The 56,233-nt window shown below is 69.6% G+C and carries 54 protein-coding genes, 3 pseudogenes and 1 riboswitch; of the genes and pseudogenes, 33 read left to right on the top strand and 24 right to left on the bottom strand.

Annotated features, from left to right (window positions below; translation table 11 throughout):
* From HLK59_RS08405 to HLK59_RS08415, 3 genes and pseudogenes are all read left to right on the top strand, one after another.
* Positions 1-418, top strand: a pseudogene (locus HLK59_RS08405) (hypothetical protein); the annotation flags it as partial.
* Positions 419-732: 314 nt separating this feature from the next.
* A complete protein-coding gene (locus HLK59_RS08410; RefSeq protein ID WP_171140648.1) occupies positions 733-1,074 on the top strand; it encodes a plasmid mobilization relaxosome protein MobC in 342 nt (113 codons plus the stop codon).
* The gene (locus HLK59_RS08415) at positions 1,071-2,777 is read left to right on the top strand and encodes a relaxase/mobilization nuclease domain-containing protein (RefSeq protein WP_171140649.1); all 1,707 of its coding nucleotides are present in this window, start codon (positions 1,071-1,073) and stop codon (positions 2,775-2,777) included. Before HLK59_RS08410 ends, HLK59_RS08415 begins: the two co-directional genes overlap by 4 nt.
* A gap of 700 nt (positions 2,778-3,477) precedes the next feature.
* Here the strand turns inward: HLK59_RS08415 and HLK59_RS08420 are convergent.
* Complete coding sequence (locus tag HLK59_RS08420) at positions 3,478-4,164, bottom strand: DUF317 domain-containing protein (RefSeq protein WP_171140650.1); 687 nt, start codon at positions 4,162-4,164, stop codon at positions 3,478-3,480.
* 948 nt (positions 4,165-5,112) lie between these two features.
* On the opposite strand from HLK59_RS08420, the gene HLK59_RS08425 reads away from it, so the two are divergent.
* The 3 genes from HLK59_RS08425 (at position 5,113) to HLK59_RS08435 (ending at position 7,599) form a co-directional block, all read left to right on the top strand.
* Positions 5,113-5,472 carry a hypothetical protein gene (locus HLK59_RS08425; protein ID WP_171140651.1) on the top strand — a complete coding sequence of 120 codons (360 nt, stop codon included), beginning with the start codon at positions 5,113-5,115 and terminating at the stop codon, positions 5,470-5,472.
* Complete coding sequence (locus HLK59_RS08430; protein ID WP_240982275.1) at positions 5,469-6,965, top strand: caspase family protein; 1,497 nt, start codon at positions 5,469-5,471, stop codon at positions 6,963-6,965. The genes HLK59_RS08425 and HLK59_RS08430 overlap by 4 nt, the downstream gene beginning before the upstream one ends.
* A 172-nt stretch (positions 6,966-7,137) precedes the next feature.
* Positions 7,138-7,599, top strand: a complete 462-nt coding sequence (locus HLK59_RS08435; protein WP_346779674.1) for a hypothetical protein — start codon at positions 7,138-7,140, stop codon at positions 7,597-7,599.
* Here HLK59_RS08435 and HLK59_RS50850 read toward each other — a convergent pair.
* Positions 7,580-8,386 (bottom strand): annotated as a pseudogene (locus HLK59_RS50850) (IS5 family transposase). The gene HLK59_RS08435 and the pseudogene HLK59_RS50850 sit on opposite strands and share 20 nt — an antisense overlap.
* 538 nt (positions 8,387-8,924) lie before the next feature.
* On the opposite strand from HLK59_RS50850, the gene HLK59_RS08445 reads away from it, so the two are divergent.
* From HLK59_RS08445 to HLK59_RS08500, 12 genes are all read left to right on the top strand, one after another.
* Positions 8,925-9,434, top strand: a complete 510-nt coding sequence (locus HLK59_RS08445; RefSeq protein WP_171140654.1) for a hypothetical protein — start codon at positions 8,925-8,927, stop codon at positions 9,432-9,434.
* 484 nt (positions 9,435-9,918) lie between these two features.
* Positions 9,919-10,431: a hypothetical protein gene (locus HLK59_RS08450; protein ID WP_171140655.1), complete on the top strand. Its 513-nt coding sequence runs from the start codon at positions 9,919-9,921 to the stop codon at positions 10,429-10,431.
* A 679-nt stretch (positions 10,432-11,110) separates the two neighbouring features.
* A complete protein-coding gene (locus tag HLK59_RS08455; protein WP_171140656.1) occupies positions 11,111-11,341 on the top strand; it encodes a hypothetical protein in 231 nt (76 codons plus the stop codon).
* Positions 11,319-11,831 (top strand): DUF6879 family protein, encoded by a 513-nt coding sequence (locus HLK59_RS08460; protein ID WP_171140657.1) that lies wholly within the window; start codon positions 11,319-11,321, stop codon positions 11,829-11,831. Before HLK59_RS08455 ends, HLK59_RS08460 begins: the two co-directional genes overlap by 23 nt.
* Before the next feature lie 34 nt (positions 11,832-11,865).
* A complete protein-coding gene (locus HLK59_RS08465; protein WP_171140658.1) occupies positions 11,866-12,711 on the top strand; it encodes a helix-turn-helix transcriptional regulator in 846 nt (281 codons plus the stop codon).
* Between the two features lie 95 nt (positions 12,712-12,806).
* Positions 12,807-13,196 carry a hypothetical protein gene (locus HLK59_RS08470; protein WP_206326915.1) on the top strand — a complete coding sequence of 130 codons (390 nt, stop codon included), beginning with the start codon at positions 12,807-12,809 and terminating at the stop codon, positions 13,194-13,196.
* Positions 13,193-13,735, top strand: a complete 543-nt coding sequence (locus HLK59_RS08475; protein WP_171140660.1) for an NUDIX domain-containing protein — start codon at positions 13,193-13,195, stop codon at positions 13,733-13,735. The genes HLK59_RS08470 and HLK59_RS08475 overlap by 4 nt, the downstream gene beginning before the upstream one ends.
* Before the next feature lie 82 nt (positions 13,736-13,817).
* Positions 13,818-14,063 (top strand): hypothetical protein, encoded by a 246-nt coding sequence (locus HLK59_RS08480; RefSeq protein ID WP_171140661.1) that lies wholly within the window; start codon positions 13,818-13,820, stop codon positions 14,061-14,063.
* A 60-nt stretch (positions 14,064-14,123) separates the two neighbouring features.
* Entirely contained in the window at positions 14,124-14,924 is an 801-nt protein-coding gene (gene dapF / locus HLK59_RS08485; RefSeq protein ID WP_171140662.1) for a diaminopimelate epimerase, read from the top strand.
* Positions 14,921-16,012: an ATP-grasp domain-containing protein gene (locus HLK59_RS08490; RefSeq protein WP_171140663.1), complete on the top strand. Its 1,092-nt coding sequence runs from the start codon at positions 14,921-14,923 to the stop codon at positions 16,010-16,012. The genes dapF and HLK59_RS08490 overlap by 4 nt, the downstream gene beginning before the upstream one ends.
* Positions 16,013-16,024: 12 nt before the next feature.
* Positions 16,025-16,573 (top strand): C39 family peptidase, encoded by a 549-nt coding sequence (locus HLK59_RS08495; protein WP_346779675.1) that lies wholly within the window; start codon positions 16,025-16,027, stop codon positions 16,571-16,573.
* Positions 16,573-16,935, top strand: coding sequence for a cyanophycin synthetase (locus HLK59_RS08500; protein ID WP_171140664.1), 363 nt, complete (start codon positions 16,573-16,575; stop codon positions 16,933-16,935). Before HLK59_RS08495 ends, HLK59_RS08500 begins: the two co-directional genes overlap by 1 nt.
* Before the next feature lie 416 nt (positions 16,936-17,351).
* Here the strand turns inward: HLK59_RS08500 and HLK59_RS08505 are convergent, their stop codons facing one another.
* The 4 genes from HLK59_RS08505 to HLK59_RS08520 all read right to left on the bottom strand — a co-directional run bounded on the left by HLK59_RS08505 (position 17,352) and on the right by HLK59_RS08520 (position 21,117).
* Complete coding sequence (locus HLK59_RS08505; protein ID WP_171140665.1) at positions 17,352-18,197, bottom strand: MOSC N-terminal beta barrel domain-containing protein; 846 nt, start codon at positions 18,195-18,197, stop codon at positions 17,352-17,354.
* A gap of 140 nt (positions 18,198-18,337) precedes the next feature.
* Positions 18,338-18,784, bottom strand: a complete 447-nt coding sequence (gene cynS, locus HLK59_RS08510) for a cyanase (protein WP_171140666.1) — start codon at positions 18,782-18,784, stop codon at positions 18,338-18,340.
* A gap of 135 nt (positions 18,785-18,919) precedes the next feature.
* Positions 18,920-20,080 (bottom strand): NAD-dependent formate dehydrogenase, encoded by a 1,161-nt coding sequence (locus tag HLK59_RS08515; protein ID WP_171140667.1) that lies wholly within the window; start codon positions 20,078-20,080, stop codon positions 18,920-18,922.
* A gap of 104 nt (positions 20,081-20,184) precedes the next feature.
* Positions 20,185-21,117 carry a LysR family transcriptional regulator gene (locus HLK59_RS08520; RefSeq protein WP_171140668.1) on the bottom strand — a complete coding sequence of 311 codons (933 nt, stop codon included), beginning with the start codon at positions 21,115-21,117 and terminating at the stop codon, positions 20,185-20,187.
* Between the two features lie 41 nt (positions 21,118-21,158).
* On the opposite strand from HLK59_RS08520, the gene HLK59_RS08525 reads away from it, so the two are divergent.
* Positions 21,159-21,557 carry a helix-turn-helix transcriptional regulator gene (locus tag HLK59_RS08525; RefSeq protein WP_171140669.1) on the top strand — a complete coding sequence of 133 codons (399 nt, stop codon included), beginning with the start codon at positions 21,159-21,161 and terminating at the stop codon, positions 21,555-21,557.
* Here the strand turns inward: HLK59_RS08525 and HLK59_RS08530 are convergent.
* Entirely contained in the window at positions 21,511-23,076 is a 1,566-nt protein-coding gene (locus HLK59_RS08530; RefSeq protein ID WP_171140670.1) for a PucR family transcriptional regulator, read from the bottom strand. The genes HLK59_RS08525 and HLK59_RS08530 overlap by 47 nt on opposite strands.
* 213 nt (positions 23,077-23,289) lie before the next feature.
* On the opposite strand from HLK59_RS08530, the gene HLK59_RS08535 reads away from it, so the two are divergent.
* The gene (locus HLK59_RS08535) at positions 23,290-24,102 is read left to right on the top strand and encodes an FAD binding domain-containing protein (protein WP_171140671.1); all 813 of its coding nucleotides are present in this window, start codon (positions 23,290-23,292) and stop codon (positions 24,100-24,102) included.
* Positions 24,099-26,825, top strand: coding sequence for a molybdopterin-dependent oxidoreductase (locus HLK59_RS08540; protein WP_171140672.1), 2,727 nt, complete (start codon positions 24,099-24,101; stop codon positions 26,823-26,825). Before HLK59_RS08535 ends, HLK59_RS08540 begins: the two co-directional genes overlap by 4 nt.
* On the opposite strand, the gene HLK59_RS08545 is transcribed toward HLK59_RS08540, so the two are convergent.
* The 5 genes from HLK59_RS08545 to HLK59_RS08565 all read right to left on the bottom strand — a co-directional run bounded on the left by HLK59_RS08545 (position 26,801) and on the right by HLK59_RS08565 (position 31,676).
* On the bottom strand, positions 26,801-27,379 hold the full coding sequence (locus HLK59_RS08545) for a M24 family metallopeptidase (RefSeq protein ID WP_240982276.1): 579 nt from the start codon (positions 27,377-27,379) through the stop codon (positions 26,801-26,803). The two genes, HLK59_RS08540 and HLK59_RS08545, sit on opposite strands and share 25 nt — an antisense overlap.
* Before the next feature lie 460 nt (positions 27,380-27,839).
* On the bottom strand, positions 27,840-28,988 hold the full coding sequence (locus HLK59_RS08550) for a molybdopterin molybdotransferase MoeA (protein ID WP_171140673.1): 1,149 nt from the start codon (positions 28,986-28,988) through the stop codon (positions 27,840-27,842).
* A gap of 97 nt (positions 28,989-29,085) precedes the next feature.
* Positions 29,086-29,844: a methyltransferase domain-containing protein gene (locus tag HLK59_RS08555; RefSeq protein WP_171140674.1), complete on the bottom strand. Its 759-nt coding sequence runs from the start codon at positions 29,842-29,844 to the stop codon at positions 29,086-29,088.
* Between the two features lie 43 nt (positions 29,845-29,887).
* Positions 29,888-31,174 (bottom strand): methyltransferase domain-containing protein, encoded by a 1,287-nt coding sequence (locus HLK59_RS08560; protein WP_346779676.1) that lies wholly within the window; start codon positions 31,172-31,174, stop codon positions 29,888-29,890.
* A gap of 19 nt (positions 31,175-31,193) precedes the next feature.
* Positions 31,194-31,676 (bottom strand): molybdopterin-dependent oxidoreductase, encoded by a 483-nt coding sequence (locus HLK59_RS08565; protein WP_171140675.1) that lies wholly within the window; start codon positions 31,674-31,676, stop codon positions 31,194-31,196.
* Positions 31,677-31,813: 137 nt separating this feature from the next.
* Here HLK59_RS08565 and HLK59_RS08570 point away from each other — a divergent pair, with 137 nt between their 5' ends.
* From HLK59_RS08570 to HLK59_RS08595, 6 genes are all read left to right on the top strand, one after another.
* Complete coding sequence (locus HLK59_RS08570; RefSeq protein ID WP_171140676.1) at positions 31,814-32,200, top strand: helix-turn-helix transcriptional regulator; 387 nt, start codon at positions 31,814-31,816, stop codon at positions 32,198-32,200.
* Between the two features lie 35 nt (positions 32,201-32,235).
* Positions 32,236-33,054, top strand: coding sequence for a molybdate ABC transporter substrate-binding protein (gene modA, locus HLK59_RS08575; protein ID WP_171140677.1), 819 nt, complete (start codon positions 32,236-32,238; stop codon positions 33,052-33,054).
* Entirely contained in the window at positions 33,051-33,905 is an 855-nt protein-coding gene (gene modB, locus HLK59_RS50855; RefSeq protein WP_171140678.1) for a molybdate ABC transporter permease subunit, read from the top strand. Before modA (HLK59_RS08575) ends, modB begins: the two co-directional genes overlap by 4 nt.
* A complete protein-coding gene (locus tag HLK59_RS50860; RefSeq protein ID WP_171140679.1) occupies positions 33,902-34,990 on the top strand; it encodes an ABC transporter ATP-binding protein in 1,089 nt (362 codons plus the stop codon). The genes modB and HLK59_RS50860 overlap by 4 nt, the downstream gene beginning before the upstream one ends.
* Positions 34,991-35,144: 154 nt before the next feature.
* Entirely contained in the window at positions 35,145-35,564 is a 420-nt protein-coding gene (locus HLK59_RS08590) for a TOBE domain-containing protein (RefSeq protein WP_171140680.1), read from the top strand.
* Between the two features lie 87 nt (positions 35,565-35,651).
* A complete protein-coding gene (locus HLK59_RS08595) occupies positions 35,652-36,278 on the top strand; it encodes a molybdopterin-dependent oxidoreductase (protein WP_171140681.1) in 627 nt (208 codons plus the stop codon).
* On the opposite strand, the gene HLK59_RS08600 is transcribed toward HLK59_RS08595, so the two are convergent.
* On the bottom strand, positions 36,275-36,913 hold the full coding sequence (locus tag HLK59_RS08600) for a phosphotransferase (RefSeq protein ID WP_171140682.1): 639 nt from the start codon (positions 36,911-36,913) through the stop codon (positions 36,275-36,277). The genes HLK59_RS08595 and HLK59_RS08600 overlap by 4 nt on opposite strands.
* On the opposite strand from HLK59_RS08600, the gene HLK59_RS08605 reads away from it, so the two are divergent.
* Both HLK59_RS08605 and HLK59_RS08610 read left to right on the top strand, forming a co-directional pair.
* Positions 36,912-37,463 carry a ferredoxin reductase gene (locus HLK59_RS08605; protein ID WP_171140683.1) on the top strand — a complete coding sequence of 184 codons (552 nt, stop codon included), beginning with the start codon at positions 36,912-36,914 and terminating at the stop codon, positions 37,461-37,463. The two genes, HLK59_RS08600 and HLK59_RS08605, sit on opposite strands and share 2 nt — an antisense overlap.
* A 3-nt stretch (positions 37,464-37,466) precedes the next feature.
* A complete protein-coding gene (locus HLK59_RS08610) occupies positions 37,467-37,613 on the top strand; it encodes a 2Fe-2S iron-sulfur cluster binding domain-containing protein (RefSeq protein ID WP_171140684.1) in 147 nt (48 codons plus the stop codon).
* Between the two features lie 17 nt (positions 37,614-37,630).
* Here the strand turns inward: HLK59_RS08610 and HLK59_RS51910 are convergent, their stop codons facing one another.
* Both HLK59_RS51910 and HLK59_RS08620 read right to left on the bottom strand, forming a co-directional pair.
* On the bottom strand, positions 37,631-38,647 hold the full coding sequence (locus HLK59_RS51910; protein WP_171140685.1) for a pyridoxal 5'-phosphate synthase: 1,017 nt from the start codon (positions 38,645-38,647) through the stop codon (positions 37,631-37,633).
* A 15-nt stretch (positions 38,648-38,662) separates the two neighbouring features.
* Positions 38,663-39,538, bottom strand: a complete 876-nt coding sequence (locus HLK59_RS08620) for a winged helix-turn-helix transcriptional regulator (RefSeq protein WP_171140686.1) — start codon at positions 39,536-39,538, stop codon at positions 38,663-38,665.
* Between the two features lie 98 nt (positions 39,539-39,636).
* Here HLK59_RS08620 and eno point away from each other — a divergent pair, with 98 nt between their 5' ends.
* The gene (gene eno / locus HLK59_RS08625) at positions 39,637-40,923 is read left to right on the top strand and encodes a phosphopyruvate hydratase (protein WP_171140687.1); all 1,287 of its coding nucleotides are present in this window, start codon (positions 39,637-39,639) and stop codon (positions 40,921-40,923) included.
* 28 nt (positions 40,924-40,951) lie between these two features.
* Here eno and modA (HLK59_RS08630) read toward each other — a convergent pair.
* The 3 genes and pseudogenes from modA (HLK59_RS08630) to HLK59_RS08640 all read right to left on the bottom strand — a co-directional run.
* Positions 40,952-41,722: pseudogene (modA, locus tag HLK59_RS08630) on the bottom strand (molybdate ABC transporter substrate-binding protein); the annotation flags it as partial.
* A riboswitch (cobalamin riboswitch) is annotated at positions 41,680-41,809 on the bottom strand. Its footprint overlaps the pseudogene before it by 43 nt.
* Positions 41,810-41,940: 131 nt before the next feature.
* Positions 41,941-42,309, bottom strand: a complete 369-nt coding sequence (locus HLK59_RS08635; protein ID WP_171140688.1) for a 6-carboxytetrahydropterin synthase — start codon at positions 42,307-42,309, stop codon at positions 41,941-41,943.
* 55 nt (positions 42,310-42,364) lie between these two features.
* Complete coding sequence (locus HLK59_RS08640) at positions 42,365-45,055, bottom strand: AAA family ATPase (protein ID WP_346779677.1); 2,691 nt, start codon at positions 45,053-45,055, stop codon at positions 42,365-42,367.
* A gap of 263 nt (positions 45,056-45,318) precedes the next feature.
* On the opposite strand from HLK59_RS08640, the gene HLK59_RS08645 reads away from it, so the two are divergent.
* Positions 45,319-46,212 (top strand): hypothetical protein, encoded by an 894-nt coding sequence (locus HLK59_RS08645; RefSeq protein ID WP_171140690.1) that lies wholly within the window; start codon positions 45,319-45,321, stop codon positions 46,210-46,212.
* A 209-nt stretch (positions 46,213-46,421) separates the two neighbouring features.
* Here the strand turns inward: HLK59_RS08645 and HLK59_RS08650 are convergent, their stop codons facing one another.
* Together HLK59_RS08650 and HLK59_RS08655 are read right to left on the bottom strand one after the other, a co-directional pair.
* On the bottom strand, positions 46,422-47,750 hold the full coding sequence (locus tag HLK59_RS08650) for a class I SAM-dependent RNA methyltransferase (RefSeq protein WP_171140691.1): 1,329 nt from the start codon (positions 47,748-47,750) through the stop codon (positions 46,422-46,424).
* A gap of 101 nt (positions 47,751-47,851) precedes the next feature.
* Positions 47,852-49,900 carry an APC family permease gene (locus HLK59_RS08655; protein ID WP_171140692.1) on the bottom strand — a complete coding sequence of 683 codons (2,049 nt, stop codon included), beginning with the start codon at positions 49,898-49,900 and terminating at the stop codon, positions 47,852-47,854.
* Positions 49,901-50,283: 383 nt separating this feature from the next.
* On the opposite strand from HLK59_RS08655, the gene HLK59_RS08660 reads away from it, so the two are divergent.
* Together HLK59_RS08660 and HLK59_RS08665 are read left to right on the top strand one after the other, a co-directional pair.
* Positions 50,284-50,955 carry a TrkA family potassium uptake protein gene (locus tag HLK59_RS08660; protein ID WP_171140693.1) on the top strand — a complete coding sequence of 224 codons (672 nt, stop codon included), beginning with the start codon at positions 50,284-50,286 and terminating at the stop codon, positions 50,953-50,955.
* Entirely contained in the window at positions 50,955-51,629 is a 675-nt protein-coding gene (locus HLK59_RS08665; protein WP_171140694.1) for a TrkA family potassium uptake protein, read from the top strand. Before HLK59_RS08660 ends, HLK59_RS08665 begins: the two co-directional genes overlap by 1 nt.
* Before the next feature lie 60 nt (positions 51,630-51,689).
* Here the strand turns inward: HLK59_RS08665 and HLK59_RS08670 are convergent, their stop codons facing one another.
* The 4 genes from HLK59_RS08670 to HLK59_RS08685 are packed head-to-tail and all read right to left on the bottom strand — an operon-like array spanning position 51,690 to position 56,086.
* Complete coding sequence (locus HLK59_RS08670) at positions 51,690-52,412, bottom strand: DUF3159 domain-containing protein (protein ID WP_171140695.1); 723 nt, start codon at positions 52,410-52,412, stop codon at positions 51,690-51,692.
* Between the two features lie 3 nt (positions 52,413-52,415).
* Positions 52,416-52,814, bottom strand: a complete 399-nt coding sequence (locus tag HLK59_RS08675; RefSeq protein ID WP_046257102.1) for an OB-fold nucleic acid binding domain-containing protein — start codon at positions 52,812-52,814, stop codon at positions 52,416-52,418.
* 45 nt (positions 52,815-52,859) lie between these two features.
* Positions 52,860-53,546, bottom strand: coding sequence for a response regulator (locus tag HLK59_RS08680; RefSeq protein WP_171140696.1), 687 nt, complete (start codon positions 53,544-53,546; stop codon positions 52,860-52,862).
* Positions 53,543-56,086 (bottom strand): sensor histidine kinase KdpD, encoded by a 2,544-nt coding sequence (locus HLK59_RS08685; RefSeq protein ID WP_171140697.1) that lies wholly within the window; start codon positions 56,084-56,086, stop codon positions 53,543-53,545. The genes HLK59_RS08680 and HLK59_RS08685 overlap by 4 nt, the downstream gene beginning before the upstream one ends.
* Positions 56,087-56,233 lie beyond the last annotated feature (147 nt).

The following is a 56,233-nucleotide window of genomic DNA, read 5'->3' on the forward strand; positions in this document are numbered from 1 at the left end:
AGACCGCCCTCGCCTCGCTGAAGCGGAGCGGGCGGAGAAGCCGGGCCGCCCGCCCGCAGTCGACGAGGGCGACGAAGACGACCGAACGGCCCGCCCGAAAGCCAACGACCGCCCGTCACCGCCCACCCGCGCCACCCGGGACGGGCAGCCGTTTCCGGGCAAGAAGCCTGCGGACAGCGACCCGGGCGAGACCGGGCAGGTGCAGGCGAAGGGAACGGGCCGGAAGCCACGTGCCACACGGGACATCCTCATCCAGTACGCCCGCCGTCTCCATCACGAGACCGGACGCCTCTCCCGCGACCTGCTGGAGGACTCCGTGCGCAGCGACGGCTACAGCGTCGCCAGCGACACCGCAGGCGAGGTCGTCCGCACGCTCAAGGCCGAGCTGAGCGACGCACGCGCCGACCATCCTCACTAGCCCCTCCGCCCCACTACGCCCCCACGGAAGACCACCCCATGACCGAACCGCAGCACGAACTCCCCACGTTCGAAAGGAAGATGACCTCGACCGCCAACTCAGCGCCAGCAAGTTGTCCCGGGAGCAATGCTCCCGGGATTCCCGCCCCAGGGGTGCCGGGAACAGTCCGGCGCCAGGGGGCGCCGGAGGGTCAGGCTGCGACCGAGGGCGGATCGCAGCAGGGAAGGAAGCGGCAGGCCGAGGCCCTGGCGCAGAGACGTCAGCGCCCGCGTCAGCCGACGTCACGCAAACGCCTGCACCAGCCCAGCTGCCGCATGAACGACACCGAGTTCCAGCGCTTCGCCGACGCTGCCGCCCACTGCCAGATGTCCCACGCCGCCTTCCTCGCCTACGCCGTCGACAAAGCCGCCCGCGACCTGAACCGCACCGCCGCCGAGATCGCCACCGAACGAGAGGTCATCAACGAGCTGTTCGCCGCCCGCCGCCACCTGGGCCGCATCCACGGCCTGTTCAACCAGGTCGCCAAGGCCCTCAACTCCGGCGTCGACGCACCCCACCTGGACGCCACGGCCCAGGCCGTCGCCAGCGCGGCCCGCCGCATGGAGGACGCCGCCGATGCCCTGCTCGCCCACCGTGACGGCGGTGCCCCTGAGTGATCCCCAGCATCCACAATCGCGGCAGCGAGACGATCGGCCTGATCCGCTACCTCTACGGCCCCGGCACCAAAGAAGAGCACACCGACCCTCACCTGGTGGCCGCGTTCGACCCGCTCACCCCCGACCCCGGCCGTGACCCCAAGGCCACCTACGAACAGCTCCAGCGCCTGCTCGACCAGCCCGTCAACGCCCTGCCCACCGCCAAGCGCCCCGAGAAGCACGTATGGCACCTGTCCGTGCGGGCCGCCCCCGAGGACCCGGTCCTGTCCGACGAGGACTGGGCGGCCATCGCCCGCCGCATGGTCGCCGCCACCGGCATCGCCCCCGACGGCGACGAGCAAGCCTGCCGGTGGGCGGCCGTCCGGCACGCCGACGATCACATCCACATCATCGCCACTCTCGTCCGCGACGACGGCCGAAGGCCCCGCCTGCACAACGAGGCCCGCCGCGCCCAGGCCGAATGCCGCCGCGTCGAAGCCGACTACGACCTGCGCCGCGTCCCCGCCGGCGACGGCACCGCCGCCAAGCCGCCCACCAGCGCCGAACGACACAAGGCCGAACGCGAGGGCCGGGACCGCACCGCACGCGAGGAACTGCGCGAGACCGTGCGCCGCGCGGTCGCCGGCGCCACCTCCACGGACGAGTTCCTCGGCCGCCTCAAGGACGCCGGACTTCTCGTCCGCACCAAGGCGCTGCCCTCCGGCGACCTACAGGGCTACAAGGTCGCCCTGCCCGACGACCGCAACCGGGACAAGGAACCCGTCTACTACGCCGGATCCACCCTCGCCCCCGACCTCTCCCTGCCCTGTATCCGCAAACGCTTCTCCGGCAATACCCCGGACCAGGACACGGACATGCCTGAGGTGTCGAGTGGGCCAGCGATGGCGCGGCGCCGGACGGCCACGGCCGCCTGGCAGGCGGTCCTGGTCATCGATCACGGCGAGGACGCCCAGGTCGCCGCGTACATCGCTGCCGCCGGGGAGGTGTTGGACGCGCTCGCCAAGACCTCCGCCGCCCACACCCGCGCCGAACTGCGTGAGGCAGCCTTCGTGTTCGAGCGGGCCACTCGCTCCCACGTCCAGGCCGAGCACGGGCACGACCGCGCCCTGCGTCAGGCCGCACGCGACCTCATCCACGGCGGGCCCGCGCTCGGCCGCGGAGAAGACGGTGCCACCACCGCCATGGTCATCGACATGCTGTTCTTCCTCGTCACCGCCGCCGCTCACTGGCACGCCAAGAAGCACCACGCCCAGCAGGCCGCCGCAGCCCTCCGGGCCGCCGAACACCTGCGCACCGCCTACCGGGCCGCCGCCGACATCCCGCTGGGCGCACTGCACCTGCGGGGCCGGCGTCTGTCCCAGCCGCTGCGCCAGAGGCAGGCTGCCTGCCTCCGACAAGCCGTGCCGGAGCTGGCGGAACAGGCTCTGACCGAGCCGGGCTGGTTCGCACTGGCCGCCACGCTCGCCGACGCCGAGGCCGCCGGACACGACCCAGCCGGGCTCCTGACCGAAGCGGCCGGACGGCGGGAGCTCACGACCGCGGACTCGGTCTCCGAGGTGCTGGTGTGGCGGCTGCGCCGCATGGCCGACCTGCCCGCAGACGCCACCCCGATGCCTCAGCGCGCCACCACCGCTACCCCGGGCCAAGGTCACGCCGTCCGGCCTTCGGTGAACCGAAGCGATCAGCCCCGCAGGGCGCGATGATCCAGCAAATACGCCGAGCCCCCTCTGTCAAGACCAAGGCAGAGGGACAAGGCCCCGGAAGGTGACCTGGACCTCGGCGAACGCCTTCTCCAGGACTGCGCCCACGAGCCCAGGCAGCCGGAGAAGTTCACCGGAACCCCTGCGGTGAGAGCACACAGTCCGTTCCGCTTCGGAACACTAAGGCCGTTCCGAAGCGGAACATGAGCCGCGCGGCGTTTCCTGAGTGGACGGGTGCGCCTTGAGGCAAGTCAGCCAGGCCCAGTTCAGCGTGTTGCCCACTTCGTAGACGGTCGGCCGGGCAGATCGTCATATTCCCACCAGGAGCAGGTGGGCGATCGACTGACACCTGCCAATGCGTCGCCCCTCTGACGGCTCAACCGTACGGATGCATGATCAGACCAGCCCTCCAGGCGCTGGCACGGAGATGGGGTGAAGGGGGCCGGAGTTCAGTGGTCAAGGTGGCGCAGGCCCTCTTCGAGGGTGGGATGGAAGCAGTCGACCGCACCGGAGTTGCGGTCGTACCAAGCCGCTTCCAGGTCGAGTTCCTTCGTCTCGTGGCCGGCCCTGCAGCGCAACCAGACCGACGGGCACGTCGAAAGAACAAGCGTTCTTCCTTTCTCCTGGCGGGCACGGAGAGTGTGCCAGCGTTCAGGGGGACAGCGACAACCGCACAACGGCGGCTCCTGCGCGGCAGGGATCGTCAGCTGCGGCGGACGACGGTGAGTCGGCCCTCCGCGTTCTTGGGCACGGTGCGGCGGGGCACCGGAACCGGTGAGGCGAGGGACGAGGCGAACGCGGCTACCAGGTCGTAGGGAACGCTGGCGCTGAAGCTGGCGCACCACAGATACGGGCTGCCGAGCGCCGGTTCCGCCCACGCCTGCCAACCCACCGGGTCAGGACGCGGGTCGGCGTCCTCGATGAGCGGCGGCAGCACCTCCAAGGAGACGCAGGAGGAGAACCCGGGATCCATGGCGGTGGTACGGGGTCGGTCCACGTCGCGGATCCATCCCTGGGCAGTCAGGGCGCCGAGGACCGTCTCCGGCCCCGCCAGGTCGGCATCGGGCTGCTCGCGTGCGTCGATCGCTATGAGTAGTTCAGCAAGCGCCTCGTACGGGACGCCGGTGGTGAAGTACGCGTTCCACTCCGTCATCGCGGACGTGGCACACGCGCGGGCACTCAACTGCCAGGCCACAGGCAGCCCGCCCAGCTCGAACGGGTAGGCCGCGAGGATCCACTCGGCGCCGCACAGCCCGTCCGGGCGGACGTACAGCAGGGTGTGGCGGGAGGTCGGCCACATGCGCCAGCCGAGGTCGGTCAGGGTGTCGCCGATCCGGTCGGCGAGTGCATCGTCATCTCCGGCCAAGTGGCGCGGGGTGACCCAGTACACCGGGTCCGGCCGGTCGGATCGGAAGGGATCGCTGAGATGGTGCGGTTGCAGGGGCGCCTCCGTAGGCTCGGGGACAAGTCATGAGTGGTCGTTGACCTGGAGGTTCGGAAGGTCATCCACGTTGGCATGCTTGTTCGCGGTGCACCAGTGCTTGCGGGATCTTCCCTGTCTGCCTCCGGCGAACTTCAGGTCAGCCGACGCTGTAGGTTCTCAAAAATGGCGCCATATTCTCAGAGCTGAGTGCATATCAGGGCCATATATGGCGCTGTGCTGAGAATTGCAGCTTGGGACACTGGCATGTACGGTCCTCGACGGCATCCCGGTCGCTGTCACCGGCAGTTACAAGACGGTGCAGGTCTGGAGTCTGGCGTCCGGCACTCCGATCGGCCAGCCCATGACCGGCCACACCGGCTGGGTGACCGAGGTAGCGTGCACGGTCGTCAACGGCACCCCAGTCGCCATCACCGGCGGCCTCGAAGGCACTGTGCGAACGTGGAATCTGCGCACTGGCCGACTCACCGGGCCCCTCGGGGTCCCTGAGGCTCGAGCCCTTGCGGCCACCGCCCAAGGCCACCTCCTCCTGGGCGTGGGCAAGGATGTAGCGCTCTTTGAGTGTGATTCATAGGCGTCATGACTTCCGAGTTGAGGTAGGAGGAAGTGCCACGGTCCGGCGACAGGTACATCTGTGCACCACTCTGAGACAGCGGGAAACCGCTGATCAGCGAGCACGACCAATGCCACGAGAGGCGAGAGCCTACATGTCCTCGACCATGAGACTCGCCGCTCAAGGTACTTGGCCGCGCACCAGCGCCGCGGCCCATCCGCGGCAGCTGCGTCGCCTCTGCCGCCCTCGGCTTTGCGCTCAGCAACTCTCCCAGTTCTTCCAGACGGGCGATCAAACCCCGACTACCCTGTGTGCTCCGTCAGTTGAAAGCGGGGGAGAATACCGTGATTGTCGAGATCGGCCTGACCGGCGACGAAGCAGCCTACGAACTACGACAGTTGGAGAAGTGGCTGCGCGATGATGATGAACTCAAAGGGGCCGCGATCTCGGGCCGGAACGCGCCCGCGGAAAGCGGCGACATGGGACCGGTCCTCGAGGCACTGCAGGTGCTCCTGGAGCCGCAAGGAGTCCTGACCGCGCTTGCCGCGTCCGTCGGCACCTGGGCCGGAGTTCGGCGGCGCAGCGTCCGCATCCGCGTGCGCAGCGGCGAGAAGGAGGTCGAGATCGACGCCTCGCGGCTGCGCGACCCGGACGACATCGCCAGCCGCATCCTGCGCGAACTGGAAGGCAAGCCCGAGGCATGACCCGGCTACCGAACGCTGCCGCCCGTGCCGTACTAATCGGCACTGCCACCTACCGAGTGTTCGAAAAGATCCCCCACTCGTACAACAACATCCGCGGCCTAGCAGGAGTGCTCACCGATCCTGAGCTCAGCAGTTTCACCCCCGAGCACGTGAGGATGGTCGACGACCCGGCGACGCCAGCAGACATCATGCAGCCGCTCAAACAGGCAGCCGAAGGTGCCGAGGACATCCTGCTGGTCTACTACAGCGGTCATGGTCAGCTGTCCGGGGAGAACAGCGAACTCCACCTGACTCTCACCGACAGCGAACCTGACGCACCGTGGTCCAGCCTGCCGTTCTCCTACATTGCTGACGTCATCAAGCAATCTGGAGCCTCCACCAAAATCGTTGTGCTCGACTGCTGCTACAGCGGCCGCGCACACAGCGACCTCATGTCGGACCCGTCGCAGCTGGTCAAGGACCAGCTCGCCGTCGAAGGTCTGTACTGCCTCACCTCAGCGCCGAAAGACCGGCGCTCGAAAGCCCCGGACGGAGACACCTACAGCGCGTTCACCCACCACCTCCTGGACACCCTCAAGGGTGGGATCCCAGCGGCTGGCCCACTGCTACGTATGACCGACATCTACGGCGACGTACGCAAGCGGATGCGCGCAACCAAGTTCCCGCTCCCAGAGCAGTGCAATAAGAAGGAGGCAGGCGGCTTTCCCCTTGCACGCAACCGCGCCTGGGGAGCGTCCCTACCCGAACCTACCGTACCCGTGCTCGACTTCAGCCGATCACGTGCCGTCGTCATCGGCTGCGCCACCTACGACGACAACGAACTCAGCCCCCTTCCCTCCTGCCGAAACGACGCCCTTGCGGTCCGCCGGGCTCTCCTCGACGCAGAAATCTTCGGATTCGCCCCGGAGCACTGCACCCTCGTCCTCGATCCCGCCACGCCGACCCACTTGTTCGGGCCCGTGGGGGACGCTGCCGAAGACGCGGAAGACCTGCTCCTCGTCTACTACTCAGGCCACAGCGCCATCTCACACTCAGGCGATCTGGCTCTCCTGACACGGGAAAGCCGGATGGATCGGCTCTCCTACACCGCAGCACCCGCTTCAGTCCTCGCAGGAATCCTCGGCGAGTCCAGAGCACGTGAACACGTAGTCATCGCTGACGCGTCCTACGGCGGCCGTCTGTCCGATGCCTTCTCCACTACGACGGCCGACGTCTACACCCTCTGCTCGGCAGACCGCACCAGCGCGGCGTACGCAGCAGGCGACCACGGCGTTTTCACTGCCAAACTACTCAAGACGCTGCAAGCTGGCATCCCCGGAGCCGCGGCACACCTCAACCTGATTGATGTCTTCTCCGCCATGCAGGACAGCGACGGCAGCGAGCCTGCCCCGTTCCTCTCCCTCAGCGGAACCAGCAAGATCCGCTGTCTGGTCCGCAATAGTTCAGACGAGATCAAGACATCCGCACAGCACAGCTGCTTGATGACCGCATAGCCCCCGAGTGTCTAATCAACTTGACACACCCGGGTGACAGCTCTGAGACGCCATCCGCTTTCCGAACGTGATCGTTTAGTTCGGGTGAGCAAGCATGAACTCCCGTTCGTGGCGGGAGAGATGGGCGTGGTTGGTCCGCTTGTCTTGCTCGTGGGGGTCGCTGGTGGCGTCGGTGCTCGGTTTGCTGGAGGCCAGGGAGAAGAGGGTCCGGGAAGAGATCGCGCGGTTGCGGGAGGAAGCCGAGCGGGTGCAGGCCGCGCTCGGTGCGGCGGAAGCAGTGCTTCAGCGGCTGGTGGACGCCCGGGTGACAGTGACCGAGGTGCTGGCCGGGCCGCCTTCGGTGGTCACGGAGCCGACGGGACGCACGGTGGCGGGCTCGACCGTGCCCCGGCTGGAGACGGGCATGACGGCGACGATCCTCGCGCCGGACTACCAGCAGATCCTGTCGGTGCTGGCGTCGGAAGCGGGCCGGGAGGGCATGCGCTGCCAGCAACTGGCCCTCGCTCTCGGGCTGGAGGCCGTCCCGGCGAAGGTCGAGGGACTGCGATCGAAGGCGAAACGCCTGGTGGAGCGAGGGTGGGCACTCCAGGTGCGGCCGGGAGTGTTCACCGCTCTCACGGTGCCGGCCGTCTGAAGCCGGCCGGGCGGCGTCCGGCCAGGCGACCGCTCATGAGCATGGTCATCGACCACAGCACCATGGCTTCGTGCATGACCGGCAGGGTCTCGTAGTCGCGCACCAGACGACGCGAGCGCATCAGCCAGCTCAGCGTCCTCTCCACCACCCACCTGCGCGGCAGCACCACGAATCCCGCTGTGTCATCGGTGCGTTTGACGATCTCAAGGGCGAGGCGGAGTTCCTCCCGGGCCCAGTCGACGAGCCGGCCGGCATAGCCGCCGTCCGCCCACACCAGGCGGAGGGAGAAGTACTATCGTCGCAGCCGCTGAAGCAGCGGCACGGCGGCGTCGCGGTCCTGCACGCTCGCCGCACTCGCTGCGACGGCCAGGACCAGGCCGAGGCAGTCCACCACCAGGTGCCGTTTGCGGCCGCCCACCTTCTTCCCGCCGTCCCAGCCGGACGTCGAGCGCGGGATGTTCACCGCCGCCCGCACTGACTGGGAGTCCACGATCGCGGCCGTCGGGTCCGGCGAGCGACCCTCCTTCGCCCGAACGCGGTCGCGCAGCCGGTCGTGGAGTTCAGCGAGCAGCCCCGTGACCTGCCAGCGGCGGGCGAAGGCATGCACGCGCCGATACGGCGGGAAGTCCGCGGGCAGGTTGGCCCACTTCACGCCGTTGTCCACGACATAGCGCACCGCGTCGAGCATGACGCGGTGGCAATAGCCTTCCGGCCGCCCGCCCCGCCCCTCCAGCCAGGCCGGAACCGGAAGCAACGGCCGCACGACCCGCCACTCCGCCTCCGTCATGTCGGAGCCATACCTCGAAGTGCGCTCCGGCCCGTCCGCCGCGTTGCCGAACCTGTGCGCGAGGCAGTCACACGACGGTGGCAGCGAGTTGGACTCCACGCACGCGGACGCGAAAGACTGCGGCAACAGGGCCTCCTGGTACTCGGTTGGGATCGCACCCCCGAACTACCAAGAGGCCCTGCTGCCATGCGTCGGCCCGCCCCCGATCACCCGATCAGGAATCCTGTTCGACCTGACCATCCCCGTGATCGATAAGCGGATAACGTCTGAGGAATCAGCCACACCCGTGAGACGGAGCGGCTGGACATAACGTGAGACACAACACGGACCTGCTGGCCACAGCATCGCGGTAGGCCACCGCATCTGAGTCCCTACAACAGCTGTGGGATCTCAAATTCGGCTGCACAGTCTCAATACCCCGCTCCATATCGGCTGCACTTATGAAGCAGTCGTGAGATTTCTCAGGTCCGCGACCCGCTCATTGGGCGTCGTCTCGTTCGCCGTTCTGAGGGCTCCCAAGCCTCGTAAGCTCGGCGACGTGACTCCCGAGATCGATCCCCACGATCCCCGCTGGACGCTGGTTCCCGCGACCCTCACGATCACCGTGCCCTACCCCACCGACCTGGCGGAGCTCGGGCACCGGCTCGTCAACGCGGTGTGCGCGGCGTCGACGACTGAGGACGAGCTCGGTCCGGCCCGGCCATTGACGCTTTCCTTGTGGCAGTTGGAGCTCCAGCCCGCCATCGTGGCCCAGGTCATGGCGCGGGCCGAGCGCGCCCGCCGAATTGACGTCATGGACGGCCAAGAGATCGTCCGCTACGGCATGGCCCTGTGCGCGCTGAGGGTCGACGAGCCTGAGGGCTGGGCCGGCTTGGACACGCTGGCGCGCGTCAAGCGCGCCGTGGACATCGCTCTCGGGCAACCCGGCGACCCACTGCTCCAGGCTGTGGTCATGCCGATCTCCGAGCGGGAGTTGCGGGAGACTCTGACCGAGGAGATCGCCCTCTTCGAACCAGCCCCGCAAGCGGACTCTGTCGACTCCCGCTGACCCGCGGTGATTCGGTGGCCAAATCTCATTATCGGTGGCCAATCAGTCACCAACCTGAGGCGGGCGAGTCAGCCTGTTCACTCTTTCGAGTGCGTCAGATGTGATGCAGCCCTCCCCATAAACAGTCTCCTAGCAGCGCGTCCGGTCAGCCACCGGCAGCCATGGAGAGCAACGATGACCAGCCCAGACGTCACGCTCAGCCTCTGAAGCCGCAATGGTGCAGCGCACGAAGATCGAGCATGGACGGTTTCAGCCGATCCCACGCCCCCTGCCCCGTGATCGCACTGCACGTGCGATCACGAAACGTGCGCGCACGGGAAGACCAGCCCCTAGACTGCGCGCTATGTCCGATGCCGCAGACGCCACGCCTCACGTCCGTGGGTCGTACGCGCGCGCGACATCTATCAAGCCTCTCGCTGATGTCGATCTGCTAGTTCAGTTGGGGCCCGTCCCGGGGGCGAGCCCTCGCGCCACGTTGAAGAACTTGCAGCTCGCCGCAATTCAGCTGCATGGCAAGCTCATCCGCCACGGGATCGTGGAGTTCCCAGCTGGGTCAGGAAAGTCCCCTTCGCTGGGCGGGCTGCTGCGCAGCGCCTTGGTCCTCAGAGACGCGAAGGCGATTCTTGAGGAGGCGCAGGATCAGCGGGCAACTGCTGATCTCGCCCGGCGTCTTCTCTCTTCCACCGAAAAGGACACCCGGCTTCCGTCGATCACTACGCCAGTGAGTCGTTCGACGACGATCTGGGGGGCCGGCCCCGTGCCAGCTCCCGACGAGTTGGCGGCGGCCAGCGAGGTCGTCTCTCTGTTTTGGCTCGTCGCAGTAAACCTGCTCTCCGAGCATCTTGCTTCAGGCCGCTATGAGTTGGGTTCTCACGCACCACCACACGAGTCCTCACCATGCGGGGTAATCGGCCTCTCTGCGCCTCGGGTCCCGCGGGCACCGGGAGGACCGGCTGATCTGCCGGTTCTTTCCCACATGTGCGTGCTTGCCGCCTGAGCTGTTCAGCTTCGGGCGGCTGACGCCCGTAGTTTCGAGAGGTACACCAGTGGACGGCCTCACCTTGTTGGTGTTGGCGGTGGTTGGGCTCATCAGTCTTGTGCTCGTGATGGGCGAAAAACTGGCCAGCGACGTCGAGCGGTTCTTCACAACGTGGATCGGCGTCTTCCAGCGACTTCGTGACCTTCTTCGGAGGCGGCCCCCTCCGAGTGGCCACGACAGCGAGGACGGTGATCGCTGAGCGACACGCAGGGGACCACCATTCGGTCTGTAGCAAGCAGACCGTCCAGCCCACACCGATAAACTCCTACATTCCTCCCTTCCGACGGCAACACGCCGTCGGAAGGGATCCCCCGATCCACGGCGTTGCACTACAGACGGTGATGAGCCGTGTGGCCGCGTCGGCGATGGAGAGGATTCCGACACGACCATGAGACTGACCGCCTCAGACATGGCTTGAGACACCCGACGAGCCCGAGGTCACAGCAGCGTCGTATGACACGAACCGCGAGAACCTACAGACGCGGGCCGCGTCCACATCCCCTGCTCCGTCGACCAGGTTGCCCCACTCAGGCCGTTGCCCGAACTCCTGGCAAGTTTGGGCAAGTTCCTAGTTCGAGGGCTCGGTCGCGGGCAAACTCTGGCACAGAGATCGTTACCGGCTTACGAGGAGGACATCATGGCTCTGCGCAAGCTCGGCAAGGACCCGGAGAGTCCCAGTGGCGGCTCGCCCACCGTCTACCTGGACGAGGAGAAGGACAGCTACCTCGTGCAGGGGTGGAAGGTGGAGGACGCAGAGCGCCTCAGGCAGATGGACATTCCCGGGCACGAGTCGGTGGTGGAGATCCCGCGCCGCATGGTGCAGTTCTTCCTGGAGGTGAAGAAGGATGACGAGGACCCCGACGTTTGAGGAGTTGTTCCGCGGCTGCCAGAGGACGGCTGTCCATCTGGAGACGCGCGACGCCTACATGAAGTCGGACCCGGCCTTCGTCGACTGGAAGGCGGGTCGGAGCTTCGATCCGGCCGAGCGCTGGGCCGACTGGCACGACATTGTCACGGAGGCGACTTCGCGCGGCGTCGAGGTGTGCAGGGCCCGGATCGTTTCGACGCCGGTCAGCGAGTACATCCGCTTCGAGTACGACGTGACCGACGGGCTGAACATCGCGGCCGGCGAAAGCGTGCGGTGGCTTTCGCGCCGCGACGCGACGGATTTGGCGCTTCCGGGCAACGACTTCTGGCTCTTCGACTCCAGCCTCGTTCTCGTCAATCACTTCGACGGCGAGGGCGAGAACATGGAGGTCGAGCTGACGGAAGACGCCGAGGTGGCGAAGCTCTGCGATGCGGCCTTCGAGGCCGTATGGAAGCGGGCCACGCCACACGCGCAATTCGAGCTGGCCTGACGATCAGAACCGCATCCGCGACCCCCGCATCGACATGACTTCACCCTCTTCAAGCGTCCAGGAAGCGCGCAAGGCGCTCGGACAACGCCTCGCCGGGATCCGGAAAGCGGCCGGACTCACCAAGCGATCATTGGCCCAGAGCCTGGGCTGGCACGAGTCGAAGGCTTCGCGCTTCGAGAGCGGCGCCCGCGCGCCCTCGGAGCGCGATCTTCACGATTGGTGCTCCGCGTGCGGCGCGGAAGGCGAGGCGGAGGATCTCATCTCGACTGCCCGCGGAATTGAGGGCATGTATGTCGAGTGGCGCAAGATGGAGCGCCACGGACTCAAGTGGGCGCAGGAGTCCGTCGTTCCCCTGTGGGAGCGCACTGAGCGCTTTCGTATTTACTCACCCTGGCTCATCCCCGGCCCCGTGCAGACGGCCTCATATATCACCGCGCTTCTGACCTCGATTCGTGACCGTCGGGGGCTCATCGACGATGTGCCGGCGGCCGTCAAGGTGCGCGTGGAAAAGCAGCAGGTCGTCTACGGGAACCACACGTTCGCCATCCTCCTGGAGGAGAGCGTGCTGCGGTACCGCATCGGCGGAACCGACGTGATGGCCGGCCAACTCGGCTATCTCCTCAGCGTCATGGCACTGCCGTCGGTGAGCATCGGCATCATCCCCCAAGACGCCGACCGTTCGGGCCTCTGGCCCGTCGAGGGATTCTTCCTGTACGACGACGACCTGGTGAACATCGAATTGATCTCGGCGCATCTCTCCGTCGTCCAGAAACACGAACTTGCCATGTATGCCAAGACGTTCAGCGAGCTGGCCGAACTTGCCGTCTACGGCCCCGCAGCACGCGAACTCATCACTGCCGCCATCGAATATCTAGGGTGAATGACCGGCAAGTTCCGGCACACTCGTGGACCCCTATCTCCCTCCCTTCCTAGCTTTATTGGCACGGCTGACAGCGTGCTCCGGAAGGGCCAGTGATGACTGTGGCAAGTACGGGCAAGACGATCGAAACAGCGGCCGAGGACACGGAGAGCGACCACACGCCCATCGACGTAGAGGCCATCTCCTCCCGAACGAACATCGTCCTCGGCCTGCGCATGGACACCACGACTCGCGCGGCGATGGACAGGCACTTGTCGGCGGTCGCTGGTGACCTGAACCGGTTGCTCAGAGAAGACCTGGGCGCGGCCAGTGACAACGAGGTGCGGCAACTGGTCCGCGAGGGAACCCGGTTGATCGACCTCACGAACCGACCGGACGCCGAGACGCCCACCTTCGGGATTTACCTCTATCTCCGCGACGTCGCCTTGCTCACGCGGCGCCTGTTGTGGATCTACGCCGAGCGGAACGGGCTGGGTGCCCCGTGAGCGTCAGGGACGACCAGATCGTCCGGGAGCTCTCCCACTACGTCCACGAGCACCCGGCCGACAGGATGGCGCTGCTGCCGGTCTACGACGCGGCCCGCGACCACGCACAGCGCCGCACCTGCATCCACGACGAGCGCTGCCCCCTCGTGGTGACGGGAGCCGTCGTCGTCGACGAGCGCAACCGCGTGCTGTGCCTGCGGCACGAGGGAGGCTATGCCCTCGCGGAGGCGGAGCCGGAGGACGCGGACGACTCCCTCAGCGAGGCGGCCCTGCGCCCGCTGGTCGAGGAGGTCGGCATCCGGGACGTATGGACGCAGCCCGGCTCCGAGGCACCCTTCTTGGTCGACGTGACCAAGCCAGGGCAGCACTCGTACGGGCCCCGCCTCCGGGTCGGCATCCGCTACCTCTTCCGGGCTCACTCGGGCGCCGTATTCCCGTCGATGATCGAGACCGGTGCGGCGGCCTGGGTGCCCCTCCCCGACATAGGTATCCCGTCAGTCCGCAGCCGCGTTGAGGACCACCTGATCGGAACCCCATGAGCCCCCGCAACCAACAACTCGCCTACGTCGTAAGCCTCGTCGCACTCGGCGGATCCCTCCTGCTCGGCATCTGGAGAGGCTGATGTACGAACACAGGACCAAGGAGCCACGGCCCCTGCCCCCTCCGCCGATCGGAACAGTGGGGCACACCCGGCCGCCTGGCGATGTCCGCATCGGTGACTTCGTCTACCTCGACGGCGAGTACCAGCGCGTCCGGGACATGAGGTCCGCCGGCACCGCAGCCCAGCGCGTCCTGATATTCGCCGGACGGGAGCCCTGGGTCATGCGAGAGGCCAGGACCACGTACAGGCCCATCGACCGCCGCTGACCTCAGCCCTGTTCAGGCGCCGCACCCTCACTCTCACCTCACCACACGAGGAGCTTCGCCATGCGCTTCCGCAAGATCCACGGCGCGGGAAACGACTTCATCCTGCTAACCGGCCTCGGGCCGGACGACGACAAGGAGTGGTCCAAGGAGGCGGAACGCCTGTGCGCCCGCCGTACCGGCGTGGGTGCGGACGGCCTGGTCATCAGCAGACTGGTCAGCCACAGCCCCGCCGTCCTCGACATCACCTGCTTCAACGCCGACGGCTCAACGGCCACCATGTGCGGCAACGCTCTGCGGTGCTCCGCCTGGACCGCTCACCGGGATCACGGCTTTCGCGAGATGAACCTCCACATGGCCGGCGTGGAACACGAGGCGGTCGTCTCCGACGACTCCGTGTGGGTCACGGCCGAGGTCGGCGCGGTCCACCCTCGGCGCCTGCAGGCCGTCATCAACGGTAGACCGACCTGGTTCGACAGCGCCCACACCGGCACGGAACACGTCGTAGCCGTCGTCGACGACGTGGACGCCATCGACACCGTGACGGTCGGGCGCCTCGTGCGCCACCACGCCGACATTGCCCCGCTCGGGACGAACGTCAACTTCGTTCAATCCGCCGGCCACCAGGCACTGAGAATCCGCACCTACGAACGCGGCGTCGAGGCCGAAACCCTCTCGTGCGGAAGCGGGGCCGTGGCAGCCGTCGTCGTCGCCACCATGCGCGGGCTCGTCGCAGGACGCGCCGTCACCGTCCACAACCGCGCCGGCCAGCCGCTCACCGTCCGGCCACACGACACCCGGCCGACCCGAACTCACTGGGTCGGCGGCCCGGTCACCCACACCTTCGAAGGGGTACTCGCATGACTCGCTTCCTCAACCCCAGCTCGGACGTCGCACTGCAGAAGGCCGCCGAGGAACTTCGCGAGTGGGGGCAGAGCCGCTACGGCCTCGGCGTCGCCCTCGTCTACGGGCCCGTGTCCGCCGAGGACAGGCTCTACCACTCGAAGTGCCCCGTCGAGCAGCGCTCGGTCACCGCCCTGGCTGGGGCACTGGAAGAGATCGGGGCCCGCTGGAGGGTGCTGAACCCCTGCGAGCCCGACTTCGTCGCGGAGCTGGTCGAGTACGACGTAGCCCTCTCCAACCTGCACGGCCCCTACGGCGAGGACGGCCGGCTGCAGGGCCTGCTCGACTACCTGCGCGTGCCCTACTGCGGCAGCGGAGTCGGGGCATCCGCCGTGGCCGCCGACAAGATCCTCTGCAAGCGGGTGATGCTCACCCTCGGCGTCCCCACCCCCGGCTGGTACGTCTGGTCCAGCGGTGCAGTGACCTGGAGCGGACGCCCCGTGATGGTGAAGCCACCCTTCGGCGGGTCCAGTGTCGGCATGAGCCTCGTACGCGATCCGGCGGACCTGCCCGCCGCGCTCACGGGTGCCGGCGGCGGCGAGGGCTCGGAGGTGCTCGTCGAGGAGTACGTGATGGGCACACCGATGACGGTGGGACTCCTCGAACTACCGGGCGGCTCGGTCGTCGTCTTCCCGCCACTGGCCACCGAAGCTGCCGAAGCCGACTTCTACGACGCCGACGCAAAGCTCGACGTGGCCTCCAGGAGCGCCGCCACCGTCCGCGCCGCCGAGCTGGAGCCCGAGGTGCTGGACAGGGTCACGGGGCATACCCGGACGCTGTGGGACGGACTCGGGCTGCGTGGTTCAGCACGCATCGACTTCATCCTCACCGAGGACGGCGATCCGTACGCGCTGGAGGTCAACAGCACACCGGGCATGTCCCGTGACAGCAACTTCGCGGTGGGGGCCGCGATGGTCGGACTCACGCACACGGACGTCGTGCTGGCGATGCTGCACGAGGCCGTGGCCCGCCCGCCCTACGATGTCCCTCTGCCCACTCCCGCGTTCGCCGGCACCACACGGGCTCGGGAGGCTGCCGTCTCGCCGTAGGAGCCCGCCGCTGTGCCGCGCGTCCACGATGTCCCCCTGTGCCGTCAGCTCATCGATCCCGCCGAATGGGACCTGCACGGAGGATGGGCACTCGGGGACAGGATCGACTGGTCCAACCGGGCATGCGGCCTGGCCTCGCTGAGAATGATCCTGCTCGCCTACGGACGCGAAGCGCCCACGGTCACGGAACTCCTGAAACTCGCGGTCAAGCATGAGGTGCTGACCCCGCGTGGAGCACTCCACGCGGGGATCGCGAGCCTGGCGACAGACCTCGGAGTCCCCTCGACCGCCGAGCCCGTCCCCGCCGATGACCTGACGACGCGGCTCGACCATGCGCCGCTCATCGTGTCCGTGACCGAGCAGTTCCCCGACAACGGCCGAGCCGGCGGCCACCTCGTCATCCTTCGCGGCTACGACGACGGCCCCGACCCCACGATCCATTTCCGGGACCCGTCGGCCTGGGGCCAGACCCACGATCGAGTCCCCCTCAGCCGCGTATCCGCTTCCTACACCGGCCGCGCGATCACCTTCGCGCCCCTCAATCCCCACGGAGAGTCTTGATGACCGAGACAGACGGCGACACGACCGAAGCTGCAGGCAGCCGGAGGATCGCCGTACTCGGAGAGATGCTGGAACTGGGCGACGAGTCCGTCGAAGCCCACCGCGAAGTCGGCCGTATGGCGGCCGAGAACGGCGTCGACCTCGTCGTGGCAGTCGGCGGACACCTCGCCAAGCAGTTGGCCCTCTCAGCAGGCGCGGCAGGGGTTCCGGACATTGCGCTGGTGGGCGACAACTCCACCGCTGCCGCCTACCTCACTTCCATTCTCCGCCACGGCGACGTCGTGCTCATCAAAGCCAGTCGCGGCGGTCAGCTCTGGCAGATCGCCCAGGCCCTCACCGGGCAGCCCGTCACGGGTTTGTAAGCCAGCGCCGACGAGGCTCAGCCAGCGCCTCGCCTCAGCCGACCAAAGAACTCGGGTGCACTTGCCAAGGTGATGCCCGATCCGGGACCGCCGCGCTCAGAAACGACAACTACGCGGAATCACGGCGCCAGGGTCCCCGAAGGCTCCGTACGCCCGCTTGGGGTCCAAACGGGGCCCGTACAACGGCAGTTCGGCCAGAGAACCAGTCGGAGTGACGCATACCGGCTGGGGACTGGCGCCGTAGTAGTAGTCCGGCACTCGCCCCGATCGCCACTGCCGTACCGCATCGTCACCTGCGGCTTCAGCACCATCCAAAACGGCCAGCGCCCACCCCAAGGTGAGGTCCATGGCCCCGGCCAGGGCAGCGATCGGCAGGAACAGGCGCAGCGTGCGGTTACGCAAGAGGGGGCGTCGCGTCACGCCGCTTCCTGCAGTGTGATCAGATCGCCCACCCGGACGGTACCGGCCTCCAGCACGTCCAGATAGACGCCCAGGCAGGAGAGCCGACCCAGGTCGAAGACCGGTACGCGGTGTTCGCGGGCGACGGCGCGCATGATGCCGGAGTCCGCTGGGAGTTCGTCGTGGCCGAGGGTGGGGATGACGCAGCGCGGCGTGGGGACCACGACCCGGAACAGCGCCTCGCCCACCCGCAGGCGTGATCCGAGCCAGTCGTCCTCCGGGAAGCCCGGTCCCGCATCGGTGTCGACGACCAGGTTCGGCCGGAAGCGACGCGCGTCGAAGTCCCCGGCGGGGTAGACGGTTCGCATCCGCTCCAGGGACGCCGTGGTGACCAGATGGACCTGGCCGAAGTCGAAGAACGTCCCGGCGGCCACGCTGCCCGTCGTGATGCTCTCACCAGTGGCATCGACGGACGCCGACTTCCGCACTGTCTCCGGAACGCCACCCTCGTACGTCGGCACCGCACGCTCCAGCCTGCTGTGCTCCGGTACGACGGCCGAGAGGTACACCTGTCGCCCCAGCAGCTTGGACAACTGCACGTCCAGGTCAGGGTCTTCCACCGGCAGTGCGGTGCCGTCGGGCAGGACGACCCGGACCGTGCCTGACTCGTCCAGGCGGCTTCGGCAGCGCAGCAACGCGCCCCACTTGCGCGGGTGTTTGGCGCTGCCGACCGCGCCCGTCTCGTCGAGTACGGCGTACATCCGGTCACCGTGAAGCCCGGTCTCGGTCACCGCCACGGCGATCACCGACTCGCCGAGCATCGACTTCACCGGATACCGGTACAGCGCCGCGACAGTCCCCATAGATCAATTATGGTGCTCGCCGCCCGGTCCCCGCCGGAATTTACCTTCCAGGGGGCGCTTGTTGGTCCCACCCGAGGAAGCATCCTCCCCTGTGTGGTCGGCGATGGGGAGTCCCAAGCGCCATCCGCCCTGGAGGGTGCTCACTCCCACTGGTAGGGCAGATACTTTCCGTCGAGGGTGACGACGACCCGGTCTCCGGCAGGATCGGGAACACGCTGAACATCGAGCCTGAAGTTGATCGCGCTCATGATGCCGTCACCGCATTGCTCATGGATGAGCTCCTTGATGGTCGGACCGTAGACCTGGACGATCTCGTAGAACCGATAGATCGTGGGGTCCACGGGGACAGCTACGTCCAGAGCCCCTCTGGTCGGCTGGAGTTGGAATGCCAGTGCGGCATCCTCGCCGAGTTCGAGCAGCGCCGCCGCTGTGGCCGCTTCGTCCTTGCCCATGGGGTGCTGCCCGAGCAGGGCCGCCGTGGTCCAGGCCAGGGGTTTCCCGACCGCTTCGGCCAGTTGTGCCCAGGTGACCCCGGTCATCACCTTGGCCTGGCGTACGGCCTCGGCGGCTTCCTGCTTGCTGAGCACGTGTACCTCCGTCGAGGGTGGTCATGTCGCGATTCCAGTGAGGACGACCGGCGTCGTCGCGCCTACGCCGGTCGTCCTGTCCGTCAAGGCAGCCCGGGGGTGGCCTCCACCGGTCATGTCAGGCCGAGGAACTCGTCACTTCGTGACCGAGTAGGAGTGGGCGCCGGTGCCGGCCAGGGCTCCGCCGTCGACGATCAGGTACTCGTCGCGGATCGGCCGCCCTCCGAACCAGGACTCCAGGATCTCCCGGGTGCCCGCCGCGTAGCGGGCCTGCGCGGAGAGGGAGGATCCGGAGATGTGCGGGGTCATGCCGTGGTGCGGCATCGTGCGCCAGGGGTGGTCGGCCGGGGCGGGCTGCGGGTACCAGACGTCGCCCGCGTACCCTGCCAACTGCCCGCTGCGCAGGGCCCGGTCGATGGCGTCCCGGTCGGCGATCTTCGCGCGGGCCGTGTTGATGAGGTAGGCGCCGCGCTTCATGGTCGCCAGGAGTTCGTCGCCGAACAGGCCCTCGGTCTCGGGGTGCAGCGGCGCGTTGATGGTGACGACGTCGCAGTGCGGGACCATGTCGGCCGTGCTCTCGTGCCAGACCAGTCCCAGTTCGCGCTCGATGTCCTCCGACAACCGGTGGCGGTCGGTGTAGTGGAGCTTGACGTCGAAGGGTGCGAGGCGGCGTAGTACCGCGAGGCCGATGCGTCCGGCGGCCACCGTGCCGACGTGCATGCCTTCCAGGTCGTACGACCGTGCCACGCAGTCGGCGATGTTCCAGCCGCCGTCCAGCACCACCTGGTGCGAGGGCAGGTAGTTGCGCACCAGCGACAGCGTCATCATCACCACGTGTTCGGCGACGCTGATGCTGTTGCAGTAGGTCACCTCGGCGACCGTCACCCCGTGTGCGATCGCCGCGTCGAGGTCGACGTGGTCGGAGCCGATGCCCGCGGTGATCGCCAGTTTCAGGTTCGGCGCGGCTGCGATGCGCTCGGGGGTGAGGTAGGCGGGCCAGAACGGCTGCGAGATCACGACGTCCGCGTCGGCCAGCTCACGGTCGAAGACGGACCCGGCGCCGTCCTTGTCCGAGGTGACGACGAGGGTGTGGCCGGCCTTCTCCAGGTAGGCGCGGAGGCCGAGTTCGCCGGAGACGCTGCCCAGCAGGTGTCCGGGGGTGAAGTCGATGGCCTCGGGGGTCGGCGCGGTCTGGCCGCCGGAGTAGCCGGCGATCTCGGGGATGTCGTCGCGGGCGTAGGAGGTGGGGTATCCGTCGGTCGGGTCGTCGTACAGGACGCAGAGCACCTTGGCCATGTCGCGGCTCCTCAACTTGGCGCGGAGTGGGTGCTGTTCACGATCCTCGTCACGGAACGGCCTGGTCAAAACGTTCTTCGCTATGCCGGGATAGACGGCTTCTATCAGTCGTGTCCGCCGAGGTGGGAGCGCAGTTGCCGGTCGAGGGCGTCGCGGACTCCGGCCTCGCGGGCCACGGTCACCAGGGCCTGGGCGAGGACCGGCGTGGGTTCGGTGTGGGCGATGACCAGTCCGACCCTGGGCCCGTGCGCCGGTCCCTCCAACGGCACCACCCGCATTCCTTCGGGTACGCCGAACATGTGCAGCCAGGCATGGGAGATGACGCTGGACCAGCGGCCCCCGGGGAGGTGGGCGTAGAGTCCGGCGACGCTGTCCGACTCGATGGCGGGTGCGGCCGTGGCGCCGTCGGCGGCGAAGCAGTCGTCGATGATGCGCCGGTTGCGCATGCGGGAGTTGAGCAGGCACAGGGGCAGTGCGGCGGCCTGTGACCAGCTGGCCCGCTCGGCGTCCGCGAGGGGGCCGTCGAGGGGGGTGAGCAGCATGTACCGCTCCTCGTACAGGGGGAAGCGGCGGACGTGTCGCAGGGTGTCGTCGTCGAGGTAGGTCATCGCGGCGTCGAGTTCGAACTCGGCGAGGCCGTGTCGGATCTCCTCGGAGGACAGCGACTGCAGGGTCACTCCGGCACGTGGGTGGCGTTCGCAGAAGGGGGTGGTCAGCAGGGAGGCGACGGGGAGGGCGGTGGGGACGACGCCCAGGCGCAGGGTGCCGGTCAGCCCGCCGCGCAGGAGGGACAGCTCCTGTTGCAGGGCGTCGCGTTCGGCGAGGATGCGGTGTGCCCACGCCAGGACGACCTCGCCCTCGGGGGTCAGGCCCTCGTAGCGCCGGCCGCGCCGCACGATCGACACGTCCAGCTCGCGTTCGAGGCGGCGGATCGCGGCGGACAGAGAGGGCTGGGAGACGAAGCAGGCGGCTGCCGCGCGGGCGAAGTGCCTTTCGCGGGCGAGGGCGACGAGGTACTCCAGCTGGCGCAGCAGCATGCGCGGCCTTCCTGGGCGAGTCGTCCGGTTAGGGTTCGGGGATGCCGTCGTACAGCATTGGTCAGGCCGCGCGCCTGCTGAGGGTGAGTCCGGAGACCGTGCGGCGCTGGGCCGATGCGGGACGGCTGCCGATGCGGCGGGACGGCTCGGGCAGCCGGATGATCGATGGCGAGGGCCTGGCGCGGTTCGCCAAAGAGCGGGCGGCCGATGATGAGCGGGCCGCCTCGGCGGGGCCGCCGACGTCCGTGCGCAACGCCTTGACCGGCATCGTCACGGCCCTGACCGTCGATGACGTGATAGCCCAGGTGGAGATCCACTCCGGCCCTCACCACGTGGTCTCGCTGGTGACCCGGGAAGCGGTAGAGGAACTCGGCCTCGCGGTCGGTGTCACGGTCACCGCGCGGGTGAAGTCGACGGACGTGTACGTCGGCCGCTCTTAGCGGTGGGCGCACCCGGCCCCGTCCGGCAGAGCAAGGCGGCCCACAGGTCGAGGCGGTCGGTCAGGCGGGACAGGTCGCGGCCGGTGAGGTACTCGACGCGCTGGATGCGGTAGTGGACGGTGTTGACGTGCAGGTGCAGGGTCTCGGCCGTGCGGGCCCAGGAGCCGTCGTGGGCGAGGAAAGTCTCCAGCGTCTCCAGCAGCATGGCGGCGGAGCCGTTGCCGGCCTTGTGCAGGGGGCCCAGGACGGTGCGGCTGTAGGCGGTGCGTACCTCGGCCGGTATCCCGGTCAGCAGGGTGTCGACGCTGGTGAGGGTGGCGGCGTCGGTCAGCCGGGAGGTGTCCGGCGTGGTGGTGCGGGCCGCGGCCAGGGCATAGCGGGCCCGCGCGAGTGCGGTCGGCAGGTCCGCGGGCCCGTCGACGGTTGATGCGGCGCCGCCGTGCAGCGGTGTGTCCGGCACGCAGGCCGCGAGCAGGGGCCACAGCTCCGCCACGGGGTCGTACCCGTCGGCAGGAATGACGGCGAAGCCGGTTCCGTCGGGCAGACGCCCCACCACCGCGGGCCCGGATTCGGCATGGGCGACGGCCTCCGTGAGGGCTGACACCGCGAGGTCTTCCTGCGGTGTGCCGGTGTCCGCGACCAGCACGTGGTAGGGGCCCTCGGCCGACAGGCCGCAGGCGTGCCATGCCGTTGCCACAGCGGTGTCGTCCGCTGCGGCCAGGGCGAACAGCGCACCGAGTTCGTCCGCGAGCCGGCGTTCACCCGCCCGGCCGCGGGCGTACTCCTGCCGGCAGCGGGCCAGGATCAGGGTGATCTCGTGCAGCAGGCCCGGCGGTACGGCATCGGTGTCGGGCAGATGCAGGTACCAGTGTTCGTACGGGGTGCCGGTGTCGGCCGCGATGAGGACGGTCGTTCCCGCGTCGCCGTCCGGCAGCGCGGCGGCTTCGCGGGCAGGCAGTGAGGCGGCGCCGGGTGTGGCGGCGACCGTCCGGCCCGCGGCCGTGACGAGGTAGGCGGTGACGTCACCGAGGTGGGCGAAGACCGTGGTGAGCACCGTCCGCGGGGAGGCGCTCTGTGAGATCAGCCGGTTGAGGCGGTCTCGCAGGTGGCCCGGCAGGACGTGATGGCGGGCCAGTTCGCCCCACTGCCTCAGATAAACGGTCTCCGTGATCGTGCGGAACATGAGGTGCGCGGGCACCGCCGCGACCGGCAGGCCATACCGCGCGCACGCCTCCACCAGCACCTCGGGAACCGCACCGTGCGCTTCCTCACCCGCCAGCAGCACGGCCACGTCGGCGTTCTTGAGCGCCTCCACGAACCGGTCCGCCGCCTCGTGACCGTCCTGCGCGCGCCACCAGACGAGCCCGCTGAGCACGACTTCTCCCGGCCGCACGAAGCGTGTGGGGTCTTCGAGGTCGGTCACGGTCACGCCGCAGATCTCACGCTCCAGCAAGGACGGAGGGGCCCACAGCAGGCGCAGTCCGAGGGACTCGTCCTGCAACAGGTGTTCGACGTGCATGTGCTGGGGCTCCTTATGCTGCTGCCGGGTGGCGGGGCGGCCACCCGGCATCTCACATTCACGAGGTGTATGCGAGTAGTTGCATGGTAAGTGCCAGATCAGATGAGCGGTACGCCTCTTGGGTGATCCTCCAGATAGCGGCCCGGGAAAACTGCCGTTTCCGTACTGTGAACCAGTCGTCCAGGCCCGGTATGGGTTGATTCACTGACGGTCATGGACCTGAACACGGTGGTGGAGGTGCGCGACGCCCGGGACCCCGCGCCCTGGCGGCCCGGCGACGCCTGGCTCGGCGGCGGCACGTATCTGTTCTCCGAGCCGCAGCCGCACCTGCGCCGCCTGGTGGACCTGAGCCGGACCGGCTGGACGCCGGTGCACAGGCATCCGGACGGCTCGCTGGAGATCGCCGCCACCTGCACCATCGCCCAGCTGTCCCGGTACGCCAGAACCCTGGATGCCACGGCCGCGCCCCTGTTCGAGCAGTGCTGCCGGGCCTTCCTGGCCTCCTTCAAGATCTGGAACATGGCCACGGTCGGCGGCAACCTCTGCAACGCCCTCCCGGCCGGACCGATGATCTCGCTGACGGCCGCGCTGGACGGGGAGTGCCTGTTGCAGGCCCAGGGCGGAGTACGGCGCCGCGTGAAGGTCGCCGACTTCGTCACCGGCGCCGGCCGCAGGGCCCTCGCCGAGGGCGAGCTGCTGCGCTCGGTCACCCTGCCCGCCCGGGCGCTGGGCAGCCGTACGGCGTTCCGGCAGGCGTCCCTGTACGGGCTCGGCCGCTCCGGGGTCCTGATCATCGGCGCGCTCAACCCGGTCGACGGCTCCCTGACGGTCACGGTCACCGCTGCCACCGTCCGCCCGGTCCGGCTGTGGTTCCCGCTGCCACCGAGCGCGGACGGACTGCGTACGGCGCTCCGGTCTGCCGTCGCCGACGACGAGTGGTTCGACGACATCCACGGCCTGCCCGAGTGGCGGCGGCACATGACATACCGCTACGCGGAGGAGATCCGCCAGGAGGTGACCCGGTGAGGGTCGAGGTCAACGGACGGCCCCACGAGGAGGAGCCGCGCCCCGGTCAGTGTCTGCGCACCTACCTGCGCGAACACGGCTGGTTCGGTGTGAAGAAGGGCTGCGACGCCGGGGACTGCGGGGCCTGCACGGTCCATGTGGACGGCGAACCGGTGCACAGCTGCCTGTATCCGGCCTTCCGCGCGGACGGCCGTACGGTCACCACGGTCGAGGGCCTGGCATCGCAGGACGGCGAACTCCACCCCATACAACAGAAGTTCCTCGCCGCGCAGGGCTTCCAGTGCGGGTTCTGCACGGCCGGTTTCCTGATGACGACGGCGAAGCTCGACGAAGACCAACTGGCCGATCTACCGCGGGCGTTCAAGGGCAACCTGTGCCGCTGCACCGGCTACCGGGCCATCGAGGACGCGGTACGCGGCCGCTGCCACGTCGAGGCGCCGGGTGCCGGTGACTCCGTCGGCCGCAACCTGCCCGCCCCCGCCGGGCCCCAGGTCGTCACCGGCACCGCCCGCTACACCTTCGACATCGACGTCCCGGGCCTGCTCCACATGAAGCTGCTGCGCTCCCCGCACGCGCACGCCCGCATCACCGCCATCGACACCACGGCGGCCCTCCGAGTCCCTGGCGTGCACGCGGTGTTCACCCATCTCGACGCCCCCGAACGGCACTTCTCCACCGCCCGCCACGAACACCCGACCGAGGACCCGGACGACACCCGCGTCCTCGACGACACCGTGCGCTACATCGGGCAGCGGGTGGCGGCGGTCGTCGCGGACAGCGAGGCGGCGGCCGAGGAGGGCTGCCGGCGGATCGAGGTGACGTACGACGTCCTGCCCGCCGTACTCGACCCGGAGGCGGCGATGCGGCCGGGCGCCCCGGTCGTCCATGACAAGGACCCGGTGACGGCCCGGATCTCCCGCCCGCACGACAACGTCGTGGGCGAGGCACACGGCGAGATCGGTGACGTGGAGACAGGCTTCGCCGAGGCGGACGCCGTGTACGAGGAGACCTTCCGCACGCAGCGCGTGCAGCACGCCAGCCTGGAGACGCACGGCGCGGTGGCCTGGCTCGACGAGGACGACCGCCTCACCGTCCGCACCAGTTCGCAGACGCCGTTCCTGACCCGCCGCGCCCTGTGCGCCCTGTACGACCTGCCCGAGGACAAGGTGCGCGTGGTCGCGGGCCGGGTCGGCGGCGGTTTCGGCGGCAAGCAGGAGATGCTCGTCGAGGACATCGTGGCGCTCGCGGTACTGCGGCTGCGGCGGCCGGTGAAGCTGGAGTACACGCGCGCCGAGCAGTTCTACGGCGCCACCACCCGCCACCCGTTCACGATCGGTGTGAAGCTAGGCGCGCGGCGGGACGGCACCCTGACCGCGCTCCAGCTGCGGGTTGTGTCCAACACGGGGGCGTACGGCAACCACGGCCCCGCCGTGATGTTCCACAGCGTCGGCGAGTCGACGGCCGTCTACCGCGCCCCGCACAAGAAGGTCGACGCCTACTCCGTCTACACCCACACCGTCCCGGCGGGCGCCTTCCGGGGCTACGGCCTCGGCCAGGTGATGTTCGCGATGGAGTCGGCGCTCGACGAGCTCGCCCGCCGACTCGACCTGGACCCCCTGGAGTTCAAGGCGAAGAACATCATCGGGCCGGGCGAGCCGATGCTCACGCCCGGCGGCCACGAGGAGGATCTGCACATCGCGAGCTACGGCCTCGACCAGTGCCTGGAGATCGTCCGCCGGGCACAGGCGGAACCGGCCGGCGAGGCTCCCGAGGGCTGGCTGGTCGGCGAGGGCACCGCACTGGCGATGATCGCGACCGGACCGCCCGGCGGCCACATCGCCGACGTGAAAGCGGCCCTGCTCCCCGACGGCAGCTTCGATCTCGCCGTCGGCACCGCCGAGTTCGGCAACGGCACCACGACCGTGCACCGGCAGATCGCCGCCGGTGAACTCGCCACCACCGTCGACCGCATCACCGTCCGCCAGTCCGACACCGACGTCGTACGCCACGACACCGGCGCCTTCGCCTCCACCGGCGTCGTCGTCGCGGGCAAAGCCACCCTCCGCGCCTCCCGCGCCCTGGCCGACCTGCTCCTCGACTTCACCGCCGCGCATCTACGGGTGCCGCGCGCCGAGTGCCGGCTGGCGGAGGAGGCGGTGCTGCACCCGGGCGGCCGGCTACCGCTGAAGGAGGTGTACGAGGCCGCCCGCGCGGTCGGTGCGGAGCTGACCGCCGACGGCCACTTCGGCGGTACCCCGCGCTCGGTCGCCTTCAACGCCCAGTGGTTCCGCATCGCCGTGGACCCCGGCACCGGCGAGATGCGCATCCTGCGCAGTGTGCACGCGGCCGACGCGGGCAAGGTCATGAACCCCATGCAGTGCCGGGGCCAGGTCGAAGGCGGCATCGCCCAGGCCCTCGGCGCCACCCTCTTCGAGAACGTCCGCATCGACGAGCACGGCGCCGTGGAGACGGCCGCCTTCCGCCGCTACCGGCTCCCCCAGTACGCCGATGTCCCGCGCACCGAGGTCCACTTCATGGAGACCACGGACGCGATCGGCCCGCTCGGCGCCAAGTCGATGAGCGAGAGCCCCTTCAACCCGGTCGCCCCCGCCTTCGCCAACGCGCTGCGCGACGCGACCGGCGTCCGCTTCACCGAACTCCCGCTGACCCGGGACCGGGTGTGGCTCGGCCTACGGGATCACAACGTCAGCAGCTCCTCGTAGAAGCCGCCGAACTCCCGCTCCCGGTCGATGAGATGGATCTCCAGGATCCAGTGGCAGCGGCGCCCGGCCTTGTCGGTGCGCCGCATCGGGGTGTCGTTGTCCGCGGTGACGTACGACTCGACGTCCGCGCCGTCGATCTTCTCGTGCGGGAACTCGCCGACCAGATGCCCGGCGTGCCAGCCGCCCAGCTCCCAGCCCGCCTCGGCGGCCAGCCGCTCGACCTCGGCGTACAGCCGCTTCCCCGTGATCTCCGGATCTTCGTCGAAGAACCGCTTTCCGGCGGCGAAAATCGTCGCCAGGTCGTCGCGCAGCCGGCGCTTGGCCGGGTCGTCGCCGAGGACGAAGGTCCGCCCGAAGTCGGCCTCGTACTCCTCGAAGACCACGGCGTCCGGGCGTTCGCCGTAGGCCCGCAGGACGTCGGTGACGATCTCGATGCCGCGCCGGTCGAACTGCTCGATCCAGTCGTCCCGCATGGGGCCTTCGTCGACGCCGGTCAGGTCCTCGACTTCGGGACCGTGCCCGGCGATGAGCAGGCGCCGTACCCCGGACCACATCGCGGCGCCGTAGCACATCACGCAGGTGCGCCAGTTGACGACGAGTTCCAGCGCGGGTCCTCCGGGGGCTCCCAGGTCACAGGTGCCGTGGCCGGTCTCGGTCTCGGTCTCGACTACGAGGGTGGCGAAGGGGCCGCCGGTGCCTTCCTGGTGGTTGCGGTTGACGAGGCGGACGCGGTCCTCGTCGTGACCAGGGTCTCGGGGGCGTCGGCGAGTTCGGAGGTCACCCAGTCGGGCAGCTGGACACCGAAGTGGGTGGGCAGGGCAGGGCAGAAGACATGGTGGTCCTCACAGGGGGCGAGCGGAGATGGAGCGATGGGCACGCGGAGGCATTCAGACGTCTCTCCGGCCATGGGCGATGCGCCCGCTGCTCCATGCCCGCTGGCGGGCGCCGCGCCGGGGGTTGCGTCGCGGTTTCCCATGATCACCGGGACTGCGCACCAGCCGTACGGATCCCGTGTCACCCCGCGAGGAGCAGCAGGGGGACGGGCTGTCCGGGCTGCCAGTCGGGCGGTACGGCGGCGAGGGCGTCCGCGAGGGCGGCACCGTGCAGGAACGCGGGGCGGTGGCCGCCCACCGGGTGAGCGGTGACGCCGTCCCAGCTGACCGGGATCAGCCGGGTACGGCCCGGCGCGGTACGGATGTCGCCGGCGAGCAGGGTGTGGGCGGCAACCAGGGCGGCGTACGGGTTGCCGGGCAGGCCCAGGACCCAGTGCCCGTTCGGGAGCTGGGCCAGGAGTTGCGGGTGGCCGGGGCGGCAGGCGACCGCGTCGACCACCCAGCGGGCGTCCGCGTCGGCCAGCAGCATCCGCAGCTGATCGGTGGCACCGACGGAGGTGGAGCCGGTCACCACGGTGACATCCGCGTCGGAGGACAGCCGGGTGTGGACGGCCGTGGCCAGGGAGCCGGTGGGCTGGTCGGGTACGTGGTGAACGTCAGTCGTTTCGCCGCCCATCACCTGGATCAAGGGTGGAAGAAGCGGGCCGAGGGCGTCGCGTACACGGCCCGGGCCGGGGCGGCCGGTGTGGGTGAGTTCGTCGCCGGTGACCAGGATCCGTACCCAGGGGCGGGGCCGTACGGGAAGTGTGTCGTGGCCGGAGGCCGCGGCCAGGCCGAGCAGGGCGGGGCCGATGCGGGTGCCGGCCGGAGCCAGGGGCGAACCGGCCGGAGCGTCTTCGCCGGCGCGGCGGATGTGCTTGCCCTCGGCCGGGGACGGGCCCCGTACGAGCGGGCCGGACCGCTCGACGCGCTCCAGCGGAATCACCGCCCGCGCTCCGACGGGAACCGCTGCCCCCGTCGAGATCTCGACCGCCTCACCCGTGCCCAGCGGCCCGCCGGTCCAGGCGCCGCCCGCCCGCACCATGCCTCGCACCCGCCAGGGCCCGGCCCCGGGACCGACCGCGTAGCCGTCCATCGCGGCGGTGTCGAAGCCCGGCATCGGCTGCGGGGTGCGCAGCACGTCGGCCAAGGCCAGCCCTGCCGCCCTGGCCAGCGGTACGTGCTGGGCGGGCAGCAGGGCCGGGGCCGCGTGGGCGCGTTCGCGTGCGCTCTCCCACGGCAGGTCGCGGCAGGAGGCGGGCGGCGCGGGCGCGGTGGCGAGGACGGTCATGCCGACCACCGTCGCGGTGCCGTTTTACCGTGCGCCGCACGCGGGGTTGCCGCTGTGGCACGGGCCGTTCACGTCCGTTCCGGCCGGGATGTGAGGTTCAGGGGCTGACGATCAGCCGGGCCGCTCCGTGGAACTCCGGCTGGGTGCGGAGGTGCCCGTACCGTTCGTCCCAGGCACCGGAGGCGAGGTCGGCGGCGAGCCGGTCCACCGCGCGTTCCTCGGCACCGGGTTCAAGGAAGGTCCACGCGGACTGGGCCCGGCGTACGGCGGGGTCGAGGAAGGACTCGGGGCGGGCGTAGTACGCCTCGGTGAAACCGTCCACGCAGTCGACGGGGATCGGCACCGTGCGTACCCGCGTGCCGGGGCCGAGCGCGCCGGTGATGATGCCGATGGCGGGGTAGCGGGCGGCCTCCGCGCCGCGGAGTTCGGGCGCGTAGTCCCTCAGCCACAGCCGGCTCAACTCGTCGCCGTCGAAGGTCAGCACGACCACCGGGCCGCGCGCGACGCGCCGCATCTCCCGCAGGCCGGCCACGACGTCCGGCCACTGGTGCACGGTCACCATCGCCATGGCAGCGTCCACCGAGTCGTCGTCGAAGGGCAGGTCCTCGGCCACGCCGTCGATGGCGGGCGCCAGATGCGCCGGGCGCTGCGCCCGCATCGCCGCGGACGGCTCGACAGGCAGGACATGCCGGTCCAGCGGTTCATAACTCCCGGCGCCTGCACCGACGTTGACGACCGTACGGGCATCACCGAGCGCGTCATGGACCAGCGCGGCTATGCGCGGGTCGGTGCTGCGGGTAAGGCTGTAGGCGCTGCCGACCAGCCCGTAGTCGGTGTCGCCCTTGACCTGGGACATGCGTCTCCTCTCCATGTCGACCGCCGGCCGATCGACGACAGGCTCATTCGTGGCCGCGGATCGCCCGTGCCAGGAAGTGGTGCGGGGCGTCCTCGTAGCAGTCCAGGCCCCAGCCCGCCGTCTCCAGTGCGGGACGCAGGTTCTCCTCGGCCAGTGGGTCGGCCGGGTCGAGGGGGCGGCCGTGGCGGGCGGCGCGTTCGGCGCGGCCGGAGGGGTGGAAGAGGAGGAGGACACCGTCGGAGGCGGTCACACGGGCCCATTCGCGCAGGGCTGTCGGCGGGTCGGGGACGTGGTTGATCAGGCCGGCGCTGAAGATGCCGTCCAACACGCCTGCGGGCAGCGGGAGTCGGCAGGCGTCGGCCAGCAGAAGGCCGGTGCGTCCCCGTCGTGCGGCGTCGGTGAGCATCGCCGGGGTGAGGTCGGCGCCGAGCACGACACCCTCGGCGCCGACCTGCGCGCGAAGGGCGGGCAGGGCTCGGCCGCTGCCACAGCCCACGTCCATGGCACGCTGTCCGGGGCGCAGTCCGATGCGAGCCACGGCTGCCGCGTAGACCGGGTTGTCGGCGGCGAAGCGCTCCTCCCAGTCGGCCGCGCGGGGAGTGAAGAAGGTCCGCGTCGCGGTCAGGGCGGACCGGTCGACGACGAGTTCGGCGAAGCGTGCGAAGACGGCGTCCCGTCCCGGGGCCAAGGCCGCGAGTTCCGCCGCGGCGGACACGACGAGGTCCGGCGCCTGTGCCGCCTCGTCCGGGAAGGCAGTGACGAAGGCTTCGACGGCTGCCTTGTCCACCTCCAGGTGGAACTGGAGTCCCCAGGCCGCGCCGCCGATCCGGAATGCCTGCACCGGGTAGCGGTCGCAGGAAGCCAGCACAACGGCGTCCGGAGCTAGGTCCATAGTGTCGTGATGCCAGTGCAGGACACGGAGTTGGGCCGGTGCGCCGCCAAGGAGCGGGTCGGAGGTTCCCGACGTGTGTACCTGGCCCCAGCCGACCTGCGCCCCGGGTCCCGGGCGGACCGTCCCGCCTGCCGCCACCGCCAGCAACTGCGCGCCCAGGCACACTCCGAGCACCGGCACCTCGGCCTCCAGCGCCGCCCTCAGCAGGGCCAGTTCGGCATCCCGGGAGGGAAAGTCCTCGTATGCGGCGGCCGGGCCGCCCATCACCACCAGGGCGGCGGTCCCGTCCAGGGTCTGCGGCACCGGGTCGCCCGCCCAGATACGGCACGTCCGCAGCCGCAGCCCGGCCGCCTCCAGTGCCGTACCGATGGCGTACGGCCCCTCGTGCGGCGTGTGTTCCAGGACCAGGGCCTCCGCCGTCACCGGGTCGTGCTGCACCGTGCTGCTCTCCTCGCCGTCAGGTCCACGCGGTGTAGCCGCCGTCCACGTGGATCGCCTTGATGCCGCTGATGTAGCGGGCACCGCAGCGGTCCTGGGGCAGGACGAGTTGGGCGCCCGCGCGATCCAGCGGGGTGTCGTCCAGGGTGGCCGCGAGGAGGACGGGGGCGCGGCCGAAGTCGGGGTCTATCTCGGCCCAGGACAGCAGGGTGCGGTGGCCGTCGGCGCCGCGTATGGCGATCAGGAAGCGGAGGCGGTCCTTGCGGCGGGCCGGGTCGAAAGCCGGGCCCGCGTCGGTGAGAACGTCGTGCAGGAGCGGTCCGGTGAAGCGGTGGTGCTGGATACCGCTGGTCGCGCACTCGAAGGCGACCTCGGCCGTGTGCTGGGGCCAGCCGAGCAGGTCGGGCACCGTGAGCCGGGACGGTCGGTCCAGGTCGCCGGTGAGGACGAGTTCCGCCGCGGATCCGGCGGCCGTACGGGCAGCTGCGAGGGTCTGGCTCACTGGCTACCACCTCCCGGATGACCGTACCCGGACCGGCCTCACATACAAACGCACATGCCAACCTGATAGATCACGATTCCGGCTCATGCCACGTGCCAGAGGGTATCTACCTTGCATCTGCGGCTTACCATCAGCGCATGCACACCTACCGGATCGGGGACGCGGCCGCCTTACTGGGCGTGAGCCCCGACACCGTGCGGCGTCTGGTCGACGGCGGGAAACTGATCGCCGAACGTGACGAGCTGGGCCGTCGGATCATTCCGGGGCCGTCACTCGCGGCCTACGCCCGCGAGACGCACCGGGCCGAACGGGAGTCCACCGGCTCCTCGGCCCGCAACCGCTTCTCCGGCATCGTCACCGAGGTGATCCTCGGGGACGTGTCGGCGCAGGTGGAGATCCAGGCCGGACCGTTCCGGGTGGTGGCGCTGGTCAGCCGCGAGTCGGCTGAGGAGCTGAAGCTGGAGCCCGGTGTTCCGGCGGTTGCCGTGATCAAGTCGACCAACGTGGTCGTCGAGAGACCGTAGTTGAGTCCGTCAGGACCTTGAGGAGTAGACCCGTGATGACCCGTTCTGTGCGCACCCGTCGGCCCGTGCAGCTGGCCGCTTTCGGAGCCGCCGCGTTGCTGGCGCTGAGTGCCTGCTCGTCCTCCGACGACTCCGGCTCCGCGAAGTCGGACCCGTCGGCGTCGGCCTCGACGAAGATCTCCGGTGACATCACGGTGTTCGCCGCGGCCTCCCTCAAGGAGAGCTTCGAGACCCTGGGCAAGCAGTTCGAGGAGGCCCACCCGGGCACGAAGGTCACCTTCAGCTTCGGCGGCAGCGACTCCCTGGCCGCGTCCATCACCGGCGGCGCCCCGGCCGACGTCTTCGCCTCCGCCAGCCCCAAGACGATGAAGATCGTCACGGACGCCGGCGACAACTCCGGTACGCCCGCCACCTTCGTCCGCAACCAGCTGGAGATCGCCACCCTGCCGGGCAACCCCGACAAGGTCGACTCGCTGAAGGACCTCACGAACTCCGACCTGAAGGTCGTCCTGTGCGACAAGGAGGTGCCGTGCGGGGCCGCCGCGCAGAAGGCCCTGGACGCCAGCAAGCTGAAGCTCACCCCGGTCTCCTACGAGGAGGACGTCAAGTCCGCCCTCAACAAGGTCGTCCTGAAGGAGGCCGACGCCGCCGTCGTCTACAAGACCGACGTGAAGGCAGCCGGTGACAAGGTGGAAGGCGTGGAGTTCCCCGAGTCCGCCGACGCCATCAACGACTACCCCATCACCCTCCTCAAGGAATCCAAGAACACCGCGACCGCCGAGGCGTTCATCGCGCTCGTGCAGTCCACCGAAGGCCAGAAGGTCCTGACCGCAGCCGGCTTCCTCAACCCGTGACCTCCCTATCCCCGGGCAAGGCCGACGCCGCGGACACCCTCACCGGTGGCCCGCGGCGCCGCCGCGTCCTCAGGGGCGGTGCGCCGCTGCCCCTGCTCGTCCCCGCCCTGCTCGGCCTGGCCTTCCTGACCCTGCCGTTGATCGCTCTTCTCGTACGGGCTCCCTGGCGCAGCATGCCCGACCTGCTGACCAGCGCCGAGGTGTGGCAGGCCCTCCGGCTCTCCCTGCTCTGTGCGACGGCCGCCACCGTCGTGAGCCTGGTGATCGGGGTGCCGCTGGCCTGGCTGCTGGCCCGGGTGGAGTTCCCCGGCCGTGGCCTCGTACGGGCCCTGGTCACCCTGCCGCTGGTACTGCCGCCGGTGGTCGGCGGTGTGGCGCTGCTGATGGCGCTGGGCCGCAACGGCGTGGTGGGCAAGTGGCTGGACGCCTGGTTCGGGATCACGCTCCCCTTCACCACGACGGGCGTCGTGGTCGCGGAGGCGTTCGTGGCGATGCCGTTCCTGGTGATCAGCGTCGAGGGCACACTGCGCGCCGCCGACCCCCGCTACGAGGAAGCGGCCGCCACTCTCGGCGCGTCCCGCTTCACCGCGTTCCGCCGGGTGACCCTCCCTCTGATCGCCCCCGGCATCGCCGCAGGTGCCGTGCTGGCCTGGGCCCGCGCGCTGGGCGAGTTCGGCGCCACGATCACCTTCGCCGGCAACTTCCCCGGACGTACCCAGACCATGCCGCTCGCCGTCTACCTGGCACTCCAGAGCGACCCGGAGGCGGCCATCGCCCTCAGCCTCGTCCTGCTGGCCGTGTCCATCGCGGTACTGGCCGGCCTGCGCGACCGATGGATGGCAGCAGGATGACCGAGACACACGACGCCCCCACCGACGTCCACGCCCGCGCTTGTGCCGAGGGCCTCGACGCCCACCTCGTCGTCGCCCGCGGCACCTTCCGCCTCGACGTGGCCCTCACGGCGGCGCCCGGTGACGTGGTCGCGCTCCTCGGCCCCAACGGCGCCGGCAAGACGACCGCCCTGCGCGCCCTCGCCGGACTCGTCCCGCTCAGTGACGGCCATCTGCGGCTGGACGGAACGGAGTTGGACCGCACACCTCCGGAGTCCCGCCCCGTCGGGGTCGTCTTCCAGGACTACCTGCTCTTCCCTCACCTCACCGCCCTCGACAACGTGGCCTTCGGCCCGCGCTGCCACGGGGCGAGCAAGGCGGAGGCACGCGCCGAGGCCGCCGTATGGCTGGAGCGGATGGGCCTGTCCGAGCACGCGTCGGCAAAGCCCCGCCGTCTCTCCGGCGGTCAGGCCCAACGCGTCGCGCTCGCCCGCGCGCTGGCCACCCGGCCACGTCTGCTGCTCCTCGACGAACCCCTGGCAGCTCTGGACGCCCGCACCCGCCTCGACGTCCGCGCCCAACTCCGCCGCCACCTCGCCGAGTTCGAGGCAGTCGCCGTACTGGTCACCCACGACCCGCTGGACGCGATGGTCCTGGCCGACCGCCTGATCGTCATCGAGGACGGCCACATCGTCCAGGAGGGCACCCCGGCCGACATCGCCCGCCGCCCTCGTACGGACTACATCGCCCACCTGGTCGGCCTCAACCTGTACCGGGGCGAGGCCGAAGGACACACCGTCCGCGTCGGCAGCGGGACCGAGGTGACGACCACGGAGAACCTCACCGGCCCGGCCTTCGTCGCCTTCCCGCCCAGCGCGGTCACCCTCCACCGCGACCGCCCGACCGGCTCCAGCGCCCGCAATCTGTGGCGCTGCGAGGTCGCCGGACTGGAGACCCACGGCGACCAGATCCGCACCGCCCTCACCGGCGAACTGCCTCTCGCGGCCGATCTCACCACTGTTGCCGCCGCCGAGCTCGATCTGCATCCGGGCGCGGAGGTCTGGGCAACGGTGAAGGCGGCACAGACCCACGCCTATCCCGCCTGAACAAGCCGAAGGACCGGATCTGCGAGGGCCTTTGCGCCCTTTGCCTAGCGGTTGCGATGACGCACGCACGGAAGGGATCGTCGCCGGACTACGGTGGGCCGCACAGCACCCCCAAAGATGCACAAAAACCCCTAACTCTGCGAGGCGTCCCACCATGAGCCTGAGCATCCGCAACCAGTTCCCCGGCACCGTCACCGCCATCACCCCCGGCGAGGTCATGGCCACGGTCAAGGTCCACCTCGACGGCGGCCAGGACGTCACCGCCGCCATCACCCTCGACGCCGTCAAGGACCTCGGCCTCGCCGAAGGCTCCACCGTGCGCACCCTGGTCAAGGCGACGGAGGTGTCGCTGGCCACCGGCAGCGTGGAGGGCCTGTCCATCCGCAACCGGCTCGCGGGCACCGTGCGCGAGGTCGCGACGGGCGCCGCGATGGCCTCGGTGCGGGTCGCGGTCGACGGCGCCGAGCTGACCGCCGCGATCACCAAGGACGCTGTCACCGACCTCGGCCTGGCGGAGGGCTCCGCGGTCACCGCGCTGTTCAAGTCGACGGAGGTCTCGCTCGCCACCGCATGAGGCGAGGCGTGGGGCCGCTGCGCCGCGGGGGCGGGTGCGCCGTACTCTGCTCGGAGAGAGAGCACCGAGGCAGAGAGCGAGCAGGACGTGACAGGCAACGGCCCGGACGCGCCGCCCCGCCGCATCCCGCCGGGCCAGCGACTGGTGCAGGGCTGGCCCGTCTCGCACTACGGCCCGGTCCCCCGCTTCCGCCCCGAGCGCTGGAACCTGCGCGTCCACGGCGCCACCGCCTCCGGCGCCGAACGGACCTGGGCCTTCGACGACCTCACCGCGCTCCCCCACGTCACTGTGATCGCCGACCTGCACTGCGCCTCCGGGCCCACCTCGACCGACCACGAGTGGTACGGCATCCCCGCCACCGCCATCACCGAACTGGTCCCGCCCGCGCCGGACGTCACCCATGTCATGGCCTGGGCGGAGTACGGCTACGGAGCCAACCTCCGCCTCGCCGACTTCACCGCCCCCGAGACGATCCTGGCCACCCACCACAACGGCGAGCCCCTCACCGCCGAACACGGCTTCCCGCTGCGTCTGGTCGTCCCCCACCTCTACGGCTACAAGAGCCCCAAGTGGCTGCGCGCCATCGAGTACCTCACCGAGGACCGGCGCGGCTTCTGGGAGGAACGCGGCTACCACAACCTCGCGGACCCCTGGAAGGAACAGCGCTACTCCCACCAGGAGGCTCCCGGCGAAGGACCCGGCCAGGACGGCTAGTCGGGCGCCCCGAAGGTGGTCTCGATCCACCGGGCGTCCGTCAGATACCGCTGGTCGTGTCCCTCGGCTACGTGCCTGAGCACAGCCGGATGACCCGCCGCGGCCTCGGCGTACATCCATTCCACCAGCGCTCGCAGCCGCGCACCCGCGACGGCCGGAAGTGCGGCCCGCTCCTGTTCGGACAGCCCGTACGCGTCGGCGAACAGCGCCAGTCGGCGCCGGGCCTCGGGAACCGACAACGTGGGCTCGGCCGCGTCCGGCGCGTACAGCGGCACGAAACGGTACGCGGTGTACGCCACGTCCCACAGCCGCGGCCCCGGATGGGCGGTGTCGAAGTCGATGAATGCGACGGGCAGTTGGTCTCGGAACACCGTGTTGTACGTGGCCGCGTCACCGTGGCAGATCACCTCCACGGGCTCGCGGGGCGGAAATTGCCACACGTCGTCCGGCCGCCGTACGAAGCCCGCCGAGGCGTCATGGAGCCCGCTGAGCAGTCGCGCGACGGCGATCAGTGACGCGTCGCTGCGCACCTGAGGTGCCCAGAAATCGTGCCCGACCTCTCCCGGCAGGAACTCGACGATCTCCTCGTCGCCGTTCTCGCTCAGCCCGTAGGGCCGCGGCGGCTCCACCGCCATGCACCGCGACACCGCGGTCGGCGGGCGCCTGCGCGTCTCCGCCCCACGCAACCTCTTCCCCCTCCTCCCGGCCGAGCACGTCCTCGTGGCGGGCGGCATCGGCATCACGCCGCTGCTGTCCATGGCCGAGGAACTGGCCCAGCGCGAAGCCGACTTCGTCCTGCACTACGCGACGGCTGCCGATTCAACACTGCTGGAGCGCCTCAAGGAATCGCCGTTCGCCGACTGTGTCCACCTCCACGGAAGCGGCAAAGGCGACACCATCCGCACCGGCCTGCCCACCGACCTGAGCAGCTCCGACCCGGCCGCCCTCGTCTACGTCTGCGGACCGGACGGCTTCATGCGCCACGTGCCCGAGGCCGCGACAGCGGCGGGCTGGCAACCCGACCAACTTCACCTCGAACGCTTCGCCCCGGCCGCCCGCGAACCCGACCCGATCACCGACGGCGAGTTCCGCGTCCGCGTCGCCAGCAACCCCGTACCCGCCGAGATGACCATCGCCGAGGTCCTCACCGCCAACGGAGTCGAGGTCGAACTCTCCTGCGAATAGGGCATGTGCGGCGCCTGCCTCACCCCCGTCCTGTCCGGGGAGCCCGACCACCGCGACGAGGTGCAGGCGGACGAGGAACGGGCCGCGAACACCCAGATCACCATCTGCTGTTCGCGGTCCCGGAGCGCGGAACTCGTCCTCGGGCTCTGACGTCAGCCGTCAGCGGGCTACGGCCACAGCAGGTGCCGCTCCCAGGGGGTGTGGCGGTCTGCGCGCTCATAGCGGAGCCGGTTGTGGAGGCGATCCTTGTCCGCCTGCCAGAACTCGATCTGAGACGGGACGAGGGTGTAGAGCGTCCACTCGGCACTGACCAGGTCGGGCTCGGCCTCGATGCGGGCCAGTGCGGCACGGAAGGCACCCTCGCGTTCCCCGGGGGTGTCCAGGTGGTCGCTCTGGCGGCCCAGCAGCACCTCGGCGCGGGCGGAGGGCGCCCTGGCCAGCAGGTCGGCGGCGCTCTGCTCGGGGGACGCCGGCTCGACGCCGCCCCGCACCCGGACCTGGCGTCCCAGCTGCGGCCAGTAGAAGGTGAGTGCGGCGAGCGGCCGGTCGGCCAGCTGGCGGCCCTTGGGGCTGCCGGCGTGGACGGCGAACTGCCAGCCGTCGCCGTCCACGTTCTTCAGGATGAGCACGCGGGCGTCCGGACCGCCGTCCTCGCCCACCGTCGAGAGGGTCATGGCGTGCGCGTCGGGCACACCGGCGGCGACGGCCTCGCGCAGCCAGTCGAGGAACAGGTCGACCGGGTCGGCCGGGGCGTCTGCCGGGTCGAAGTCCGCGAGCGATCCGGCGAACACTTCGAGGCTCCGCAGCCACTCCCGCACGCTCACCGGCCGCGTGCTCGCGCGGTCCAGATACACCCACGCGCGGGTTCCCGAGCGCAGGGTCACCTCGACGCGGGCGTAGTCGTCGACCTCGTAGGCGTCGGCCGCGGCCAGCTCGGCGTCGGTGATCGCGAAGACGTGCCCCTCGGCGGCATCCTCCGGGTCGGGCGAGGTGACGACCATGGGGTGCTGGTCGGTGCCGCTGGCCCGGATCACGGCGGGGTCGGTGATCCGGACGGTCGTCATGCGGTGGCCGGGCAAGGAGTCGGGGCGGCCGTCGAGCAGACGGCCGAACTGGGAGAGCTGGACTTCGGGCTGTTGCAGGGTGCCGTAGGAGAAGAGGTGATGGACGGGCCGGTCGGCCATGGGGCGAACTCTCCTTCAGGGGATGGACGGACGGGTGCGGGCAAAGTCCGCAGCCAGACGCAGGGTCTCGGCGACCGCCTGCGGGATGTCGACGACGGGGAACAGGGTGTGGCGTACGGTCCGTTCGGCGTCGGCGATCAGGATCAGGCGCTTGTGGCGGAGCCGGCCCGCGCCGCGGAACACCGGCAGCCGCAGGGCCGCCGCCAACTGGTGGGCCGCGTCGGAGAGAAGCGGGAACGGGACGTCCTCCGCCTTGGCGAACTGCTCCTGCTCGTAGGTGAGTTGGGTGCTGATCCCGCGTACGGCCACGTCCGCTCGCCGGAAATCCGGCCAGGCGTCGCGGAAGTGCCGGTTCTCCAGGGTGCAGCCAGAGGCTCCGGGAATCGGCGGCTCGCCCCAGTCGACGCCCGTGCCGGGGTAGGTGAACAGCACGGTGGCGCGGGAGTCCGGCGGGACGAGGGGCTCCTGCCGCGTGCCGGGCAGTTCAAGGTCGTCCGGCAGACGGGTACCTGCCAGGGCATGCACGCGCGCGTGCTCGGCGCCGTCCGCCTCCGCTGTCGCGGTGAGGCTCCCGTCGCCCAGCACCCACCGGTCGCCCCAGTCCTGCATCGCGACCAGCACCGGCACCAGCGCGATACCGGCGTCGGTGAGCAGGTACTCGTAGCGCACCGGCCGCCGCTGGTAGAGGCTGCGGCGCAGCACCCCGCGCTGCACGAGCCTGCCGAGCCGTTCGGTGAGGACGTTGCGGGAGAGGCCGATCTCGGCGGCCAGTGCGTCGAAACGGACATGCCCGCGGGCGATCTCCCGCAGCACGAGCACGTTCCACCAGTCCCCCAGGACGACGGCTGCCTGGGCGATGCCGCAGGTCTCGTCGGCGTTGTGCATCCTCATGAGCCCATAGTAGGTTCTCTTTCAGGACTCACTTTGTTTCTTGCGGGAACTTAACTCCGTCGTGACCAGCACGCGGACCGAACGTGAGGAGTCACACCGTGCCCGTCGTCATCAGCCAGGTGGTCGGACGAGAGATCCTCGACAGCCGGGGCAACCCCACCGTCGAAGTCGACGTCGTCCTCTCCGACGGATCACTCGGCCGGGCAGCCGTACCGTCCGGCGCCTCCACCGGGGCCCGTGAGGCGGTGGAACTGCGCGACGGCGACCCGGCCCGCTTCCACGGCAAGGGGGTTCGGCGGGCCGTGGACGCGGTCAACGACTCCATCTCCGACGCGGTGGTCGGCCTGTCCGCCGACGACCAGGCGACCGTCGACGCCGCCCTGATCGACCTGGACGGCACCGCCGACAAGAGCCGCCTCGGCGCCAACGCCATCCTCGGCGTCTCCCTGGCCACCGCCAAGGCCGCAGCGGCCTCCCACCGGCTGCCGCTGTACCGCTACGTCGGCGGAGTCGACGCCCGCCTGCTCCCCGTCCCGATGATGAACATCGTCAACGGCGGCGCCCACGCGGACAATCCGCTGGACTTCCAGGAATTCATGATCGCCCCGATCGGCGCCTCGACCTTCGCCGAGGCCGTCCGGATGGGCTCGGAGGTCTTCCACACCCTGCGCGCCAGCCTGCTCGCCGCCGGCCACAGCGTGAACGTCGGCGACGAGGGCGGCTTCGCACCCGACCTGCGTACCGCCGAGGAGGCCCTGGACTTCGTCGTACGGGCCGTCGAGCAGACCGGCTACAAGCCCGGCAGTGACATCACGATCGTGATCGACCCGGCAAGCTCGGAGTTCTTCCACGACGGCGTGTACGACTACGCGGGCGAGGGCGTGCGTCGTACCCCCGTCGAACACGCCGCATACCTGGCGGGGTTGGTCGACCGTTATCCCGTGGCCTCCATCGAGGACCCGATGGCCGAGGACGACCACGCGGGCTGGCGCGACCTGACCGCCCGGCTCGGCGACCGCTGTCAGCTCACCGGCGACGACGTCTTCTGCACCAACGAGACCCTGCTGCGGGCCGGCATCCGCGACGGCATCGCCAACTCCGTCCTGGTGAAGGTCAACCAGATCGGCACCCTCACCGAGACCCTGGCCACCGTCGCCACCGCCCACCGCGCGGGCTACACCGTCGTCATGTCCCACCGCTCCGGCGAGACCGAGGACACCACCATCGCCGACCTCGCCGTCGCCACCGGCTGCGGCCAGATCAAGACCGGATCGCTGTCCCGCGCCGACCGGACCGCCAAATACAACCAACTCATCCGCATTGAAGAGGAGTTGGGCACCCAGGCACGCTACGCGGGCGCCGCTGCTCTCGGGTTGCGCCGCTGAGAGCGGCGCAACCCTCGAAGACCCGGCCTCACGGGTTGAGGAAGCCGGCTGCGGTCAGGACCTTCTGGCCTTCGGTGGACTGCACGAGCGCGATGAACGCCTCGGCGGTCGCGGTGTTCTTGGATTCCTTGAGCAGAGTGATGGGGTAGTCGTTGATGGCGTCGGCGGACTCGGGGAACTCCACGCCTTCCACCTTGTCACCGGCTGCCTTGACGTCGGTCTTGTAGACGACGGCGGCGTCGGCCTCCTTCAGGACGACCTTGTTGAGGGCGGACTTGACGTCCTCCTCGTAGGAGACCGGCGTGAGCTTCAGCTTGCTGGCGTCCAGGGCCTTCTGCGCGGCGGCCCCGCACGGCACCTCCTTGTCGCACAGGACGACCTTCAGGTCGGAGTTCGTGAGGTCCTTCAGCGAGTCGACCTTGTCGGGGTTGCCCGGCAGGGTGGCGATCTCCAGCTGGTTGCGGACGAAGGTGGCGGGCGTACCGGAGTTGTCGCCGGCGTCCGTGACGATCTTCATCGTCTTGGGGCTGGCGGAGGCGAAGACGTCCGCCGGGGCGCCGCCGGTGATGGACGCGGCCAGGGAGTCGCTGCCGCCGAAGCTGAAGGTGACCTTCGTGCCCGGGTGGGCCTCCTCGAACTCCTTGCCCAAGGTCTCGAAGCTCTCCTTGAGGGAGGCCGCGGCGAACACCGTGATGTCACCGGAGATCTTCGTCGAGGCCGACGCCGACGGGTCCGACTTCGCGGAGCCGGAGTCGTCGGAGGACGAACAGGCACTCCGGGTATCCCGACTCGCGGCCCCAGTGGACCACTCACGGTTGCAGGTCAGCGCCGGACTTTCACCGGCTTCCCCCAGTCGCGCGCCTGTGCAGTTGTGGGTTTGCCTTACGCGTAGGTACTCACCGGCTGGTGCCGTACCGGACACGAAGTCCTGGAATCCTAGGACGAGTCGAAGCGACTCGCCAGAGTGCAGCGATCGTAGACCGCCCCCTCGCTCCTCGAGGCGTCAGCGAGCGCGGATCACTCCGGCCGGTATTCGGCCCAGGTCTTGGGTGTCTCGGAGACCCTGACCGCTGTCAGCTCCGGGAAGCGCTCGGTCCAGAGGTCGAAGATCCATACGGCGAGATTCTCCGCCGACGGCGAGACACCCCCCCCCATCGCCTCATTCAGGTGACGGTGGTCGAGGGTGTCCTCCATCCACTTCTTGAAGGCATCGAGCTCGTGGTAGTCGCGGACGAATCCCGCGTCGCTGAGGTCCTCACGGCGAGCGGACAGCTCCAGGACGACGACGTAGTTGTGGCCATGCATCCGGGCGCACTGATGCCAGCTCGGCAGCCGGTCGAGGACGTGGCTGGCCGAGAAGTGGAACTCCTTGGTGATCCTCAGCATGACCACTCCAGTGTGCCACCTGCCGCCGACGGCTCTGGCCGACCGTTCGCCCTGGTCAACGCCCCACCCCTTCGCCCTCAAAGATCGCAACGTTCAGGGAGACCGTCGTGAGAAAGCGGTCACGCAGCGGGCCGGCGGCAATCAGGTCCGCCTTCCGGGCGACTTCTCGTCGAGCGCGCTCAAGAAGTGCCTGGGCTTGCTCCTGCGCGCCGCCTGCCGCCAGCACGACGGCGGAGTGGTAAAGCACTTCCTCCGTGCGCAGGGCAGGCATGTCCCCCACCTCGTCCAGGATGCGAACGGCCTGGCGGGCTTGGTCCTGGGCGGCGACGGTGTCGCCCTGCCGGAGCAGGATGCGGCTGCGCAGGGAATGCGCGGCGATCTCGCTGCGGATCATGCCGCTGCGCTGGGTCTCGACACCGGTGGCGACCGCCAGACGGTCCGCCTGGTCCAGAAGCGCCCCCGGGGCGCCTGCGGCAGCGAGCAGGATCTCGGCGTACAGGTTGCGGACGATGGGCACCAGGTTGGCCAGCCAGGTCCGCTCCGTCTCCGCCCAGGCGTCGGCGATCAGCTCGAGTGCCTCATCACGCCTCGTCGGCTGCTCGACCAGGAGTCGGGCGAGCAGCGCCTGGTTGTAGGCGTGCCAGCCGCTGTCGCCGCCGCGGCCGGCCTCGAAGTCGAGCGCCTCGCCCAGGACCTCTTCGGCTTCCTGGTAGGCGCCGAGCCCCGCGTACACCTGCGCCAGGTAGTTGAGCGCTATGGGCAGCTCGGCCTTCAGGGGTTCGTCGCGCAGCCGCTGAACGCAGCGGTTCAGTCTGGTCAGAGCATCACCGAGGTGGCCACTGTCGAAAAGGGTGACACCCAACTGCATCTCGCCCAGGTTGCGGGCATGCTGGAGCACCGGGTCGTCGGTGCCACCAAGACGCGGATCGGAGCCGTACATGCGCTCGGCTTCCTGGAGCTGGGCCAGGCCATCGGCCAGCCGCCGCTTGGACACCTGCCGTCCGTACTCGACCCGGGCGACGAACAGCGCGACCGGATCGCCGTGCCGCTCGGCAAGCTCCACTGCCGCTCGAAGCTTTTCCAACGACGGGACCAAGCCCTGCGTGGCAAGCAGGGTCTTGCCCCGCAACAGGGTCGTTCGGATCGCCAGTTCGGGGGTGCCGCAACGCACAGCCGCTGCTTCGGCCTCTGCCGCCAGGGCGTCGATGTCGGGCCCGCCTGCCGAACGGTGCTGGCCGCGCCAGCGCACCTCTGTCAGCGACAGCAGCAGCTCGACGGCATGGACCAGCCAACGGTCCCGGTTCTCGTCGTGCGCGGGCAGGTCCCGGACCGCCTTGATCACTTCTTCGCAGTGCCGCTCCGCCTCAGCGAACGACAAGCCCTCCAGCGCGGCGTCCCGGGCCAGTCCGTAGTGAGCCTCTGCCGAGGCGATGAGGCATTCGGCGCCTCCGTTGCGCAGATGGCGGGCGATCTCCAACCGACGTTCCAGTGGCATACCGTCTCGCGGACCGGCGCTGAGGGCCTCCGCGATACGTGCGTGTCTGGACCGCTTCTGCTGCGGGGTCTGCTGGTCGTACACCACGCCCCACAGGGCACTGTGCTCGAAGCGGTAGCAGTCCGAGGCGTCCATGCGTGCCCACGCGGGAGGCTCGGCAGGCGCGATGAGTCTTTGCTGAGCGGCGATGAGCCTCAGCCGTTCCATCACGTCGTCGTGCGGCACGCCCTTGGCCTCCGCGACCGTACGCGACAAGAACGTCTCGCCCTGGGCCGCTCCGATCATGAGCAGCTCGCGGTCCGGTTCGGTGAGAGTCCGGAGCCGGTCCTCCACCACGCGCGAGAGACTGCGAGGCAGTTCGACGGCGGATCCGTTGGCGGGGCGCCACTCCTCCAGGCACAGGGTGACGAAGATGGCATGGCCGTCGGTCAACCGGCTGAGCCGCTCGGACAGTGCCGACGGCGCGTCAGGATGCCGAGAGCGGACCAACTCGTCCACCGCGTCCGACGGTAGGCCGTCCAACTGACGCCGGTGTACCAGACCGTGCTGCGCCCAGTCATGCAACAGGTCCTCGACGGCGGATCCCGGACCGTCGGCGTACGCCCCGTCCGTCGTATGGCCGAACACCACTCCGAGCGGTTCGCCGGGCAAGCGTCGCAGCAACCGGTCGAGGACCAACAGGCTGCTGGGATCGGCGTACTGGATGTCGTCGATGAGCAACACCGTGGGCGCGCCCTGCCGAACCAGATCCACCAGCGCATCCACGATCTGCGCAGCGGCACCCTGCTGGAACGGCAACAGGCTGTCGAACGGCATCGATCCCGAGGCCAGCGACGCTTCGGTGACCTCCTTGCCCAGGGTGAACAGCGCACCCAGCCCGGGCACGATCGACGACAGCACTTCCGGCGCGGAGCGGACGATTCCCTGGCCCGTGAAGTTCAGCAGCTTGCGGAAGACACCGGGCTGTCTGACCTCCTGCCCCTCAGCCAACTGCAGGAGCAGTTCGACGATCGCCCCATAGTGCAGCCCTGGTCCGATGGACGGCTGGCACCGTACGGACACGACACGGCAGACGCTCGGTCCCACAGAGGCTGTGATCTGCCCCTCGAACGCCCGCAGCAACGCCGACTTGCCCATGCCCGAGACGCCGTCGACCACGATGGCCCGCCCGCCGCGCCCCTCGGTCACATCCGCCATCAGCGTGTGCAGCTCACCCATGTGCTCCACACGGTCGACAAACCCGGTCCGCACACCAGCCCCCGTCTCAGCCGTCCGTCACGGAACTTCCGCACCCGTGCTGTCACTTGGCGTCCACCGTAGATCATCCACAGACCGGCTCCCAGGCCCGGCACGACCTCAACCGTCTCGCCTTCCACGCTGCGGAGCCGAGAACCGGGACCCCAGCCTGACGGCAACGGGCACGGCACAAAGGAGCTTCCCGACTTTACGCAGAGCCATCAGCCGGGCCGGAGAAACCTGGGTGCGTGAACGTTCCCCGACGAAAGGGAAGCACCATGGTGCTCAACTCAGTTCGCGCGACATCAGTCAACGACCACACATGTGCGGAACAGCATGGCGCCGAGCCGGCCGCCAGCACGTCCCCGCTCCGCGCACATGACGCGTGGACCCTGCCGATCGAGGTCCTACGGGACGCCCTGGACGCGGAGTTCTTCGAAGATGAGCTGTTCGACGACATCCAGGCGGTACTCATCTCGTGTGACGACCTGCTCTTCCTCGCCACCGTCCCGGGACTCCCCGAAGCGGAGAGGAGTCACCTGCTGCGGTTCCTCTTCTCGGAGCACATCAGTCACAGCTGGGCTGTCGTCACACTGGATTCGGCTCGAACGGCGAAGGTCTCCAAGACTCTCGGAGCCACGGAGGGCCCGGAGGATGCCCCTCCCGACGCACACCTGCGGCGAGTCACCGACGCCCGCCGGCTCTACGAAGGATCACAGTGGGCCCCGCTGCACGGCTGGCGTGACGACGACGAGGTGATCACAGCACTTCGCGCGCTGATCACCGACTCGCTGGACGGGACAGCCGAGGACATCCCGGAAGACGTGTATCCCCTGCCCGAAGGCGTGGGAGCCGCGGTCACGATCGGATACGACGAACAAGGAGAGCCACACCCCCTGGTCTGGGTCCGCACGGACATCCCCAGCGGGCTACGCGCAGACCTGTGGGGATTCTGCGTCGCCCTGTCCGCCAGCCCCGACAAGGCCGGAGCCGAACCCGACGAGAACGGTGTCTACTACGTAGGCATGGAACGCTCACCGGTCACCGGCCCGGGCCTGCCTCTGCTCGCCGCCCTCACGGTTCAGCGGGTGGGGCGTCGCCCCGGGGACTGCGACTTCGCTCTCCTCGACCCCGTCGTCCAGGACGCTGCATCGCAGCCCGAGGCGGCTTGAGACGGGCACCCGGTGCGGTCCGCGACACACCGCAGGACCGCACCGGGCCTGTCACCCCAAGCGTCCGTCAGATCACCTGACCAGCGACGCAACACACCTGACACCCCATCAGAACGAGCGTCAAATGAGCGTCACGAGCGTCATTTCGGCGTCAAGATATCGCCCGTAACGCCCACACCGCACATAATGCGCGCCAGCAAAACCGCAGCTCAGGAGCGCTTCGAGGCCGGTTCAAGGATCGCCACGCACTCCATGTGATGAGTCATCGGGAACAGATCGAACACCCGCAACGACCGCACCCGGTACCCCCCGTCCCGGAAGTACCCGAGGTCCCGGGCCAGCGCGGCGGGATCGCACGCGACGTAAGCGATCCGCCGCGCCCCCAGCGACGACATGTGCTCGACCGTCTTGCGCCCCGCGCCCGCGCGCGGCGGGTCCAGGACGATCAGGTCGACCTCGGTGATCCCGGTGCGCGGGAGGACGGACTCGACCTTGCCCTGTTCGATGCGGACGCGGTCGAAGGCCGCGAGGTTGTGCCGGGCGTCCTCCACCGCGCGCTTGCCGGACTCGATGCCGAGGACGGCGCCCTTGTCGCCGAGCCGGTCGGCGAGGGCGCCCGCGAAGAGACCCACACCGCAGTACAGGTCCAGCGCCATCTCGCCCTTGCGCGGCAGCAGGCCCTGCATGACCGCGGTCACCAGGGTGTCGGCGGCCTTCGGATGGACCTGCCAGAAGCCGCCGCTGCCCACCCGGTGCGTACGGCCGTCGGCCCGCTCCCGCACGAAGGCGCGGCCGTGGACGCGGTGGATGCCGCCGTCCTTCTCCTCGACGCGCATGACGGAGACGGGCTTGTCGAGCTCGACCAGCGGGAGCCGGGCGCCCGGCCGCGGCTCCAGGATCACCATGCGGTCCTGCGAACCCGTCGCCGCGATCACGTCCACCGACGCCATCCCGGCCCAGTCACGTTCCTCGATGCCCAGCTCGCTGACGCCCGGCGCCGCGATCATGCAGTGCTCGATCGGCTCGACCTCGTGCGAGCGGTGGCGGCGGAGCCCCGCGTTGCCGTCGGCGTCCACCGCGTACTGCACCCGGGTCCGCCACTGCGGCACCTGGCCCGCCGGGAGCTTGTCGCCCTCGGCAGGCAGCACGGTGCCGTCCCAGCCGGCCTCCTCGGGGGTGAGCCCCGCGAGCCGCTGGAGCTGCTCGGCGACGACCTCGCCCTTGAGCCTGCGCTGGGCGCCCGGCTTGGCGTGCTGCCAGTCGCAGCCGCCGCAGCGGCATGGTCCCGCGTAGGGACAGGGCGCCTCGATCCGGTCCTTGGAGGCTTCCAGGATCTCGACGGCGTCCGCGCGCAGGAACCGGGCGCCCTCCTCACCGTCGGTCACCCGGGCCACGACCCGCTCACCGGGCAAGGTGTGCCGGACGAACAGCACCTGACCGTCGGACGTACGGGCGATGCAGTGCCCGCCGTGCGCGACGGGGCCCACCTCGACCTCGTAGTCGACCCCCACCAGTGATTTCTTCGGTTCTGCCTGCATGGCGGGGAGACTCCACAACGATCGAGTGAGGGATGGACCAACGGGACGCGCCGTCCGACGGAATCGGCCCACGGTACGGGGGCCGACCACAACCCACCACTCTACTTCGGTGTCGACGCCTCCTTCGCCCGCTCCTCCGCCGGCCCCCGCCGCACCGCACCCGGCGCGTTCCAGTCCTGCCGCTTGCGGGCCCGGTTCTTCGCCGCCTCGGACGACTGCAACTGGTAGGGCACCGAGGTCACCATGACCCCGGGCGTGAACAGCAGCCGGCCCTTGAGCCGCAGCGCGCTCTGGTTGTGCAGCAGATGCTCGTACCAGTGGCCGACCACGTACTCCGGGATGATCACGGACACCGCGTCCCGCGGCGACTCCTTGCGCAGCCCCTTCACGTACTCGATGACGGGCCGTGTGATCTCGCGGTACGGCGAGTCCAGGACCTTCAGCGGTACGTCGATCCCGCGCCGCTCCCACTCCTCGCGCAGCGCCTTGGTCTCCGCCGGGTCGACGTTGACACTCAGGGCTTCCAGCGTGTCCGAGCGCATCAGCTTGGCGTACGCCAGCGCCCGCAGCGTGGGACGGTGGATCTTGGAGATGAGCACGACGGAGTGGACGCGGGACGGCCGTACGCTGTCGTCGCTCGGGCCCTCGGGGGCCGCGATCTCCTCGGCCACCCGGTCGTAGTGCTTACGGATCGCCGACATCGTCGCGTAGAAGATCACCATGCCGAGCAGGGCGACCCAGGCGCCGTGGGTGAACTTGGTGACCAGGACGACGATCAGCACCAGGCCGGTGAAGAAGGCGCCGAAGGTGTTGATGGCGCGGGAGCGGACCATGTGGCGGCGCTTGGCCGGGTCCTTCTCGGTGGCCAGATGGCGGTTCCAGTGCCGGACCATGCCGGTCTGGCTGAGCGTGAAGGACACGAACACGCCGACGATGTAGAGCTGGATCAGACGGGTCGAGTCGGCGCCGTAGATCCACACCAGCAGTCCGGCGGCGCCGGCCAGCAGCACGATGCCGTTGGAGAACGCGAGGCGGTCGCCGCGGGTGTGCAGCTGGCGCGGGAGGTAGCGGTCCTGGGCGAGGATCGAGCCGAGCAGCGGGAAGCCGTTGTACGCCGTGTTGGCGGCGAGGAACAGCACCAGCGCGGTGGCCGCGGCCAGGACGATGAACAGGAAGCTGCCCTTGCCGAAGACGGCCTCGGCGACCTGGGAGATCACCGGGTTCTGGACGTAGTCGGAGCCGATGGCGGCACCGTTCTTCAGCAGGTCCACGGCCGGGTTCTCGGCCATGCGGACCTTGGTCACCATGGCCAGCGCGATGATGCCGCAGAACATGGTGACGGCGAGCAGACCCATCGCCGCGAGCGTGGTGGCGGCGTTCTTCGACTTGGGCTTGCGGAAGGCCGGGACGCCGTTGGAGATCGCCTCGACGCCGGTGAGCGCGGCACAGCCGGAGGAGAAGGCGCGCAGCAGCAGGAAGACCAGGGCGAAGCCCGCCAGGCCCTGGTGCTCGGCCTTGATCTCGTACGAGGCCGTCGGCGCCCGCATGGTCTCGTCGAGGACCAGTCCGCGGAAGGCGCCCCACGCGATCATGATGAAGACGCCCACGACGAAGACGTACGTCGGGATCGCGAACAGCGAGCCGGACTCCTTCACGCCCCGCAGGTTCATCAGCGTGAGCAGCACGATCACGGCGATCGCGCAGAGCACCTTGTGCTCGACGACGAAGGGCACCGCGGAGCCGAGGTTCTCGATGCCGGAGGAGATCGAGACGGCGACGGTCAGGACGTAGTCGACGAGCAGGGCGCTGGCGACGGTGAGGCCGGCCTTGGGACCGAGGTTGGTGTTGGCCACCTCGTAGTCACCGCCGCCGCTCGGGTAGGCGTGGACGTTCTGTCGGTAGGAGGCGACCACCGTGAACATCAGCACGACGACCGCGACGGCGATCCAGGGGCTGAAGTGGTAGGCCGACACACCCGCGATGGACAGGACCAGCAGCACCTCGCCGGGCGCGTACGCCACGGAGGAGAGCGGGTCGGAGGCGAAGACGGGGAGGGCGATGCGCTTCGGCAGGAGCGTTTCCCCCAGCCGGTCACTGCGCAGTGCGCGCCCGATCAGAATCCGCTTGGGCACGTCGGTCAGTTTGGACACGACAGAACATCGTAGGCGTTCGAACGGGTGCCCAGCCACCCGCCACCCCGCTTCTGCCCTCCGGGTGAAAACGCGAGGCGCCCCGGCTGCGGATTCCGCAGGCGGCCGGATGCGCATGCCTATATGACAAGAACCCGTCTGCCGCCGCCCCTTGGAGGTTCCATGCACGCCACCGCAGAGCTGATCGGTGCCGCCGCCGCGCTCGTCGGCCTCGGAATCCTGACTCTTGTCAGCGTCCGCAGCATCAGCCGCCGCTGATCGTCCCGTTCTCCGGGACAACCGTGCACAGGGGTGCCGCCGTCCTACCGTGCGTGTGTAGCTTGGGCGACGGTCTGAGACCCTGATGGGGCTGAGCAGTATCTCTTGACACCGGAAGGACGGTCGTGCACATCGTCATCATGGGCTGCGGGCGAGTGGGTTCCGCTCTCGCGCAGACCCTGGAGCAACAGGGGCACACGGTCGCCGTGATCGACCAGGACCCCACCGCCTTCCGACGACTGGGCTCCGGATTCGGAGGCCGGCGTGTCACCGGAGTCGGCTTCGACCAGGACACTCTGCGCGAGGCGGGCATCGAGGAGGCCGGCGCCTTCGCCGCCGTCTCCAGCGGCGACAACTCCAACATCATCGCCGCCCGGGTGGCGCGCGAGATGTTCGGCATCGAGAACGTCGCGGCCCGGATCTACGACCCCCGCCGCGCCGAGGTCTACCAGCGCCTGGGCATCCCGACGGTGGCCACGGTCCGCTGGACGGCCGACCAGATGCTGCGCCGGCTGCTGCCCTCGGGTGCCGAGCCGCTGTGGCGCGACCCCACGGGTGGTGTCCAGCTGGCCGAGGTGCACACCTCCGCCTCCTGGGTGGGCCAGCGGATCAGCCGGCTCCAGGAGGAGACGGGCGTCCGTGTGGCGTTCCTGACCCGCCTCGGCGAGGCGATCCTGCCCAGCTCGCAGACGGTGTTGCAGGAGGGTGACCTGGTGCACGTGATGATGCGCACCGACGAGGTCGACAAGGTCGAGGCGGCGTTCGCCAAGGGTCCCGAAGAGGAGAGCGGTCACTGATGAGGGTCGCCATTGCCGGTGCCGGTGCGGTGGGCCGCTCGATCGCGGGCGAACTGCTGGAGAACGGCCACGAGGTCCTGCTCATCGACAAGGCGCCCACCGCCATCTCGGTCGAGCGCGTCCCCCAGGCGGAGTGGCTGCTGGCCGACGCCTGTGAGATCACCTCCCTGGACGAGGCGGCGCTCCAGCGCTGCAACGTGGCGATCGCCGCGACGGGCGACGACAAGGTGAACCTGGTCGTCTCCCTGCTGGCGAAGACGGAGTACGGCGTCCCGCGCGTCGTCGCCCGGGTGAACAACCCGAAGAACGAGTGGCTCTTCAACGAGTCCTGGGGCGTGGACGTCGCCGTCTCCACCCCGCGTCTGATGTCGGCCCTGGTCGAGGAGGCGGTGAGCGTCGGCGACCTGGTCCGCCTCCTCCGCTTCAGCCATGGTGACGCCAACCTCGTCGAGCTGACCCTGCCCGAGGAGTCGGCCCTGGCCGGCACCCAGGTCGGCGACGTCGAGTGGCCGCAGGACACGTCCCTGGTGACGATCATCCGCGGCAACCGTGTCCTCACCCCGACCCAGGACGACTCCCTGGAGGCCGGCGACGAACTCCTCTTCGTGGCCGCCCCGGCCCGCGAGGAGCAGCTGGAGGACCTGCTGTCGGTGCGCAGGGAAGAAGCGAAGTAGGCGCTACGACGACGGAGGGCGCCCCGCGGATCCGCGGGGCGCCCTCCGTCGTCGTAGCGCCTACTGGGCCGGCCTGGCGGCCGCCTTGCGCTCTTCCTCCGCCTTCTCGGCGGCCTCCATCTCCGCGAACACGTCGATCGGAGCGGGCGCCTTCGCCAGGAAGACCCAGGTCAGCCAGACGGCGAGCAGGAAGGGCGGGATCTTCAGCGCGACCAGCACCCAGCCCAGCTGCGCGGTGTCGGCCCACCAGTACAGCGGGAAGAGGATCGCGCACTTGGCGAGGAGGATCGCGCCCCACGCGTAGCTGGCCTTGGCGTACGCCTTCTTGCGGCCCGGGTTGCGGGTGCGCCAGGAGAGGTTCTCCTTGAAGACCGGGCCGAGGATCAGACCGATCAGCGGGACCCCGCAGAGCGTGGTGATGATGTAGGCCAGGCCCAGGCCCAGCGTGTAGAGCATGCCGGGCAGGTAGAAGTCCTTGGCGTTGCCGGTCATCATCGCGAAGACGACACCGAAGGCGACGCCGAAGACACCGCTGAAGGCGTGCTTGACGGTGTCCTTCGTCACCAGGCGGACCACGACCAGGATCAGCGACACCGCGAGCGCGGCGATCGCGGACATGTGGAGGTCCTTGTTGATCGTGTAGATCGTGACGAAGAGGAGGCCGGGCACGACCGTCTCCACCATGCCCCGCAGGCCTCCGAAGGCCTCGAACAGCGCGGCCTCGGTCACCGCCCGGACGTCCTGCTGCTCAGTGTCTTCGGTCGGCTTGTCGAGCGACGTCACCGGCTACTCCCTACCGAGGGGTCTCAGTTCGTATTTCGGGTTGAACAGCACCCGGCGGCCCCGGCTCATCGAGATCCGGCCCGATGCGATCAGTTTGCGCCCCGGCTCGATCCCCACGATGGACCGCCTGCCGAGCCACACCACGTCCAGTGCGGCGGAGCCGTCGAACAGCTCGGCCTCCAGCGCGGGGACACCGGCTCGCGGGCGCAGCGTGACCGTGCGCAAGGTACCAGTAACGGTCACGATCTGTCGGTCGTGGCAGTCACCGATCTTGATGCAGCCCGCGGTCTCGGCGTCCTCCCGCAGCTCCTCCGACTCCAGGTCCTCCTGGGACGAGGAAAGCCTGTCGAGCATGCGCCGGAACCGGCCCACCGGCTTTTCGGAACGCGGAACAGCACTCATATGTGAAGCGTACCGGGGTGCACTGACACCTTCGTACCCGCGGTACTAGCCCTCGAACCGATAGCCCATACCAGGCTCCGTAACGAAGTGCCTGGGATGCGAGGGGTCCGCCTCCAGCTTCCTGCGCAGTTGTGCCATGTAGACGCGCAGGTAGTTCGTCTCGGTTCCGTACGAGGGCCCCCACACCTCCTGGAGCAGCTGTTTCTGGCTGACCAGCCGACCGGTGTTGCGCACCAGCACCTCCAGCAGATGCCATTCCGTGGGGGTGAGCCGTACGTCCTTGCCGGCCCGGTTGACCTTCTTCGCGGCGAGGTCGACGGTGAACTCCTCGGTCTCCACCGTCGTCACGTCGTCCTCGCCCGGTCCGACCGGCTCGGCCCGCCGGACCGCCGCCCGCAGCCGGGCCAGCAGCTCGTCCATGCCGAAGGGCTTGGTGACGTAGTCGTCGGCGCCCGCGTCGAGGGCCTGGACCTTCTCGTCGGAGGAGTGCCGCGCGGACAGCACCAGGATCGGCACCCGGGTCCAGCCGCGCAGGCCTCTGATGACCTCGACGCCGTCCATGTCGGGAAGGCCGAGGTCGAGGACGACCACGTCGGGGTGGCGGGCGGCGGCGAGCCGGAGGGCGGTGGCGCCGTCGTGGGCCGCGTCGACCTCGTACTTGCGGGCCTTGAGGTTGATCACGAGGGCGCGCACGATCTGCGGCTCGTCTTCGATCACGAGCACCCGGGTCATGTGACCTGCCTTTCGGGTTGTACGACCGGTTGTGGCTCAGGGTGTGATCCTGCCGCCCGGAGGGTGAGGACCATGGTCAGGCCGCCGCCCGGCGTGTCCTCGGCGTTCAGCGTGCCGCTCATCGCCTCGGCGAAGCCACGGGCGACCGCGAGGCCCAGTCCGACCCCGGCGCCGCGCGGGGCGTCGCCGTACCGCTGGAAGGGCGCGAAGATGCGCTCCTTGGCCTCGTCCGGGACGCCGGGGCCGCGGTCGACCACCCGGACCTCGACCCGGTCGGCGATGGCGCTGGCGGACACCAGGACGGCCTTGCCCCGGGGGCTGTACTTGACGGCGTTCTCGACGAGGTTGGCCACGGACCGCTCCAGCAGCCCGGGGTCCACGGCGACCATGGGCAGCGTCTCGGGGATGTCGAGCTCCACGCTGTCCTCGGGCACCCCGCCCAGCGCCATGGGGACGACCTCGTCGAGGTCGATCTCCCGGATCAGCGGGGTGACGGTGCCGGTCTGGAGCCGGGACATGTCCAGGAGGTTCCCGACGAGGTGGTCGAGCCGGTCGGCGCCCTCCTCGATGCCCTCCAGGAGCTCGGCCTGGTCCTCCTCGGACCACGCCACGTCATCGGAGCGCAGCGAGGACACCGCCGCCTTGATCCCGGCCAGCGGTGTCCGCAGGTCATGGCTCACGGCGGCCAGCAGCGCGGTCCGGATCCGGTTGCCCTCCGCGAGCGTGCGGGCCCGGTCGGCCTCCTCCTGGAGGCGCCGCCGGTCCAGCGCGACGGCCGCCTGCGCGGCGAAGGCGGCCAGCACCCGGCGGTCCTCGGCGGGCAGCACCCGGCCGATCAGAGCGAGGGCCATGTGGTCGCCGACCGGGACGTCCACGTCCGCGTCCTCCGGCCGCTCCACCGGGCGTCCGGGCCCGGCCCGGCCCGCGCAGGTCCACGGTTCGACATCGCTCGCGCGCTCCAGGAGGGCCGCCGACTCCATCCCGAAGGTCTCCCGGACCCGTTCGAGGAGTTCCTCCAGGCTGGTCTCGCCGCGCAGCACGTTGCCCGCGAGGAAGGAGAGGATCTCCGACTCGGCCCGAAGCCTGGCGGCCTGGTGGGTGCGCCGGGCCGCGAGGTCGACCACGGAGGCGACCGAAACGCCGACGCCGACGAAGATCGCGATGGCGACGATGTTCTTGGGGTCGGCGATGGTCCAGTGGTGCAGGGGCGGTGTGTAGAAGTAGTTCAGCAGCAGGGAGCCGACCGCGGCCGAGGCCAGCGCGGGCAGCAGTCCGCCGAGCAGGGCGGCCGCGACGGTCACGGTCAGGAACAGCAGCATGTCGTTGGCGAGGCCGAGGTCGACGGTGTTGAGCAGCACGGCCATGACCGGCGGGCCGACCACGCCGACCGCCCAGCCCCAGATGATCCGGGCCCGCCCGAGCCGCGCGCCCCGGGCGACGGGCAGTCCACGCCCCTTGGCGACCTCGTCGTGGGTGACGATGTGGACGTCCAGGTCGGGTCCGGACTCACGGGCGACCGTGGCGCCGACTCCGGGGCCGAAGACGTACTGCCAGGTCTTGCGGCGTGAGGATCCGAGGACGATCTGGGTGGCGTTGGCGCCGCGTGCGAAGTCGAGCAGCGCCGCGGGTATGTCGTCGCCGACGACATGGTGGAAGGTGCCGCCGAGGTCCTCGACGAGGGTGCGCTGGACGGCGAGTTCCTTGGGTGAGGCGGCGGTGAGTCCGTCGCTGCGGGCTATGTAGACGGCGAGCACTTCACCGCCGGCGCCCTTCTCGGCGAGCCGCGCGGCCCGCCGGATCAGGGTCCGCCCCTCCGGTCCCCCGGTCAGCCCGACCACGATCCGCTCCCGCGAACCCCAGATCTTCGAGACCCGGTGCTCGCTGCGGTACTGCTTCAGGTACTCGTCGACCCGGTCGGCCACCCACAGCAGCGCGAGTTCCCGCAGGGCGGTGAGATTGCCCGGCCGGAAGTAGTTCGACAGCGCCGCGTCGACCTTGTCGGACTGGTAGACGTTGCCGTGCGCCATCCGCCTGCGCAGCGCCTGCGGCGACATGTCGACCAGCTCGATCTGATCCGCCCGCCGCACCACCTCGTCCGGCACGGTCTCCCGCTGCCGCACCCCGGTGATCGACTCGACGACGTCCCCGAGCGACTCCAGATGCTGGATGTTCACCGTCGACACCACGTCGATCCCGGCCGCGAGGAGCTCCTCCACGTCCTGCCACCGCTTGGCGTTGCGGGAGCCGGGGACGTTGGTGTGGGCGAGTTCGTCCACCAGGGCGACGGCGGGGGCGCGGCGCAGCACGGCGTCCACGTCCATCTCGGTGAAGGCGCTCCCCCGGTACGCCAGCTCGCGGCGCGGGACCTGCTCCAGACCGTGCAGCATCACCTCGGTGCGCGGCCGGCCGTGATGCTCGACGAACGCCACGACGCAGTCGGTGCCCCGCTCGATCCGGCGGTGGGCCTCGGACAGCATCGCGTACGTCTTGCCGACGCCCGGTGCCGCACCGAGGTAGATCCGAAGCTTGCCGCGTCCCATGGGTCCTATTGTCTGCCGGTCACTGCTGCCTACGCAGCGTCGACCCTACGACGAACATTCCCGCCAAATGGGGCCAGGGCGCCCCCGGAGCCCGTCTTTGACGCAACCCTGACGGCGCACCCCGAGCGGCCCTCGCCGAGCGGCCTT

The sequence above is a fragment of the Streptomyces sp. S3(2020) genome (assembly GCF_013044505.1).
In the GTDB taxonomy this organism is placed as follows: domain Bacteria; phylum Actinomycetota; class Actinomycetes; order Streptomycetales; family Streptomycetaceae; genus Streptomyces.

Bases quoted from the DNA above. Each gene is read 5' to 3' on its own strand.
- HLK59_RS08470 (WP_206326915.1), top strand. From the start codon at position 12,807: ATGACTGTGGCAAGTACGGGCAAGACGATCGAAACAGCGGCCGAGGAC.
- HLK59_RS08505 (WP_171140665.1), bottom strand. From the start codon at position 18,197: ATGGGGACTGTCGCGGCGCTGTACCGGTATCCGGTGAAGTCGATGCTC.
- HLK59_RS08665 (WP_171140694.1), top strand. From the start codon at position 50,955: ATGAGGGTCGCCATTGCCGGTGCCGGTGCGGTGGGCCGCTCGATCGCG.
- dapF (WP_171140662.1), top strand. From the start codon at position 14,124: ATGCGCTTCCGCAAGATCCACGGCGCGGGAAACGACTTCATCCTGCTA.
- HLK59_RS08570 (WP_171140676.1), top strand. From the start codon at position 31,814: ATGCACACCTACCGGATCGGGGACGCGGCCGCCTTACTGGGCGTGAGC.
- HLK59_RS08600 (WP_171140682.1), bottom strand. From the start codon at position 36,913: ATGGCGGTGGAGCCGCCGCGGCCCTACGGGCTGAGCGAGAACGGCGAC.
- HLK59_RS50860 (WP_171140679.1), top strand. From the start codon at position 33,902: ATGACCGAGACACACGACGCCCCCACCGACGTCCACGCCCGCGCTTGT.
- modA (WP_171140677.1), top strand. From the start codon at position 32,236: ATGACCCGTTCTGTGCGCACCCGTCGGCCCGTGCAGCTGGCCGCTTTC.
- HLK59_RS08685 (WP_171140697.1), bottom strand. From the start codon at position 56,086: ATGGGACGCGGCAAGCTTCGGATCTACCTCGGTGCGGCACCGGGCGTC.
- HLK59_RS08555 (WP_171140674.1), bottom strand. From the start codon at position 29,844: ATGTCCCAGGTCAAGGGCGACACCGACTACGGGCTGGTCGGCAGCGCC.
- HLK59_RS08465 (WP_171140658.1), top strand. From the start codon at position 11,866: ATGACTTCACCCTCTTCAAGCGTCCAGGAAGCGCGCAAGGCGCTCGGA.
- HLK59_RS08645 (WP_171140690.1), top strand. From the start codon at position 45,319: ATGGTGCTCAACTCAGTTCGCGCGACATCAGTCAACGACCACACATGT.
- HLK59_RS08550 (WP_171140673.1), bottom strand. From the start codon at position 28,988: ATGACCGTCCTCGCCACCGCGCCCGCGCCGCCCGCCTCCTGCCGCGAC.
- HLK59_RS08525 (WP_171140669.1), top strand. From the start codon at position 21,159: ATGCCGTCGTACAGCATTGGTCAGGCCGCGCGCCTGCTGAGGGTGAGT.
- HLK59_RS08635 (WP_171140688.1), bottom strand. From the start codon at position 42,309: ATGCTGAGGATCACCAAGGAGTTCCACTTCTCGGCCAGCCACGTCCTC.
- HLK59_RS08520 (WP_171140668.1), bottom strand. From the start codon at position 21,117: ATGCTGCTGCGCCAGCTGGAGTACCTCGTCGCCCTCGCCCGCGAAAGG.
- HLK59_RS08490 (WP_171140663.1), top strand. From the start codon at position 14,921: ATGACTCGCTTCCTCAACCCCAGCTCGGACGTCGCACTGCAGAAGGCC.
- HLK59_RS08430 (WP_240982275.1), top strand. From the start codon at position 5,469: ATGACCCGGCTACCGAACGCTGCCGCCCGTGCCGTACTAATCGGCACT.
- HLK59_RS08590 (WP_171140680.1), top strand. From the start codon at position 35,145: ATGAGCCTGAGCATCCGCAACCAGTTCCCCGGCACCGTCACCGCCATC.
- HLK59_RS08410 (WP_171140648.1), top strand. From the start codon at position 733: ATGAACGACACCGAGTTCCAGCGCTTCGCCGACGCTGCCGCCCACTGC.
- HLK59_RS08675 (WP_046257102.1), bottom strand. From the start codon at position 52,814: ATGAGTGCTGTTCCGCGTTCCGAAAAGCCGGTGGGCCGGTTCCGGCGC.
- HLK59_RS08535 (WP_171140671.1), top strand. From the start codon at position 23,290: ATGGACCTGAACACGGTGGTGGAGGTGCGCGACGCCCGGGACCCCGCG.
- HLK59_RS08500 (WP_171140664.1), top strand. From the start codon at position 16,573: ATGACCGAGACAGACGGCGACACGACCGAAGCTGCAGGCAGCCGGAGG.
- HLK59_RS08545 (WP_240982276.1), bottom strand. From the start codon at position 27,379: ATGTGGTCCGGGGTACGGCGCCTGCTCATCGCCGGGCACGGTCCCGAA.
- HLK59_RS08610 (WP_171140684.1), top strand. From the start codon at position 37,467: ATGTGCGGCGCCTGCCTCACCCCCGTCCTGTCCGGGGAGCCCGACCAC.
- HLK59_RS08480 (WP_171140661.1), top strand. From the start codon at position 13,818: ATGTACGAACACAGGACCAAGGAGCCACGGCCCCTGCCCCCTCCGCCG.
- HLK59_RS08650 (WP_171140691.1), bottom strand. From the start codon at position 47,750: ATGCAGGCAGAACCGAAGAAATCACTGGTGGGGGTCGACTACGAGGTC.
- HLK59_RS08515 (WP_171140667.1), bottom strand. From the start codon at position 20,080: ATGGCCAAGGTGCTCTGCGTCCTGTACGACGACCCGACCGACGGATAC.
- HLK59_RS08455 (WP_171140656.1), top strand. From the start codon at position 11,111: ATGGCTCTGCGCAAGCTCGGCAAGGACCCGGAGAGTCCCAGTGGCGGC.
- HLK59_RS08680 (WP_171140696.1), bottom strand. From the start codon at position 53,546: ATGACCCGGGTGCTCGTGATCGAAGACGAGCCGCAGATCGTGCGCGCC.
- HLK59_RS51910 (WP_171140685.1), bottom strand. From the start codon at position 38,647: ATGGCCGACCGGCCCGTCCATCACCTCTTCTCCTACGGCACCCTGCAA.
- HLK59_RS08530 (WP_171140670.1), bottom strand. From the start codon at position 23,076: ATGCACGTCGAACACCTGTTGCAGGACGAGTCCCTCGGACTGCGCCTG.
- HLK59_RS08605 (WP_171140683.1), top strand. From the start codon at position 36,912: ATGCACCGCGACACCGCGGTCGGCGGGCGCCTGCGCGTCTCCGCCCCA.
- HLK59_RS08620 (WP_171140686.1), bottom strand. From the start codon at position 39,538: ATGAGGATGCACAACGCCGACGAGACCTGCGGCATCGCCCAGGCAGCC.
- HLK59_RS08460 (WP_171140657.1), top strand. From the start codon at position 11,319: ATGACGAGGACCCCGACGTTTGAGGAGTTGTTCCGCGGCTGCCAGAGG.